Source organism: Lysinibacillus sp. NPDC094403 (assembly GCF_050278745.1).
In the GTDB taxonomy this organism is placed as follows: domain Bacteria; phylum Bacillota; class Bacilli; order Bacillales_A; family Planococcaceae; genus Lysinibacillus.
The window spans coordinates 1-41,164 of the sequence record NZ_JBNNTL010000027.1; the positions used below are offsets into that span (position 1 = coordinate 1).

The following is a 41,164-nucleotide window of genomic DNA, read 5'->3' on the forward strand; positions in this document are numbered from 1 at the left end:
GAATCTAAAAAGGATGGCTCCTGTACAATACAGAAACCATCTCTTAGCTGCTTAATCTCTTTTTTTAGTTTGTCCTTGACTTGGGTACCACATTATATTCTTGTATCCTTTTTTTAATCGTTGACAATAAGCTTTTCCCCCTGTAGCCACAAACTGGACATGAAACAATCCGTTCGTTCATGACACCTGTTTTAAATGCGAAGGCAAAACTTAATTTTGATAATTTAAAGCGGTTCTGCAAATCTGACAATAAAATGAGTTGTTTTCGTATAACTACCGGCATACTTATAAATAAAAATCAAAGCTTAAGTCCAAAAATTACTTGATTCATTTTTTGATTCTCTCTTTCATAGGAATATATTTTATGTAAGCAAGACCATGCTCTACTAATTCTCTTTCAAGTCAGGGCTCATTAAATACGTACTTCTTGCCATTAAAATATTTTTTTTACATATAATTCGTAAACGATACTGCTATATCTGTTCATATTTTTTTATTCATTATAAATTTCTCATAAAACAGACATTGAAAAAATGTGGTGTTTAACCAAATTTATTGATGGAGGGATAGTGAATGCACCTACAAAAAAAATCATCATGGTTACTTGCATTATTAACTCTAGTAGCGGTTATTTCAGTGTATTATTTGATGGATTCAACAAAACAATCAAAAGAGGAGATTACCTTGACAGAAGATGCAGATCAAAAAGCAACAATACAACATGTGACCAAGGAAGTATCTTCTCCGAGCCCTTTATTTGAAGAAACGCGCATACAAGTTAGTAACGAAAGAAACCAACTTCGGCAAAAGTTAACACAAAAAATCACGTCAGATGAGTATTTTGCTGAAGAAAAAAATAATGCCTCTATTGAAATTGATACTCTCCTTAAAGAAGAATCTACAGAAGCAATACTAGAAACGCAAATTAAATCATTAGGCTTTGCCGATGCTTTAGTTCGAATAGAAGGAGAAGACGTTTCCGTAACAGTGATAGCAAAGGAACTATCAAAATTTCAAGCAAATGAAATTATCTATCTGGTAAAAAAAGAATACGAAGATGCAAATGTACAAGTTAAATTCGGTGCAAACAATTATTAAATTATAGAGATAATTTACGTTCTACTAAATTTTCAATGCAGCCACGCCTTTGCTAAAATCATTTAAAGACATAAATCTGGATCAAAATTACTTGAGTACCACCCTTTCTATCCGATAAACCTTTAGTTATCAATGGTTTGTCGGATTATTTTTACCATATTATATTTTTCTTTGCCTCCTAGTCATGATTATTCGCTGAACATGGTGGCATGAAGGTGGAAAAAAGCATTAAGACTACCTTACGGAGTAGTCTTTTTTTGTATTATTTAACTAACCCCCTATTAGTTTTAGTACATTTTTTTACAATTCTCTACGATATAACTTCCAATAAAACTATCTAGAATTCTTTAATAAATGTATTTAGTATAAGCACTAAAATCCCTAATACAACACAAATATTTACAATAACTATACCAATTTTATTATCATCTTTATCTTCCTTATGCTGTTGTTTTGTCTTTCTATATAAACCTTGAACCTTTTTTTGCATTTGAATTTTATCTTTTTTATTTTGGCTCAATCATTTCTCCTCCATTTCGATCACTAATTTTCTAAATCCAAACAAATGTATTCCTTAGAAAGAAAAATAACTTGGTGTTCATGATTAATTGCGTTTCAGAAAATAACTTGTTTGTGGATAAATAAAACTGCTCGATTGTTATAATAATACATCATATAACATTTATTTGGATGACTTTTTCCAATTATCATTCCAGTTGCCCATTTCTTTATCTCCGAACAATGTATCCTCTTACACGCAACAGCTTTATTAACATCTATGGAAGGTTTATCTTAAACAAAAAAGCCAATCTTCCTTTTAAAGAAAATCAGCTATAACTAATTCCAATTGTATGGTTAATATATTGTTAATTTTTTTTCAGGTACCCATGATTTTGTTCAAATTCTTCTCTTGTCATTCCATAACAAACGCCATCATAATAAGCACCTTTTGTGAAAATGATTTTTCTTAGTTGCCCTTCTTTCATGAAACCTAATTTTTCATGTAGGCGCATGGATGGTTCATTGAATGAGTAAACTGTTGTATTTACTTTTTGATATGCGCGTTCTGAAAAGAAGAAGCGAAGAACCATTAGAATCATTTCTTTTGCATACCCTTTACCTCTATAAGGCTCAAATACAGCTAAATAGTAATCAAAGATACCATTTTTCAAATCACAATCAAATGTTTCAATCATCCCAACAATATTATTGTCTTTATCTACTGCAATAAAACGGAATTCATCATCTTCTTCAGATAATTGTTCTTCTACCCATTCTGTCATTTTATCAGCTGAGCGAGGAAAATGAATCGAATCCATATTTCGTAGAATTTCATCATCTAAAAATTCAAATATAACGATATCTTCTGGTTGTATCGCTCGTAGTGTAAGATTTTGTCCTGTCCAATAACTAACTGTCATTTTTCATCCTCCAGCGCATTCAAAAATAGCAATAATAATAAAAATTGGTTATATACCCCAATATTATTCAGAACGTTTTAAGTATAGTAAAGTTTCTGTTAAATTTATCTTTTTTTGCTATTTCTTAATAATTGGTCAAATTAAGTACACAAAAGATTATTCCCCTCTCTACCATTCCAGCCAGTTCTCTAAATTACCTGATCTTTTATTATTTAATTGTGGAAGGTTATCGCATTCATTCAACCAATTATAGAGAGGTACTGGACGTTCTTTACGCGGTTTGTCCTCCACAGATGAAGATTTATTCTATTTATTACTTAATCGCTCTACAGAGAAACAATACGTAAGGCATTAGAAATTACAAGCTTTAACGATATTTTGAAATGGGACTAACAGATAACTAATAACAGTTATCTGTTTTTATATGTACTTTTGTTACCAAGTTTCCTAAAATGGAAATATAGAGGAAGGAATTATATAATAAAATAATTATTCTACTTAGGAGTTATGTCTGCGCTATTACTTACTGCTTGTGCTGGAGAAAAAGCTGAAAAAGAGGATAAAACTAAAGAACAAATAACTAAACAAAAAGAGTATTTTATCAAAAACTCTACCAGCCATCGAAGAGTGACTAAATCGTATGATCAATTATGGAATAAATATTGGAAACCAACATTCGAAGCAATATCAAACGGTAGTAATGATGTATACACAGCTTACGATAATATGAAAGCCTTGAAAGAAGGATATAAAGAGTTAAGTCTTAAGAATTCTGTGCCAGTTGAAGAATTAAGTAAGAAGCAGAAAAAAGATGTTAAAGAAGCTATGAGCCAGTTAAATTATGCAGCTGCTTCAAGACAAATGGCTGCTGAAAAGGCTATGAAAATGTTCAATGATGGCAACTTTCCTCCTTCTCAGATGGATAAGATAAAATCTGATATTACAGCTTCTGATAGTCAAATATTGAAAGGAATTATGGGGATTGCAACACTTAAACAAGAATTAGGCTTAATAGAAGAAGTAAAGAAATAAGTCCACTCAAACGAGTGGCTTTTTAGATAAGGAGAATTAAATGATTAAAATTCACACATTAAAAAACTTACAACAACGTGATGTTTTTGAATTCATGCGCGGTGATTATAAACATGAACATTGGCATGAATCTTCAATTTTTTTAACAGAAGAAGCATTTGCTTTTTTACATCTACATATATATGAAGTTTTACCGAATTTCAATTACTTTGGCCCAAATTCAGTTAACCTCGAACAATGGAATAAAATCGCTTTCATTGCATGTACTTTAAATAATTCAATGGACATCGATTTCATCCGGTTTTTTAACAAAATAGATGATTGGGTACAAGAAAATTTCAAAGAACACACTTGTTTCTCGATTTGTGGTCCATAGCAATTTCATAAATTTTTTAAATATTTAAAAAGACCAGGTACTCACATTTTATGAGCGCCTGGTCAATTGTTTATATGGCTTAAAAGTAATCCTTCTACCTGTTTTTTTAATGATTGATTAGCATAACGTAATACTTGGTCCTCTCCAGGTGTAGTAATTGTTAAATCACTAAAATGCTCATCGATCTTTCCCACATAACAATTTTAATTTTATCCTTGGCTAACTCTCTTTTGATGTTAAATTACTTGTTTATAACCTATATAAACGTTGGTATATCAACGTTACTTCGTATCATCCATCTTCAGAACAGCCATGAATGCTTCCTATAGAAATGCTATATTCAGCTGTATCTATTCGTATTTATGTATAACCGACAATCCTTTGATATATAAGGGTTTGTCGGATGTTTTTCACGATTCAAAAGAGTAATGAATTATCAATGGCTAAATTAAGTCATGGATTAACTATAAATCAAGTTCAATTGTTAGCATATGCAATTTTCAGTACCCAAATAGATGGGAAAACGGAATTTCATAAAGCTGATTTTGAAAAGAAATTTGAACTAGAAAAGTATCATACTGCACGTGCTAAAGAGGATTCTGCTAAATTATCTCGATTACAAGTAACAACAGAGAATTTAGATAAGGATTCTTTTAGCTACTGGAATGTTTTTTTAGGAATGGAGTATGAACGAGGTTTATTTAAATTTGAATGGAGTCCTAAATTTTTACCTCATATTTTAAACTTGAAAGAAAAATATATTACTAATGATTTGACTATTACCTCTAAATTTAAAAGCTCATTTACATGGACTTTATATGATTATATGAAAGGGCATTATGGTTATTGGCATAAAGAAATAAGTAAAGTTGATTTGTTGAAATTGTTCAGTGTAGAAGGTGTTTCTTCCTACAAAGATTCAGCACAATTTAAACGTGGTGTTCTTGATGTAGCGATTAGAGAAATTAATCAATATACGGAACTAGTGGCCTGGTATGTAGAGAAGAAGAAGGGGCGTGCGATTGTCGGTTTCGATTTGCATTGGTCAGTCGCAAGTAAACAAGAGACAGCTGCTACGGAAAATCAGTTGAAAGAAATTACAACGATTATTGATGCAGTTGAAGCTGATATGTGGAACTATCTTGAGGCACTGGGTGAAATGGATATTGAGAAACTGCACCTGATGAACATCATTCAAAAGGTTTTAAAATGTCGTATAGAAGTGACAACGACATTAACCAGTACAAAGGCTAATGAAATTTTACAACGCTTAAAAGGGCATCTACGCAGCTTACAAAGCCAATTAGATGATGCACGTCGCAAGAAGGATATTACCAGCAAACCAAACTATGTGCCATTTTATAACTGGCTTGATGAACATGAATGAATAACTAAAAAAAGGTGGATTTACAACGCTAAGAAATATACATGATTTTATACATACTGAACGGTAAGCCATAAGCGTGTAAATATTGATGTATCAAGTGTTTGCGCTTCCTGTATAAAAAGCTGTATAAAGAATGTTCATAGGAAAAGCCACGAAACGTTGATTTAACAACATTCGTGGCTTTTTGGTGTGTTTCCAAACTTACATTTGGGAACGTTTATTAGGTTTATTTTGTATACTTTATAAATCCTTGTTGCACTAAAAAACCTTGTTAGTAAAAAGCAGAGTTAAAATTTTCTTTTTAATAAATTTATTAAGTAGTACATGAGTGAAATCAAAAATGATAGAAGTATAACAATTATTGTACCGAATGTATAGACCGCTGTTTCTGCATAATCACCGCCATCAAACACATTAGTAAATATAAAAAAGAAAATTACACTAACCATTAATGTTAAGAAAAAAATACTAATATACTTTGACATATTATCCTCCTTTACAAATCCAATAAATCCCCCGTTTGTTGAAGTATAACCTTCCCAAAGCGTGGTTTGGGGACTATTTGAAATCCTTGTTGCACTAAAGCACCCCGTTAGTTTAAGTGTAACTCTTCACAATTACTTGATATTATATAGGTAAGTAGAAATATAAATTAGAATTTAGTTTATAATTATAAAAATAAGTTTTTTATACTCTTATAATTCTTCAAAAAGGAGAGTTTATGAAAAAGACTATTGTTTTTGTATTAACGATACTTATATTATTCTCAGGATTCGCAACACAAAGTTATGCGTTGTCAGATTCGAAATCTGTGGCAATACAAGCGTTGCTAGATGATGCCTCTCGTACATCAGGTGTGCCTGGAATGTCAATCTCAATACTTGCTAATGATGAAGTGTTCTACTTTTCTTCTGGGTATGCAGATCTTGAAAAGGGGTTGTCTGCAAGTGAAAATACACTCTATGAGTTGGCCTCGGTGAGTAAAGCTTTTACTGGTATGGGGATTCTGCTATTGGAAGAGCAAGGGCTGCTATCAATGACTGACCCTATCCAAAAATATTTACCTTGGTTTACGTTAAAGTATCAAGGTAAACCTGTTGATATGCAAAGCCTTACACTAAATAACTTCCTTCACCATACCAGCGGCCTAACAAATATTAGACATACTCAAAATATTCCACAAGGCAATACGCCTGATATGTTGCAAAAGACTGTGGAAACGCTGGTAGATGCTGAATTGGCGTTCTCTCCCGGTGAACAATATAACTATGGAACCGTTAATTATGACGTATTGGGTTTGGTTATTGAGATTGTATCACGACAAAGCTATGAAGACTTTATGAGGGAACAGGTATTTCTACCCTTAGGTCTTCACCAGACGTATGTTTATAAAGAAGATGCTCAAGCCACTGGACAGTTAGCGCAGGGCTACCGTTCTTCCTTTTTCATAACAACTCCATTTAACGCTCCGGATTATGCTGGGAATAAACCTGCCGGCTATATCATTTCTAATACAAAAGATATGGCGCGTTGGATGGGCATACAGATGGGTATCGTGCAGGACATACCCGAAATATTTCACAGGGTTATCGAAAAATCACATAGGGGTGATATGTCTGTTTCGGCTGTCAACGATATGTATTATGCGGCAGGTTGGTCGGTAAACGCCGAACAAACGTTTATAGAACACACTGGGGGTAATCCGAATTTTAGAACCGAAGTAGCCATACTGCCAAATGAACGAACAGCCATCTGCTTACTGAGCAACGGCGCAAATACCAATATAAACCTGGTACTAAAAGTTAAAAATATATTAAACGGCAATCTAACTCAGTCATATGAGATAAGCGGCACACAGCTTTTGGACATCATTTTGTCGTCTACCACAATTATTCTTTGCCTATTGGCCGTTCTGTTATTTCTCTTAGGGTTAAGAAAAAGGAAAACGAATGAGCAGCAGCCAATGACAAAAACGAGAACAATCGTAACAATTATTTTCCTAATCGCTACGATTGCCCAGTGTATAATGTTTTTTGCCTTCGATTGGTCAACGATACTTATTTGGCAAACATATAGTGTTCTTACAGCTTTGATTTCGTCAACATTATTAACAGCAAGCATTACTTGGTATATACTCACCGATAAGATGCCTCGCTCCGAAAATAAGTATAATGTTAAGTAATTAAATTCCAATTTATCAATATTCTTAATTTAAAAAACATAAGACACCTCGGTGTCTTCTTTAATGTCATCGACACTTCTCCTAGTTAAACCCACTTGCTATTTCTTCAACTAACCTGCATCGTTAGTTGAAGAAAAAACGCACCCAAAGCGTCCTTTGGTAACATTTCATTGAGATTCTACTTATATGTTACCGCCATTCAGAACAAGTGGATCGAACAGTCTTCTTTAAAAATTTTTTTCGCAGCGTCTCAGAGTGTTATTTTCTATAAAAAACAGCGACAAACACCGATTTAACAGTGTTTGTCGCTGTTTGAAATGTTACCAAGATTTGATTTGGGAACGTTATTTAGTTTTAAATAAATATTTATACATCAATTAAATTTGTTTTCTATATTTTATTATTGCTTTTCTAATATCCTTTTTGAATGCTCCAATTCCATATTATATATTTTGTAAAATTCCTCCCTCTTCATTTCTTCTAGAGGGGTTGAATAATACTGCCAAACGCCTCTTGACGTGCCCATCACACGCTGGCCGCCAATATTCAGTTCATATTCTTCTCCATAACCTGTCGTATAAGCAGTTGTAATAGTTCCGTGATTGCTATTAAAACCTTCGACCTCATCCAAATCAGACAAAATATCGACGAGTGTAAAGTTTATTGGATATGTCGGTTGCTCTTCTTTTGCTTTTTGCAGCTCTTTTTCTGCTTGTTTGTACAAGGCTTTTCGGTCTGGTGAAACATCAGAAATATATTGTGTAGATAAATAGTCTTTCATTCGCTCTATACGATCAGATTGTTCATAGTTATTTGAATGCCTCATCATGGCTTCACGCTGTGCTACGCTTTTGATTTGTTCGAGCATCTCTTCATTTGATAACGTTCGCCCGCCTTTTGTAGGAATCCTACTCCAATCTGGTGCGGGAATGGAACTAAATGCTGAATAACTCCTTACTAAAGGACTTTTTACTTCCTTCATCGAATAGCCCCACAAATCCCCTTTACCTGAAGAACGAATAATTTCGTCTGTTTTAGTAGTTGGCGATGCTGTATTTTTTGTCGTATTTCTCTGATGCGTATTTTCAAAAAAATTACTTTGTGTTTGTCCAATTTTCCCTATCATTTTCTAACCACCTTTTTTATCTTTGTGATTTTATCGACAAAAAAGGAATATATTTGAATTTCAAATGGTTACCAAAGCGCCGTTTAAGAAGGTGATTTTATGGGAATGGCAAAAAAAATTAAAATGCTTATGGTCGAAAAAGACATAACACTTTCTGATCTCGCTGAAAAAATCGGTACTTCTCAACCTAACCTTTCAAATAAGATGAAACGGGATAATTTCAATGAGAAAGAATTGAATCAAATTGCAGAAGTGTTAGAAGTGAAATACGAAGCAAATTTTGTATTAGAAGATGGTAAAAAAATTTAGAAAGATACCTAATATATTGGTTGTCTGTTTTTTTCTATGTACTTTTTCCTCCTAATTTCCTAGAATGGTAATATAAAGGGAGGATTTATAAATGAAGAAAAAATTAATTTTTAGTGCAGCATTGGTATTAAGTTTAGGATTGGCTGGTTGTGGAGCAGATTCATCAAAGGAAGATAAACCTAAAGAGGAAACAAAAACAGCTGCATCCGCTGAATCAAGCAAAAAATCTGATAGTAAAGCTGATAGTGGTCAAGAAACTACTGAGTCGGAACTTGGAAAATTAACAGTTTTGTATAAGGACAAAGAACTTAATACCCCTGTCAACAACGGACCAGTAAAAGCTACACTTGATAAAATTCAATTATCCACACTTGAACCAAGTGAGTCTTACAAAGATACATTTGATGGTAAAGACAAAGTAACTATCGTCACTATTGAAGCATCGACTGAAAATACTGTTGACGAAACAATAAATTACTACTTAGATCAAGCTAAACTTGTGACAGATACTGGTCAACAAGTAGATGCAAATTTATGGTTTAGTGATGATGTCGGTGGTGAATTTTTAGGGAAAGTTAAGAAAAACGGTAATATTATTTGGGTTCTTAAGCATGATGAGAATATAAAAAAGGTTACCCTTCATATCAGTGGTGCTTCTAACGAAAAAATAGATCGCGTTGGCGAAGATTTAAAAATAGAAATCCCATTAGATAAAAAATAAGTCACTCAAATTGAACTGCACCCCAAAAGTTAGACCAAAAATCTAACGATTGGGGTGTATTTATTTTGGCAAAGTACGATTATGAGTTTAAAAAGAAAGTTGTTGAAGCTTATTTTCTAGGTGAAGGTGGTTATAGACATTTAGCCTTTCAATTTGGAAATTTCAGGTCATGGAGTGGTTAGGAGATGGGTTAAACAGGTGACTGCATTAGGATTTGATTCTCTTAGGAAACGTGAAAGACATGCAGGTTACACTATTCAATTCAAACTAGATGTCATAAACTATTATGTAAATAGAGGGAATCTATCCGAGATGTAGCTCATAAATTCAATCTTCCAAATGATTCGATGGTTTCTTCTTGGGCTTCTGCATATAGAAAGCATGGTATAGATGGAATTTCTCCAAAATCGAAAGGACGTCTATCATTGTCAATCAAACCGAAGAAAGCTAAGGAAGAAAAGAAATTAACTCGTGAACAGGAATTAGAACGTGAAAACGAAATATTACGTGCGGAGCTTGCGTTCATAAAAAAGCTCCAAGCTTTAGGGGTGCCAGTCCCGGATCGTCTCAAGAACGAGATGCCAGAATCATCCACGAACTCCGAGCGGAATTCAAATTAAATATTCTTCTTGAAGCGACGAAATTTCCTAGAGCGACTTATATGTATTGGCAAAAACGATTTGATAGAGAAAATCCAGATGAAGAAATTGAGCGTGTTATTAGTGAAATTTTTGAAGAGAACCATGGTAATTACGGTTATCGCAGAATAGCTGCTGAATTGCGTAACCGTGGAATCGTTGTGAATCATAAAAAAATTCAGCGTATTAAGCGGAAACTTGGTCTACAAAGCGTGAAGTTTACGAGAAATTCTCGCAAATATAGTACATACAAAGGCACTGTTGGAAGCGTTGAGAAAAACCGTATTCACCGCCGTTTCTATACATCTATCCCACATCAAAAATTGACAACGGATACCTCTTTTCGTGACTGGAAAAGATGGAAAAGTAACCATTAAGAAGGTTTATTTATACGCATTTCTAGATATGTTTAACGGAGAAATAATTTCCTATCGTCTATCTGAACGACCAAACGCACAAGCAATTCATGATGCTCAACTAGAGGCAATTAAACGAACATCAGATTGCCCTTATCGTCGAACCTTTCACTCAGATCAGGGATGGGCATATAAGATGAAACAATACAGCAATCTACTGAAGAACAATAAAATATTCCAAAGCATGTCTCGAAAAGGAAACTGCCTAGACAATTCACCAATGGAAAACTACTTTGGTCTACTAAAACAAGAAATGTATCATGGAATTATCTATACTAGCTTTGAAGAAATAAAACAGGCGATTGATAAGTATATCTACTACTACAATCACAAGCGAATAAAAAGTAAACTTGGATGTAGTCCAGTCACCTATCGTGAAAGATTGGCTGCATAAAAGAAAAACCAGAATGGGGAAATCCATTCTGGTTAAAGTCTAACTTTTGGGGTTCACTACAATTTGGTGGGGAGCCCCCACCATTTAGCCCTTATGTTAATCACCTTAATACGTCACAAACCCTTATCACTACTGAGTTACTTCGAATCATCCATCTTCAGAACAGCCATGAATGCTTCTTGCGGAACCTCGACTGAACCTACTTGTTTCATACGTTTTTTACCTTCTTTTTGTTTATCAAGAAGTTTTCGTTTACGGGAAATATCCCCACCGTAACATTTCGCTAATACGTTTTTACGCATGGCTTTAATTGTTGAACGTGCCACAATTTTTTGACCAACTGCTGCTTGAATTGGCACTTCAAATTGTTGACGTGGGATTAATTCTTTCAATTTCTCTACGATGACTTTACCACGCTCGTACGCAAAGTCACGGTGTACGATAAAGCTTAGTGCATCGACTTGCTCACCATTTAATAAGATATCCATCTTCACTAGTTTTGAAGTCTGGTAACCAATGAGTTCGTAGTCAAATGATGCATAGCCCTTCGTATTTGACTTTAAATAATCAAAGAAATCATAAACGATTTCTGATAACGGCATTTCATAAACAATGCTGACACGTGTCGTATCAATATAATCCATCGTCATAAAATTACCGCGCTTTAATTGACAAAGCTCCATTACAGCTCCTACATAATCGTTTGGTACCATAATTGTAGCTTTTACATACGGTTCTTCCACACGATCAATTTTTTGAGGATCCGGCATAAATGATGGGTTGTCAACCTTAACTGTAGATCCATCCGTCATTTGAACATTGTAAATTACAGAAGGTGCTGTTGTAATTAAATCAATGTTAAATTCGCGCTCGATACGCTCTTGAATAATTTCCATATGTAGAAGCCCTAAGAATCCACAACGGAAACCGAAACCAAGAGCCTGTGATGTCTCTGGTTCATATTGTAGTGCAGAGTCATTGAGCTCTAGCTTTTCTAACGCTTCACGTAAGTCATTATATTTTGCTGTATCGATTGGGTATAGTCCACAATAAACCATTGGATTTAAACGGCGATAACCTGCTAATGCCTCAGCCGCAGGGCGATTAGCAAATGTAACTGTATCCCCCACACGAGTATCACCTACATTTTTAATAGATGCTGTTAAATAGCCTACGTCACCTACTGTTAGTTCAGCCTGTGGTACAACTTTTGGTGTGTGTACCCCTACTTCGATAACTTCAAATTCCGCTCCAGTAGCCATCATACGAATTTTATCGCCTGGTTTTACTGTACCATTGACAATTCGAATAGAAATAATAACACCTTTATATGCATCATAAATAGAGTCAAAAATAAGGGCTTGTAGTGGTGCTTCTGGATCACCAGTTGGTGCAGGTACCTTCTCTACAATTTGCTCTAAAATATCTTCAATACCGATACCAGCCTTGGCAGAAGCTAGTACCGCTTCAGAAGCATCTAACCCGATTACATCTTCAACTTCTTGACGTACGCGTTCTGGGTCGGCAGCTGGTAGATCGATTTTATTGATAACTGGTAAAATTTCTAGGTCGTTATCAAGCGCTAAGTATACATTTGCTAGTGTTTGTGCTTCAATGCCTTGTGCTGCATCGACAACTAAAATTGCGCCCTCACATGCAGCTAAACTACGTGATACTTCGTATGTGAAATCGACGTGTCCTGGTGTGTCGATTAAATGGAATGTATACACTTCGCCATCTTTCGCTTCATACTTTAATTGAACTGCATTTAATTTAATCGTAATGCCTCGCTCACGCTCTAAATCCATTGAGTCGAGGAGCTGTGCTTTCATTTCACGGGAAGTTAATGATTTCGTTTGCTCTAAAATACGGTCAGCAAGCGTAGACTTCCCGTGGTCAATATGTGCAATAATTGAGAAATTTCGTATATTCTCTTGTCTTTTTAAACGTGCTTCTCGGTTCATCTTTTCCACTCCTAATTAAACTATAATGAATTATACTATGAACCTTATATAAACCACAACATTAGAACGGCATAAATGCTGTTAAATCAATGGTTATTCTCAATAGTGTGCCGTTTCCTCTGCGAATCAATGCGAAAAACGAGAAGGAGTTCCTTTCCTATACCCTTAACAAATAAAATAGCCAACTACACCAATAGCATGGTGTACGATGGCTATTTTATTACTAAATTATATATTTATTGATTGTTGAATTAGGTTCGTTAATGTATTAACCCCGCTTTGTACTAAATGTACGCCGTCTGGAGCAAAAAATTCTGGATGGTTGATAGCAACTGAATGCCAGTCAATCAATGTAATATTATCATGCTCTTGAGCTTTTTGTTGTAATGAATAATTTACTTTACTTTCCCAAGAACGCGGTACCCGAGTATTCACTAAATAAATATTGGCATTGGAGAAAGCTTCAAGTAGTGCGTCAATCTGATCGTTCGAGAAGAAACCATTTGTGCCAAGTTGAATAATAACTGCTTTATCTGGTTGATTAAAACTAGCATAATTTGGTGCCAGCTTGACAGCTTGTGATACTTGGCGACCAATTTTTGCATCAATTGTAATATTAGGATAGATATTATGTAAGCTTGTAGCAATATCTATCATTAAAGAATCTCCAATAGCTAATACGTTATTGGATTCATCTTTAGAAATAGCAGTTGTATCATTTTCTCCCTGCTTAGGCTCTTCTTTGTCTGGTTGAGGGCTAGTTTCAGCTTCTGCATTCTCAACATTCGATGAATCGGTTTCTGATGTTTCTTTTTTCGTTACGACATCATCTTGCTTAGCAGCTGATTCTGCACCATTAATTTTAACTTCTGTTATCAGGGACTCTTTTGATTCAGTTTGTTCTTTTCCTACGACACCTGTCATTCCAGTCAAAAATACTAAAAGGAATAGAGGAATGAGCACCGTTGAAATTTTTCTAGTTACCGAAAAGCTTCCCCATTTATTTTTATTAAATTTAACATACTGTCGATAATAAGAGCGGAATCCTTCCTTGCGTATAGGCATTTCGATAAAACGATACGATAATTCAGCAATAATCAAAATAAGAACTAGCTGTAAAGCAACTCGCCAGTACGCAGGATTACCTATTTCGTGGACAGGCGTACCTAATACCATAATCGGATAATGCCATAGATAGATTCCATACGATCTTGAACCAATCCAACGTAGAGGCTTCAAAGAAAGGATTTTTCCTAAAATGCTAATTGGATGACAAACACACGCTATTAATATAGCTGCATTTAAACAAAATAGGAACATGCCTCCTCTATATAAGAAAGTTTGATATTCATCTACAAAAATAATACTTAAAATAAAAATACTAAAAGCAACCAAACTTATAGCATTTAGTTTATTGACATTGTCAGTAGATAGTTTTTGTGAAGATAGTCTTTTCATCGGCCAAACGAGAGCCAGCCAACAGCCTATAAGTAATTCAAAGGAACGCGTATCTGTACCGTAATATACACGACTCGGATCAGCTCCTGGCTCATACATTATGCCCATTAATGTAGCTGAACATAATGCACCGATAAAGATGAAGATGGCTAATTTACTCTGTTTTTTAACAATATAAAGCCCTAGCATTAACAGAATTGGCCAAATAAGATAAAATTGTTCCTCAATGGCTAAAGACCATAAATTCTTTAAAGGTGAAGGGGATCCAAAACTATCAAAATAAGAGAGTTTATGAAAAATGAACCACCAATTACTTGAATAAAAAATAGAGGCTATTGCATCTCCACGCAATGTATTAAGAAGTTCCTTATGAAATAAGGTAGCCCAAGCGAATGAAGTAATAATCATTACGAACGCAGCAGGTAGGAGGCGTCGAAATCGACCGATCCAAAATTTCCCTAAACTTACTGTTAACTGATTTCCTTTTAAAGGTAAAATAGTAGAGGTTATTAAGTAACCTGATAAAACAAAAAAGATATCAACTCCTAGGAACCCACCTTTGGCCCATCCGAAGTTAAAATGATAAGCTATAACAGCTAATACTGCTAAAGCTCGAATCCCATCTAATCCAGGGATATAACGATGATTGACTACCTTGCCTGACATAATATTCCTTCCTCTTCTTCTAATAATCCATCAAAATTTTCGATATTTTTTATAGTGTAAATAGTATAAAGCCAAATATCGTCCCCTTTTAATTAATGATTCAGTGCATTCACTTATATAAATGACGGATGAGTATTTATAAAAGTTTAGATAAAATGATATCTTAGAAAATTTTTTTATTTTTTCACATCATATGTATAGTTGTCCTTCATCCTTTAGAAATAAAGGTTATTCTTTATTTTAGCCATCAAAAAAGCATCTCCAAAATGGTAGATGCTTTAAAAGCGTTTCTCGCCTATTACATATGCCACTACAAAACTATTACAACTCATAGTCAAATCTTTATGTGCCGCCTCGAAAATTATAAGACAAGAAATGAATAAATAAAAGGGCTTAACAATTATTTTTTCTAAATATAATTCCTGGTATTTCCGCTAAAAAACCATCCAATTTCCATAATTTCTTCTAAGTGCAACGTCTCAGCAAAAAATTGGCAAAAAGGAGACTTTAAAAAGAGTCCCGTTTTTTGCCAATTTCAATATTTAAAATATAGTAATCTACATTATTTAATCTTGTTTTTCTGTAATGAAGGATTTTGCTATGGCTTTTCCTATTACAGCAATTGTACGATTCAATTCTGCTTCTGTATTGTCAATTCCACCCAGTTCAATTAGTATCATTTCTTTTGTTAAATCTTGATTATAACGTCCATCAACATTGTCACCACTTTTTGAGATAACACCCCTAGAAATCTTCGGAACAATTTCATTCATAGCAGCAGATAGACTTTCTGCATAAGCAGTATTCCATCTATAATTCTTATGCTCTGCACCTATGACAATTGCAATCCGTGCATATGATTCGTTGTTATGTGTTAACGTTGTCGCATCTCTTTTGGCAGAATCACGATGCAAATCAATAACTAAATCATAGGATTGCTCTTGTAAACGTTTTGCTAAATAAGGACGTACAAAGTTGTAAGACTCCGGAAAACTTTTCCCTTTAAGTTTTAGTTCCTTCATAACATCAACACCTAAAACGTCCGTTTGTATACCGTTCATGCTAAAATGCTTAGAAATAGTATCTTTTAAATTATAAATATTTGTTTTTTCATCATAATAGGCCGCTTTCCCGCTAACAGCTTTCACCATTGGTTGATATGATTCATATGAATGCGTAAATAATAACAATACTTTAAATGGATCTTTTGTTTGCTCTTTTGTTTGCTCTTTTGTTTGTTCTTTTGTTTGTTCTTTTGTTTGCTCTTTTGTTTCCTCTTTTGTCTGCTCAAGTGCACTTTGTCCATCTAAATTAGTAGCGGCAAACACGACTTGTTTATCCTCTGGTTCTTTAATCGGAGTCGATGCTTGCTTGTTGAACGGAAGTTGCCCAGCAATGACAGGTAATACGAAGAAGAACAATAATAAACCAAATGACCACTGTAGTTTTTTTAGCAAAGTCACACCCTCCTCCCCTTATCGTATGGAGGGGATGTGCCTTTTAGAACGAAAAAAATTATAGGTTATTTGCCCACTTCATAAGCATAGATGACACAAGTTTTGCATACTTATCTATCCAATAATCGGCTTCCTTTGGCGTGACCATCAGCTGTGTATGCGAGCCTGCGAAAGTCTCTGCAAACAATTGCTGACGCTCTTCTTTAGACCACGTAGCCCACTCACCAAAAATCGGCTTCACTAAAGACATATCTAGTTCTTTATTTGTATCTGGTTGCCAAGACGACAATGACAATTTTGATGAAGGTTTACTCCGCTCTGCCACTCGCGCAGCTATAGAACGTAGCATTAGCTCTACAGCATCTGCAATTAATACAGGCGCATCAACTACTGTTGGGATACCAATTGCGGTAACAGGGATGCCAAGCATCTCATATGAAATTTCCTTACGTTGATTTCCTACGCCAGAACCAGGGTGTATCCCTGTATCCGTTAATTGAATAGTTTTACATAAGCGATCACTAGCTCTTGTTGCAAGTGCGTCTACAACAATAATTAATTTGGGCTTTAGACGATCTGCCAACGCCGCTACAAATTCACCAGTTTCATAACCTGTTTGTCCCGTTACACCAGGCGCATACATGACAAATTTTTCATCAATTACATCCAGACTATGCAAATGATCGATAAGATATGGTCCTATAGCATCTGGTGTAATTGTACGATTACCTAGACCAATAATTAAAATTTTGTCATCTTCTTTCCATGACATGGATTCATGCATTTTTTTAAAATTCACAAGCAATTCTTTCTCAAGCTGCTCAAATCCATCCTGATCATCAAGCGTCAAAGTAGGTACAGACAGTGTAATGTACTGCCCTTTCTTCTTTCCAATTTGCTTCTCACCTTCTGCATTAACGAGCACATCAGTGATTTTTACCCGACCAGCACTAATATCTTCAATTTGAATACCACTCGACTCTTCAAGCGTTTCTTTTTGCTCTTTCGTTTGATGCAAAACAACCTCTTCAGACTCATCAATTAAATCCGTACGTTGCCAATTTAAATTTTGCATACAGTTCACCTCAACTGTAGTTTGTTCAAACTGTCAAGTAAATATTCTTTGCATTTATCTATTGCAATTTGGCCTAGCGTTTGTTAAAATGATTTTTGTTGTATTGACACAAGAAATCAATGAGAAGATATCATCTCGTACCTAATTTAGGAGGTGAAAGATATGCCAAACATTAAATCTGCGATTAAACGCGTAAAAGTTAACGAAAAAGCTAACGCTGCTAACTCTCAAGCTAAATCTGCAATGCGTACTACAGTGAAAAAAGCTGAAAACGCTGTTGCTGCTAAAGCTGAAAACGCACAAGAACTTTTACAAGCAGCTTACAAATCTTTAGATAAAGCAGCTTCAAAAGGACTTATCCACAAAAACGCGGCGGCTCGTAAAAAGTCTCGCCTTTCTAAAAAAGCGTAATTGTTATAAAGGATCAGTATACTCTATTAAGAGTAGCTGATCTTTTTAATTTATTAGAAATCAATTATCTCTGTTGCAATGCGCTATCACTTCGTTTTCCCCATTGCATTTACTATAAAGAGCTGCCCCTATTGCTTCGGACAGCTCATCAATAAATATTTTCTTACTAAACAATCGCTTTATCCTTAAAGTTGACGTAGCAAAAAGAGTTCTAAATAACGCTCACGATTGCCTCCAGTTGATTTCAGTTGTAAATCGACCTCTGCTAACTGATATAAAGCCTTCAATAAGCTTTCCTCTGATGGACGATTACGTTGCTCTACCATCAACTTGACACGATAAGGATGTATTTTTAAATTTTTTGCAATTTGCTGTGGATGATAGCCCTTTTTTAATAAATAAAATACATTGGACATCGTACGTACATTTGATGCAAGTAATCCAACAAGCATGATAGGCTCTTGCTTTTGACGTAGTAAATCGTGATAAATAGACAATGCCCCTACAGAATCGTTCGCAAAGTAAGCATTTAACATTTTAAAGGCATCCTGCTCTAACGTTTTTGCCACTAAATCCTCGACCAACGTAGTAGTAATTTCACCACCATCTCCTATATAAAGAGTTAGCTTCTCTATTTCCATTTGCAACTGTAGCATATTCGGTCCAACCATTGCGACAAGCTGCTCAATCGCATTTTGTGTTATGCTGTTGCCCTCTGTTTTGACTTTACTTTGTATCCACACAGCTAAGTCCTGCTCCTTTGGTGTTTCAGCTTGGACTAATAACGCATGCTCCTTCATCATCTTTGTCACTTTTTTACGTTCATCCAATTTCTCATAAGGTGCGATAAAAACTGTTAATGAAAAATCGGAAGGGTTAGCAAGCCATGATTCTAAGCGCTTTATATCATGGTCAATTTTTTCTTTTCCCTTTTCGGTTGCCTTTAAAAAGGATGCATTTTTAGCAATGATAAGCTTTCGTTCAGAGAAAAAAGGAATTGTATCTGCTTCATCTATAACGACATCCACTGGCATTTCTTCCAAATCAAATGTTGACATCTCTATCTCTTCTTCTGGCCCTATCGCTTCTTTTAACCGTTTAACTGTTTCGTCTATAAAATAGCTTTCCTCACCAACGAGTAAATAAACCGGTGAGAGCTCTCCTTTTTTGATATTATTCCAAACCGTTGAAATCATAATTTTCCCTCCATGTAGCAATACTACTAGTATACATGATTTATATTCCTTTGTGACTTTGACCGAATTGTGTCGATTCTTTGCCATATGGTAAATTCTCCGTTTCGATATAGCTTTTATGAAAACGATGTCTTATAATAAATAAGAATTGGAGGGATAACAATGAATCCATTTGAAGGAAAAAACATACAATGTCGCCGTAACGACGCAACTGATTCAGGAGTTGGCTTCGGTGTATCATTCGGAATGTTTTCACTTATGTTTATTATCGCAATTATAGTAGAAGTAGCATCTAGATAATTATGTACGAGAAAAAGACCTTGCTCATTGGACAAGGTCTTTTTCCTTTTGCACAGACCAACTATCTTCACTAATTCTTACTTCGATCGTCCCATCTACTCCTGTTGTTAATATAGTTAAATTTCGACTTGTAAAACGCTCCACAACCTCATCATGCGGATGACGATAGCGATTATTGAGCCCAGCGCTGAAAATGGTTAATTCAGGCCGTAACAGCTCCACAAACGGCTCAATACTTGATGTTTTACTGCCATGGTGCCCAGCCTTCAACAATGTCATATCCGCTAATTGCTTGTTGTAAAGTTTTATAAGCTCCTGTTCACCATGCTCCTCTAAGTCACCTGTTAGCAATGCTCGAAATGAACCCTGATGCATATATAAAACAATTGAATCATCATTCCCCTCGTAAAGGGTGTCACGGGGCCATAAATAGTGAAAATTAGTTTTTCCTATGCGCCACGCTGTTCCCTGCATTTTTTCTTTCACAGGAACTTTTCGCTTTTTGGCTTTTATCAGTAAATCCCGCATCACAGGCTTATCCATTGAACCTGGAGTGAGATGAATTTCACGCATGTCAATCTCTTGCAATATCTCTTCAGCTCCCTCTACGTGATCGGCATCCGCATGAGTGGCGATAAAAATATCAATGTCCCGTATCCCTTTACCTTTCAAAAAAGGTACAACAACCTGTCTTCCAACCTCATAGGGGCTTTCTGAAGTCTTCCATACTTCCTGTTCAAAGCGTAGTAAGCCGCCTGAATCAATAACATACACAGCCCTTCTAAACGGTAATTCAATAACTGTACAATCTCCCTGACCAACGTTTAAAAATGTAAGCTTTGTTTCCTTAAACATCATCGGCGATAAATGAATACACAATGCAGGAATGAAAATCACAACTGCAAACCTACTATAATGCTTTATCTCGATAAAATAGAAGCCTGCTAATACACTTATCAAAGCCACGCAAATAAGCCATATAGCGGGCTTCCCTGGCGACCACAGCTGAAACGGTAATTCCTGAAGATATAAAATAAACTTTGTAAGCCACATACGGAGCGGCTCATACCCAATAAACAAAGCTTTAGCTACTGGCATCGATATAATCGTTATGATAAACATAGCAATATTTAAGGGCAAAATAACAAAGGAAAACAGTGGTACGAAAATAATATTTGCCAAAAATGATGAAATAGAAATTTCATAAAAATGATGGAGTAATAATGGATAAACAAGAAGCTGGCACACAAATGTAATGAGAAATGAACGGATTAACCAGTTCGTGGATAGTCTTAAAATGACGCCAGAATAGACAAGACTAACCGTTGCTAAATATGACAATTGAAAACCAATCTGATAAATGACACCTGGTTCTAGTAGGACAAAGCAAAGAAAGCTAATTGCTAGGGCATCATCAATCGATATTTGCGACCAAGCGTAACGCATCAGCATGATTAATTCTACGACAGATACCGCACGCCATACAGACGGAGCACCGCCAGCTAGCACTCCATAGACAGGTAAGATGATGAGTAAAACTATAGTCGCCATTTCCTTCCGTACGCCTATACGTAGAAGACCTTCAAAAAACAACCATGAGACAAGTGCCACATGCAGACCAGAGATAGCAAATAGATGTGTGATGCCAAGCTTTTGATAGGCTCTTTGAAGCTCATGATCAACTTGATCCTGTGATCCTATTAGAAGTGCTTGTGCTTCTGCAACTAGTGACTCCGGGAATGTTGTTTCAATATGTTTTTTCATAGAGTGTCTCTGTTTAGCAAGAAAAGAACGAATAGATTTTTTCTCTTCTATAAAGGTCCAGCTTGAAACTACAAATATTCCTCTTGCACCTTTACTGATCAAATATTTTTCCATAGAAAACGCATACACATGTGCAGGTGGAAGAGGTGCTATAAGTTCTCCATGAACTAGATAGGTCCTACCAGTCAATGAAGTAGTTTCATAAAGGCTTTTCTCTTGTTCTGATGAAAATGTATAGACGACATACAACTTCTCACCCGTTTCAGTTTTGACAAAGCCTCTAAGCTTTTGACCATTTATTTTATATTCACTCGACCAAGTTATTTGGAATGTTGACGGTAGAGGGGGAGATTCCGTCAATTGAAATGTAACGATGAAGAAATAGGAAAGAAATCCACTGACGATAACAAGCGCTGAAATTAAACGGGTTTCACCTTTCAATTTAAGCCATAACGCGAAAAGCAGAAGAATAGCGAGTAGCCAAGCTGACTTGTGTGCCGCTATTGAAGCAACAAGTACAGCTAGTGCTACGTATATCCATTTATGCTTTAAAGCTTTTTGCCAAATAATGCACTCACCTTCTGTTCATATGGGAGCAATTTTTCTGCAGGCATACCACTCTCACGAAGCTCGTTTAGCATGTCTATGTACAAGGCTAATTTTTCGTCGCTTAAAAAGTCGATTTTACGTTCATCAAACGGAACGTGCACAACCTCTACACCTGCTTTTTCAAATAATTCTTGTGCATAAGGATTATTTTTATAATCGGTAGCGTAATAGACGCGTTCAATACCTGCTTGAATAATAGATTTCGTACATGGCAGACATGGGAAATGTGTAACATATAAGTCTGCACCTTTCGTTGGCGTACCATATTTAGCACATTGTAACAGTGCATTCATCTCAGCATGTACTGTACGCACACAATGGTTATCAACAACGTAGCAACCTTTTTCAATACAATGTTCATCACCTGTAATTGAACCGTTATAGCCACCTGCAATAATTCTCTTATCTCTAACGACAGTTGCTCCTACTGCAAGTCTTGTACATGTACTACGTAATGCGAGTAAATGGCTTTGCGCCATGAAAAATTGATCCCAAGTAATTCGCTCCATATGACTACCTCCATAAATTTACATTGTTCGTTCATTGCAACAGTTTTTTTACTCTATAGTGTAGCCCTTTTTGAAAAGAATCGTCAATATCTCAAAACTTACTGCCATTATTTAACCGTAATGAAATCCTTCAGCTTCTCAAACGTTCTTTCGCCAATACCACTCACTTTTTTTAAATCCTCAATTGTTTTAAAGCCACCATTCTCCTCACGATACGAAATAATACTTTGAGCCTTTGATGGACCAATACCTGATAATGTCGTTAGTGCTGCTTCATCTGCTTTATTTAAATTGACCTTTTGATCTTTCATACCATTGTTACTTTGTGATGTTCCGCTAGTAGGCATCGTCAAGATATTAGTGGTAATTTCGTCAGGCTTTTCACCCTTTATAGGAATGTAAATAACCATCTCATCCTCAACTTTTTGCGCATGATTAATGAGTTGCGTATCAGCATCCTTCGTATAGCCACCTGCAAGCTTTACCGCATCTATAATACGCTGGTCAGTCTGTAGCTCATAGACACCTGGATACATAACAGCGCCCTTTATATCAACAAATACCTGCTGTATGACCGCTTCATCAACAGATTCTTTTATTTCATATTGTTCAATAGGTTGGATTGTTTCGATGAGCTCTTCTTGGGGAGGTGAAGAGTCAGAACTCAAAAAAAAGAAGTAACTAAGTCCACTGATTGCAAGTATGCCGGGGATCAACATACTTTTTTTGTACTTTTGCCAAAAAGATTGGATCATCTATAACATCCTTTCCTTTGCAAAAGGTAATCATATGGAGTCTATTTCATCTTACAATATCATTCATGCGTTGAACAGATAAATTATTTAAAGCAAGTGCTAAGACTAATAATGAAAGCCCATCGCCATAACGTGGGGTTGATTTCTACCGTTACATTGTGAAAAGAACCACAGTGCTTATTAGTGCAGCGTGGCTCTTTGCCCCTTTCAATTTGGTAGTAAGAAACAGAAACACTTTTTTGGAAAAAATCGTCATTGATTTTAGTTAGGAGGATTCATTTGAAGAATAAAATACTTTTAGTCATAACTTCAATTATGCTATTGATATTAGTTGGTTGTGCAGGTTTAGCAGACTACACAATCCCACTACCAAATGGATATCGAATCGATCGTTTATCTGCACATCAAATCGGCATATATGGAGAAGAACCAGTAGTAGAGCAAGGAGAGGTACAGGGTAATGTAATTAATTATAACTATGTGCCTCCGAAAGTAGCAGATATTTGGTGGAATGACAATTATATTATTGCCAAACAAGTGACTCTCCAAAGTATAAATGGTGGTGTAGCTGAGCCAAATGAAGAGCAGTTTGCATTTTGGATCGTTGATATGCATGCTCATACCGTTTATGGACCACTTAACGAAGAAGCTCTTATCCAACAAAAGAAACTTTTTAATCTGTCTGAAGAAGTGAAATTAATTCCGATTGAAGATTTGAGTGATCTTCGACAATGAAAAGTAAAAACAGCTCACTGGTTAGTTACCAGCAAGCTGTTTTACTATTTCACCGCACGGATAAAAATGCGTTCACTTTCATATTCAGGGCCTTCATCAGTAAAATCTGCTGTTACTTCTACGTTTCTAAAGCCAATTTCCTGAAGCCATGCCATATATTGCTCGATTGAGAATGTACGTTGGTTATGCTCCTCGTCGAAGCGTTCATACAGATTTCTCTCAACATCACGTACATAAAACGTCATTTGGTGGACAACGGAATGTTCAAAATCGCCAGGTTCCGTATGCCATACATAGCTAATATCACCATTATCATACGTAAACGGTCCGTCTAAAAATATATCATTCATTTTAAATAACGAATGTACGTCAAAAAACAGCTGGCCTCCATCTCGTAAAGCACCATAAATACGTTCTAATGTTGAATAAACTGCTTTTTCTTCCACTACATAATTCAGCGAATCAATAGCAATCGTTACAACGTCAAGCGCCTCAAAGCCCTCTAATTCATCCATCGACATACAATAGAGAGGCACATGCAATCCTGCATCAGAAAAGCGTTCTGCGGCAATTGAGAGCATATTTTCAGATAAGTCAATTCCACTCACCTTGTAACCTGCCTGCGCAAACAGCATGCCAAGCACACCTGTCCCACAGCCTATATCTAAAAGATTTGGAAATTGACTGCTCGGTGCATGCTGCAAAACCCATTTCACATAGAGATTGTAAGGAATATCGGTTTGCAGTTCATCATACACATGTGCAAATCGTTCGTAACTCACACTTAAGCCTCTGGCACGTCTAGTTGCGGAGCATCGCCCCATAGACGCTCTAAGTTATAATAAGCGCGTTCATCTTTATGGAATACATGCGCTACAACATCTCCTAGATCGACAAGAACCCAGCGTGCTGCATCAAAGCCTTCTACACGGCGAATTTCATAGCCCTCTTTTTCTGCAATCTCTTGTAATTCACGTGCGATTGCTTGCACTTGGCGATCTGAATTACCATGAGCAATAATAAAATAATCTGCTAAAAGTGAAATTCCTTGCATATTTAAAACGACAATATCCTCACCATGTTTGTCGTCAATCGCTTTGTAAGCTGCTTGTAATAAAGTTGAAGTCATCCTTCACTGTCCTCTCTTTTCATCATATCGTTGTAACATTCTATTGATAATGGATAAATTGGTTGTTTGGTATCAATTAAAAACGCCAATGTATGGCGCACACAAGCACTCATCGCCTTATCCAAATTTTTCTTTGCTTTTTTTCGCAGACGATCAACACCATCAAATTTACGATTGGGTTCAATCATATCTGCAACAAAAATAATTTTTTCTAAACGGCTCATTCCTACGCGTCCTGTTGTATGAAATCGAATAGCATTTAACATATCCTCATCTGTAATGCCAAATTCGCTTTCTACAATATAAGCACCTACTGGGCCATGCAGTAGTTCACTACCCCAGCCAATAAGGCGAACATCTAATTTTTTATCACGGACGATTTGCTCCATCCATTCAATATCAGCATATTTCGCAATATCGTGAAGTATAGCTGCTGTCTCAGCTTTTTTTTCATCCTCGCCATATAATTTCGCTAGCTCAATGGCAGTTTCCATTACACCTATGGTATGAATATAGCGCTTCTCAGGCATGCGTGGCTTAATCGCCGCTAAGTACTGTTCACGTTCCATAAAGACCTTCCTCTCGTATGAACGTCTCTACTGCTTCAGGCAGTAAAAAAGTAACCGTTCCTCCCGTAGCAAGGCGTTCACGAATCAGTGTGGACGATAAATCGATTTGGGGAGCTTCCACCATTTCTATAGGAAAATCTGTTGTGGCCTCTGTTCCTGGACGCTTTACTCCTACAAATTGCACAAGCTTCACTAATTCATCAATACAGTACCATGTATGAAGCGAATCAATCATGTCGCCACCAATGATAAAGTAAAATTTTACATTAGGCTCTCTTATACACATCGCAGAAAGTGTCTTATATGAATAGGATACGCCACCCTTCTCCACCTCATACGACTCCACAGAAAAATACGAATATGGACTTATTGCACGTTTTACCATTTCAAGACGCTCCACATCGCTAGCACCATGACGTACGAACTTATGTGGTGGCAACGCATTTGGCATAAAGCGAACTTCATCTAGATTTAAAGCATGCAGTACTTCATTAGCCATCATCAAATGCCCATTATGTGGTGGATTAAATGTACCTCCCAGTAAACCGACCTTTTTCATCGTCTCACCTTATTTCGTTGCTTTTGGTAATACAATCTTTTTATGATTGCGTGACTCTTTATATAAAACAACTGTCAGTCCAATTAATTGCACAAGTTCTGCATGAGCACCTTTAGCAAGAGCTTCTGCAACTTCATGCTTGTCCTCCTCACAGTTATCTAAAATACGTACCTTAATCAACTCTCGTACTTCTAATGCTTCACGAATTTGCTTTGTCATTTCGTCATTAACGCCGCCTTTTCCTACTTGGAAAATTGGTGTTAAATGATGTGCTTCTGCACGTAAAAAACGTTTCTGTTTACCTGTTAACATAAAAATTAATATCCTCCTAATTGCACCTTCAGTTGGGCAATCATTGAATTTGTATTTGGGTATTTACCAAGCCAATGCTCAAAAGCAATAGCTCCTTGGTGAACGAACATTCCAAGACCCGTAACGACGGTTGCTCCTTTTTCCTCAGCCGCTTTTAAAAAAGGCGTCATTAATGGATTATACACAATATCGGCAACAATTGCGCCTTCTGCAAGTCGTTCTAGTGAAAATGGCATTGAAAAATTGCCCGTAGCAAGTCCAGCCGATGTCATTTGCACTAAAATGCCGAAATCAGCTAATGTTTCCTCGGCTTCCATTAAAGAAATGGCTTTACCTATGCCCATTTCATCGACAATTGCTTGGGCATTTGCCACTGTACGGTTTGCAATGGTTAAATTTGTATAACCTTGCTGCTGCATGGCAAAAGCAATACCACGAGCAGCACCGCCCGCACCGATAAGAAGGACTGGCTTATTTTTATGTAACATGCCAATCGCTTCTTCTAATGAGCGAACAAAACCAACACCGTCTGTATTGTAGCCTTTTAATTTTCCTTCTTTTGTTCGGACAACCGTATTGACAGCTCCCATTTTTTCTGCCAACTCATCTAGCTCATCTAAGTAAGGAATGATCGCTGTTTTATGTGGGATTGTAATATTCCAGCCACTAGCACCTAATGTTTTCAAGCCAGCAACCGCTGACTCCAAATTTTCAGAAGATACATGCACTGGAATATACGTCGCATCTATCGACAATTCCTCGAACCATGCATTATGCATCGCTGGGGATTTTGAATGCTCAATCGGATCACCAATAACTGCAAACCATTTCTTCATTTCTTAGTCCCTCTTCTCTACTTGTACTTCCTAAATTAGTGATGGGCGAATTGAAACCTGTACACCCTTTGGCGCATAAGCTGCTACAACTACATTGGCATGCTGCACAGTAATCCATCCAAGACCAGAGAATACAACATCTGTTTTCGCATCTTTGATTGAGAACTCATGACGCACTAATGGCGGTAGCTGTTCTATAAATTCAGCAGTTGGAGGTGCCAGTAATTCACCCTTATGCTCAGCATACAATGCATCTGCCTTCTCAAGCTTTGTTCGGTGTATTGGTAAGTCATTTGCCACGTGAACCGTAAATGCCGAACGATCTCCTTGAATAAAGTCAAAACGTGCAAGGGCGCCGATAAATAATGTTTGTCCAGCATTTTGTTGATACACTTTTGGCTTTATTTCTTTTTTAGGCATAATATATTTTAATTCGCTAGAATCAATATGGTGTGCCATCTGATGGTGATTAATAATTCCTGGTGTATCATATAATGCACTACCATCATCTAATGGAATTTCAATCATATCTAAAGTGGTACCTGGGAAATGAGAAGTTGTAATAATCTCACCTTCACCAGTAGCCTGCTTGATAATGCGATTAATGAACGTGGATTTTCCAACATTTGTACAACCTACAACGTACACATTTTGTCCATTACGGTACTCATCAATGGCTTCCATTGCTTCGGCCATCCCTTTACCTTTATGGGCACTCACTAAAAGTACATCGACAGGTTGTAGACCAAGAGCCTTTGCTTCACGTTTTAGCCAATTAATCACTTTTTTCGGTTTCACAGATTTCGGTAATAAATCGGCTTTATTCGCGATTAATAACACAGGATTTTTACCAACGAAGCGGTGTAGTCCTGGTAACCAGCTCCCATTGAAGTCAAATATATCAACAATTTTTACGATTAAGCCTTGCTGTGTTCCAAGACCGTTTAATATGCGTAAAAAATCGTCATCTGTTAATGAAACTGGTTGAATTTCATTATAATTTTTCAAACGGAAGCAACGTTGGCAAATGACCACGTCTTTTTCTAATGATGATGGGGGTGCATACCCAACTGCTGTTTTATCTTCTGTTTGAATTGTTGTACCACAGCCAATACAATTTGGCATTTCGTTCATTCTTTTTCCTCCCAAGTATTAATACCTTTTCGTTTTAAATCATTGAACACACGACGTTCAATAAATCGATTGAATTTTGTTACTAGCCCATCTGATTGTGCAACTGGTTTTACTAGTACCGTATGCAGGCCTAAGCGATTTGCGCCCATTACATCTGTTAGTAGTTGATCTCCTACCATTACTACTTCCTGTGGTCGTAGCCCTAATTGAATAATTGCACCATAAAAGGCATTACGAAGTGGCTTTCTCGCCTTATGAATATATGGAATACCTAATGGCTCAGCAAAATGCTTTACACGTGCTTCTTTGTTATTTGACGCAATAATAACACGAATGCCTGATTCTTTCATAATGCGAAGCCAAATAATAAGCTCTTCCGTTGCATCTGGACGGTCCCATTCCACAAGCGTATTATCTAAATCCGTAATGATTCCTTTAATGCCTAAGTCTTGAAGCTTTTCTGGTGTAATTTCAAAAATACTCGTGACAAATTCGTCTGGTAATAAAAAATTATACAAAATAGCGACCCCTAATCTAAACGTATTATTCGACCATTATAGCATATTTGCAAAGGCTTCACCCATTCGAATTGGGCTTCCTTGTACAACATTTTCCGTAAATTCTATTGCATCCTTTTCAAACAGCATAACTACTGTTGAGCCGAACGAAAAATATCCGACTTCTTCACCCTTACGCCACTGTGTCGTTGTATTAGTAAGTACGATAGTGTTTACAAAGGTAGCACCAACTTTAATAAACGCTACCTGCTGGTTATTAGGGACTTTCAGCTCTGTTACTGAACGGTAATTGTGTGAAATTGGTTTTTTACCGTATGTAAGACCGGCCTGATTAACAGGATAGGATTTTTGTCCAAGTGTATATTGCCTTAGCACTTGCCCATCAATCGGACTATGAATACGATGATAATCTGCAGGACTCAAGTAAAACACGATAAAATGTCCATCTGCATATTGTGAAGCACGTTCTGCATTGCCAAGTAAATCTTGTAATGCATAAGGCTTACCCTTTACAAGAAATGTCATATCCCATTCAATACGTCCAAATGATTCCACTTTGGCATCTACTGGACTTACATAGATAGTGGGATCTTGTTCAACTGGACGTGCATTTTCTAAAAGCTCTCTTGTAAAAAAGTCATGTAAACTTGAAAATTGTTGTTGTTTTTTTGAAACTTCTTCAAGATTAATGTCGTATACCTTCATGTAACTAGGAATAATACGTTTACTCCATTTCGCTTTTGCAATAGATTGCAAAAGATGGGAGGATTGCTTTCCATTTGTTAATTCAATCAAGCGTTGATATAATTTTTCTTTCATAAAACAAAACCCCTATCGATTAATTTAGACTGTCAATTTTTTCGCATTCGAAGTATAATGGTACAATATCTTAAGTGCAAAGGAGTGATCCCCCTTGTTTTTTTATCACAAGTTGGTGGATACCACGGTTAAGAAAATGAAATCGCAAGCAGCAAATTTTATCACAATCAGTAATATGTCCTTCGGCGGAGCGGCCATAATGGCTACACTACACGAATACTATAGCTACAGTGTCTTGTTTATCTTTATCGCAGCCCTTCTTGATCGATATGACGGAAAGGTAGCCAGAGCACTCGGACAAGTATCTGATTTAGGTAAACAATTAGATTCTATGAGTGATATTATATCATTTGGTGTGGCGCCTGCATTATTAATGTATAAAGTTGTCTTAGTCGACTTTGGTTTCGTCGGAATGACAATGACAGTACTATACATCATTTGCGGTGCGATGAGATTAGCTCGCTTCAATATTTCTGAAGCTAACGGTTATTTTACAGGGTTACCAATTACAGCGGCAGGTACGATCTTAACTTTAACGTATTTTGCATCTAATACGTTCCACCCGGCATTTTACCTTTTCCTATTCCCAATACTAGCATTACTCATGATTAGTACAATCACGTTAAAAAAAGTGTAACAGCGCATTTGCTGTTGCACTTTTTTTCATTTAACACAGTTTTATAACATATACTGTCGAAAAATGGGGAAAGGATGAAATCATTCAATGAGCGGAATTTTTACATCTATGTTGCAGTTATGGCTTGAGATCCCAGCGTTACTTGGCTATTTAAAGGGGCAAACATTCCATAAACCCTTTTCAAAAGAAGAGGAAGCTGCTTGTATTGAACGATTTTTAGGCGGTGATGAGCAAGCGCGTCTTGATCTAATTGAACGCAATATGAGACTCGTCGCACACGTTGTGAAAAAATTCCACCCAAAGCATGAACAACTTGATGATTATATTTCCATCGGTACTATTGGTCTTATGAAAGCTGTAGAAAGTTATACTCCTGACAAAAAAACCCGCCTTGCCACTTATGCCGCCCGTTGTATCGAAAATGAAATTTTAATGCATCTGCGTACACAGAAAAAAGTGCAAAAAGATGTTTCCTTATTTGAGCCAATCGGTACAGATAAAGATGGTAACGCCCTACAAATCCGAGATCTCTTACAATGCGATGAAGAAAGTGCAACAGAAAAACTTGAACATAAAGAGCATGTTGCCCAACTATATCATTATTTGCATATGCTTGACGAACGTGAACTCGAAATCGTTACACTACGCTATGGCCTAAACCAACAGGATGCACTTACACAAAAGGAAATTGCTGCACGTTTAAATATTTCTCGTAGCTATGTATCTCGCATTGAAAAGCGAGCTCTTATTAAACTCTATCAATTATATAAACGAGATCAAAAGATTATTGAGTAATATATTGTAAATTGATAATTATAAAATTTCAATAAACCCATAACATAATTCTGCTTTAAATCTTGTATTTTTTGTTACAAAAGTAATCCTTAGGCTCATCACCATAACGTGGGGTTGATATCCGTTCCGACTTGGCGCTTTGTTGGTTACGAAGGCGTTATCACAGGACTTGATGCTCTTAGCTTTCGTTCCTATACGCTCCAGGGCTGTGACGTTGATCCCAAGGAGTCGCCAAGTTCCACTCCAATCAACTTATATACAAAGCAGCATACATATTAACAAATGCCATCCCAATAAAAAAGCCCCCTTGCGTCATTAAATGTCGCAAGAGAGCTTTTTCTCTTAATGAGTTTCAACAGACTCTGAGAGTTCTACTGAAATAAGTGTACCAAGTAACATCGTTAAAATGACTACACCTGCTGTTAAAAATAGCATCATGAATGCCTCCCATCTATATATGAAGAGATTTAATTAACAACAGTTTAGCATTAGCGAGACTTTTAAACTGTGATTTTTCTCACACTAAAAGCTACTCATTTTGACTATTTTGTGTAGTTTATACCGCAGAATGGTGAAAAATAATAATCAGCGGAAACAATGAAAACCCCCACTATTTATTGATTTTATAACGATTCGATAGCTTTCAGTACTACTTGTGTTGAATGCTTTGCAGCTACTGGTAAAAACTCATCGAAGCTAATATTCGATTCTTTTCCAGCAATATCCGATAAAGCACGAATAACAACAAACGGAGTACCAAATTGATGGCATACTTGTGCAACAGCTGCTGCTTCCATCTCTACTGCCTTCATTTGAGGGAAATGACGACGGACAGCTTCTACACGAACAGGATCATTCATAAAAGTATCACCAGAGCAAATTAAACCTATACCGTATTGGTGCTCTCCAACAGCCTCTACTGCCTCTTCAGCCACTTTCATAAGTTTTTCATCTGATTTGTAAGCAGCTGGCATTCCTGCCATCTGACCAATTTCATAACCGAAAATTGTTACATCTACATCATGATGACGGACTTCATCTGAAATAACGACTGCGCCTACTTCAAGATTTTCATCATAGCCTCCGGCAGAGCCCGTATTAATGACTACATCAGGCTTGAATTCATGTAATAGAATAGTAGTTGACATTGCAGCATTCACTTTACCTATACCACTTTTTAGTAAAACTACCTCTTTCCCATTATAAGTTCCTGTTGTATACTCACTGCCTGCAATTGTTGTGCTTTTTGCTTGATCTAATGATGCTCGTAGAAGCTCTACCTCTTCTTCCATTGCGCCGATTACAGCAATTTTCATGTCTATTTTACTTCCCTTCTTAATTTAACTCTATATAAAAATAAGCAATCAAGTTATTTTCGTCAATAGGCGCCATTTAAAGTATTTAGTTGTTCCACTTTCACTGGTTGCCAACCTTCATTGTCGACCCATTCCATGCTAACGCGATACATTTTTGTCTTATCCTTCGTTGATACTGTTGCAATAGCCGAATTAGCGTTACCGTTATTTCCCATACGCCAGATAATCATATTATCCTTTTCGATACTTGTAACGGCTGTAACAGTTGCTACCTTTTCAGCCCAGTCTATTGATTGATCATCGTAAGAAGACACATGCTGCCCTGATTGTGCTGTAGGTGTAGGCTGCCAATTTTTATTTGTTATGACCTTGTCAACAATTGGGTTGTCTGACGTAGTTTCAATAGTAGCGTCCTTTTCAGGTGTTTGAGTCTCTTCTGTAGAATCTTCCTTTGCAGGTTTTTCCTCTTGACCTGTAACATCATTATTTTGCTCTTTAGAAGGCTTGTCCTTCACATTCTCGTTATCGTGTTTTTGCTCTTGTTTTGGCTCGTCTTTCTCAGCTTTTCCTGCATTATCCTGCCATTTAAACACAAATGTTGCTGTTATAATAATTAATATCACGACAATACCAATTAAAACATTCAATAGTTTATCTAGCTTCTTATTACGAGATGGCTGCAAATGACGACTGCTTCGAGTTTGTCGTTCACTCATGAAGTCTCCCCCTCTCTAGCCATTATTCTATCAAGTTCAACTGTACTTGCAAAATAATTGTGCTCATATATTTTTTTATGGAGAAAAATAAAGGCATCTCAACGTATTTTCCATAGATGATAGCATGAAGATAAAAGCAGCTAGCTCTCCTTTAAAAAGATAAGCTAACTGCTTGTACAAAAAAATTATTTTATTGAAATAATTTTAACTTTCATTTCACCACCTGGTGTTTGTACGACAACCTCTTCGCCTTCAGCACGACCTAGCAAGCCTTTAGCAATTGGTGATTCATTTGAAATGCGGAATTCCATTGGATCTGCCTCAGCCGAACCAACAATCGTATACGATTCCTCATCCGTTGATGGTTTACCATTAATAATTTCTACAAATGTAACCGTTTTCCCTAGTGATACTACACTGTTGTCTGTTTCATCCTCAGAAATAATAACCGCGTTACGAATCATTGATTTTAACGTAGAAATACGACCTTCTAAAAAGGCTTGTTCTTCTTTAGCTGAATCATACTCAGCGTTTTCAGAAAGATCTCCGAAGTCGCGAGCGATTTTAATACGTTCAACAATTTCTTTACGTGTTTCTGTTTCTAATTTTACTAATTCTTCTTCTAATTTTCTTTTACCTTCAGCTGTCATTGGGTATTGTTTTTCGTTTGCCAAAGTCCTTCACTCCTTATTTCATCAATACAAAAACATAAAACTCGACCAAATGCCATGTGTGATGCATTTAATCGAATTTTATTGTTTTTAATCGGTTTCAAAATTCTCTTTGACCTAATAGTATGCATGCTTTTCAGAAATATGCAATGATTCGCATGAAAATATTGTCAATACCACTCTATCTTATTACAATACGTTGTCAGTTTCAAGAATAGTTTTAATTTTCGTGACCATCAAATCAATTGCAACTTCATTATCCCCGCCCTCAGGAATAATAATATCAGCATAACGTTTCGTAGGCTCAATAAATAAATTATGCATTGGACGCACTGCCGTTAAATATTGTTCGATTACAGAATCCGTTGTTCGCCCACGCTCTTTTATATCACGCATTATACGACGAATAATACGTAGATCTGAATCTGTATCTACAAATAATTTAATGTCCATTAAATCACGTAAATCTGCATCCTCTAACACTAAAATACCTTCTAGTATAATAACATCTACAGGTTCAACATGAATAATTTCTTTTGCTCTTGTATGCTCTACATAATCATATACAGGCTTTTCAATTGGTTGACGTACCAATAATTTTTTTATGTGTTCAATTAACAAATCATTATCAAACGCTAACGGATGGTCATAGTTTGTACCTAAACGCTCCTCAAACGTTAAATGACTTTGATCTTTATAGTAAAAATCTTGTTCAATTACAACTACTGAATGATCGCGGAAAACATCATAAATAGCACGGGTCACACTCGTTTTTCCTGAGCATGAGCCACCAGCGATTCCGATGACGACTGGACGCTTCACTGCCATTAATTATTCTCCTTTCGCATCATGTTATGCGGTTTTAATGGTGTATCGCATTTAAATTTCACAATTTGTAGTGGATGACGAGCAGCATCTAAGCTATTGCCATCCTCATCCCAAATTTCACCCATTGTAAAACGGAAGTTTTCGATTTCTGGTCCAAAGAATTCTACCTCATCGCCAGGTTTAAAATAGTTACGTTGTTGCATTGTAACCATCTTCGTTTCTGGGTCATGCTCTAAAATTAAACCAGCAAACTCATAAGTCGTTTTACGGCCATGAATACCAAACATTTGCTCCTCGTGGCCAGGTGCATCGTGGAAGAATGCTTCAGCAGTATCACGGTTTGCACATTTATCTAGTTCCTCAAGCCATTCACGTTTAATCTTGAAATTGTCAGGGTCAGCACAATAAGCATCAATCACTTTGCGGTACACTGAAACAACTGTAGCAACATAGTGAATTGATTTCATACGACCTTCTACTTTTAATGAATCAATACCAAGCTCAATCATATGTGGAATTGCTTCAATCAGCTTTAAATCTTTCGGACTCATCGCAAAAGGTGCGTGATTGTCATCGAAAAGTGCCTTTTCTTCGCCATCCTCTAGCTCATATAAATCATAGTCCCAGCGACAAGATTGACAGCAACCACCACGGTTAGAGTCACGAGCAGTCATGTGATTTGAAAGTACACAGCGACCAGAATAGGCGATACACATCGCTCCATGAACGAATGCCTCAATTTCAATATCGACTTTTTCCTTCATCAGCTTCATTTCTTCGCCGCCTACTTCACGGGCTAATACAACACGATGTAAGCCTTCTTCTTTCCAATACTGTACTGCTTTCCAGTTTGATAAAGATTGCTGTGTAGAAAGGTGAATTTCAAGCTTCGGTGCAGCTGTACGACATGTTTCGATGATAAGAGGGTCCGCTACTATAATGCCTGTAACACCCGCAGATTCAATATCTTGTAAATATTGCTCTAAGCCGTCCATATTTTCATTGTGAGCGAAAATATTTGTCGTCACATAGATTTTTGCACCGTATTTATTGGCGAATTCAACACCTTCGCGCATTTCCTCAATCGAGAAGTTATCTGCGTTTGAACGTAGACCAAACTCTCGTCCACCGATAAATACAGCATCTGCACCATAATGCACTGCAACTTTTAATTTTTCTAAACTACCTGCAGGGGCAAGTAGCTCTGGTTTTTTTGTAATGACACGTTTACCGTCGACAATTTCACGGATTTTGTCATTTTGTTCTAATGCTAACGCCATGTTCTTGCCACCTCCTAGTAAACTGTTTCCTTGAAGATAAAGCCAGTATCAAGAGGTCTGATAGCAGGCTGAATGTCTTCAATTTTTGCTAATAAATCATCTTTAATATCTTCGTACGCATCTTCTGATTCGTCAAAATATGTGTCAATTGCTTGACGATAAGCTTCTGTTACCGTGATCACATATTCTGGTGTTTGAAGAACACCCTCAATTTTCAATGCATCAATGCCACCTTCGAATAATTCACCAAGTTCATCAATAATGCACATATCGTTTGGACTGAAAATATGCGTACCGTTATCGTCCTCATAAATTGGATATTTATTATTACGTTCATCATCATGAAGGAACATATTGCGATTTTCCTTACGATTTTCAATTTCCATTACTTTATCCTGATATAAGAAATAATGGCCTAGTAATGGGCGTTTTGATTGGAACATACATGTCATCCCATGTACTTGAACCTCAATCTCTACGTCTGTGTTTTCTTTAATTTCTAGCACTTCATCTAAAGAAAGTTCACGTGAAAGTACTGCGCGAGTTGCTCCACGTTTTCCCCAATAATTTGCCGTAAACCAGTTCGTTGCAGTCGTTTCTGGATTCCAGTGTAGCGGAATTGTTACACCTTGCTCACGACGAATGATTAATACTGCTGGATCACCGTAAATTAAACGGTCAACGCCAATACGTTGCATTTCTTTTAAATACTCGGCAAGCGCATCCAATTTTTCATTATGGAATAGCGCATTTACCGCAACATATACCTTTTTACCCGCTGCATGAATCAGCTTTGTAGCTTCTTCCACTTCACTAACAGAAAATTCTCCTGCTAGACGAAGACCAAATTGTTGTTCACCAATGACAAAAGCATCTGCTCCAGCCTGTAAAAGTGCTTTTACATGGTCCACTGATTGCGGAGTAACAAGCAATTCAGGTTTTTTCATAATAGTCACCTCTTCAAACATAGTAATAAACCATCACCGACTGGTAAAAATGCACTTGTATAATCAGGGTGCTGCATAATCCACTCGGTAAAATTTTTTAAATTGCGAATCATTGTACGCTTGCGACGCGGTACATCTTTTAAATCCAAATCTGATAAGCCATGCATATACATATTATCGATATACAGAACTCCGCCAGATTTTACAAGAGGCGCATACTTTTCAAAAAAACGTTGATATTGTCCCTTTGCAGCATCGATAAAAACTGCATCGAAGGTCGTATGAATTGCTTCATCGTTCACCTCTAAGGCATCACCTTCTATGACCGTAATACGATCTGATACTATAGAACGTTCGATATAAGCCTTTGCTCTAGCAACACGCTCTGTATCACGCTCGATTGTAACAATATGCACATCCGGTAAAGCCTCAGCCATTCTTATTGCAGAATAACCAATTGCTGTACCTATCTCTAAAATTTTCGACGGATTTTGAATACGTAGCAGTTGATTTAGTGCATCAATGCCTGCAAGCTGCATAATCGGTACATGATTCTCCTCCGCAAATGCTTCCATTTCTAAAAGCAATTCATTACGTGGTTGAATAAAAGATTGTATATATGCATCTGATAATTCCATTTTTAAGTTCACCCTCATATCAATTATGCCTCGGCATAATTGCGTCCGGAATCGGCTTTGTGCTTAGGCCAGCAAATGTTTTTTGTGCGAAAGCGCAGCGACAGCAACAAATGTTTTTTGTGCGAAAGCGCAGTGACAGCAACAAATGTTTTTTGTGCGAAAGCGCAGCGACAGCAACAAATGTTTTTTGTGCGAAAGCGTAGCGACAGCAACAAATGTTTTTTGTGCGAAAGCGTAGCGACAGCAACAAATGTTTTTTGTGCGAAAGCGTAGCGACAGCAACAAATGTTTTTTGCGCGAAAGCGTAGCGACAGCAACAACACGATGCAGGTCAGTTAACCGTTATCGCATGGATGCGATGATTTTTGGCTAACATCCTCTAAGAGCTCCCTTACCGATTCCGTGACATCCGCCGGAGGCTTTAACTTCTTTCATCGGATGTTGGACACCCGCTGAAAGAAGTTAAAAGGCAACGAGACATCCTCGTTGTCTGTACTTCATCATTTAGCAACAAAAAGAAAAAGACCAAACGTGATGTCTTGGTACTTCGTCATACAAAAATGAGCAATTGTTTTTATAAGCTCAAAACAATTGCCACCACGTATATTATTCCGCATTAACGGATTGATTGAATTTTTCCATGCGGATTGAATAAAAATCACAATTTATAATAGCACGAAAATAGAAGGAAAGCTATTTTTCTTTCCTTCTATCCACATTATTGCTATTTATTTTTTAATTGTATCAATTATGCCTCGGCATAATTGCGTCCGGAATCAGCTTTAAATTAATTCAGCAGATGTTTGCTACACCAGCTGAAATTAACTTAAACTCTCATTCATGTCACCTATTAAGGGTGGGGACTTCTACTAAAAGAAGTTAAAAGAAATTACTCTGCCTTGCGCAAATATTTTTCTTCTTTCTGTAAATGTTCTTCATAAGTTTTCGAGAAGTGATTGACACCCTCTTTATCAGCTAAGAAGAAGAGATAATCTGTTTTACTTGGATTAAGCGCTGCTTCAATTGAAGTTTTTCCAGCACCTGCAATAGGACCTGGTGGTAAGCCTTTATTTTTGTAAGTATTATAGGCATTATCTACTTCTAAATCTTTATATAGTACACGATCTTTATGGGAACCAAGTGCATATAAAACAGTTGGATCTGTTTGTAGTGGCATCCCTTGATCGATACGATTATAGAATACGCTCGCAATCGTTTCTCGATCTGTTTGGGCAGTAGCTTCTCTTTCCAATAAAGAAGCAAATGTTAATAATTGATGAACTGACATTTTCTTTTCAGCTAGAACATCGCTATAATTTTTCACAACCTTGTCCATTGCCCCTACCATTTCGTCTACAATCGATTCCAATGATGGTTTTTCTTCAAAATAAGAATAAGTTGCAGGGAATAAATAGCCCTCTAAATCATAACGAATATTATCAGCTAAAACCGCATCTGTCACAAGATCAGGGTATTTAGCCTTCATTTGTTGAACAAATGCATCACTTGTTACTAAAGCCATAAATTCTTTTTGAGTGTATGGTGTTTTCTTTTCCACAATATTACCAATTTGTTCAAGTGTTAAACCTTCAGGTATTGTCATTGTAAAGACTGGTTTACGGTATACTTTTCCGGTTTTTAAACTTTCGATTAGCTCATCTAATGTCATTGCCTGTGTTAAATCATATTTCCCTGCTTGGAACTGAGATTCATTTTTAAATTTAGCATAGTATTTAAAAACACGAGCATCTTTAATAATCCCTTTTTCCTCTAGGAGCGTCGAAATAGATCCTAAATTTGAGCCAATCGGTACTTCAACTGCAATTGTTTTAGTCGCATCAGGATCCACTGGTTTTAAGGCACTCTTCACATAATTATAGCCTAGTAAACCGACAATCCCAATTATTAGAACAACAGCAATTGCAACAATAGCAACGATTTTTCTCACAACTTTTACCTCTGATTTTCTTTCTTGCATTTTTGAAAACATTTCTTGTTTTTTTGAACCGTTATTCACGGGTTTCCCCCCTATCACTTCATTATCATACTAGAAATCAACTTTCACGACAAACAGAAATAGATAATTCAGTAGAAATATCACACATAGAAATAGCTTTCGACAAAAGAATGAATATAATAAATCAAAGTTGATTTTCACAGGTTTAGTCAACAAGGTGAAATCAAAACAATTTTATGGATTTGATAAAATACTGGAAAAATCTAGATAGATTACATTAGGATAGGATAGGTTCGATTAATACTTCCATAAAGCAAAACAAAAATCTGCCAACTAAATTGTTAGTAGATTCAATAATATTTTCCCCGCATTAACGGTTGGAAACTTACTATGTCAAATTAAAGTGATAACGTATTACTTATTTGAGGCTATAATTGAAAAGCTTCATGTTTGACACATTTACTAGCTTTAGACACACTTCGTTCACCAACAACTTAACGCGATAATTTTGACATAAGGCGAACAGCTCCTTCTATCATGAGAGCATCCTCCATAGGGTTATAGTCCCCTTCTATGGCGTTGATCTTATTGACAGCCGCTGCTTCTACTTCAGCTAATGAACGAGCTAATAACTGAGGATCAACACCGATTAATTGTATATTTTTTTCGTTTTTTTATAACATCCTCAACAGTAAAATCATTCTCCTTTGTTTTATCCAACTTCAATTATTCATTATTCTGAAATAGTAGTAGGGTTCGAGAAAAATTGACGACATCATTGGGACAGAAACTTTTGCGTTTTGTGTTAAATCATTAATGTTTAACAATTAAATTCAGTCGAAAATACATAAATTTCATTTATAGGAGGAAACTTATGAGATAAAAATTTTCTATTAATATTCCACAAGCTATTCCTTAATGTTGTTTTGTTGCTTAATGATAAAAAAACTCTGAGCAGCACTTTACCACTCAGAGTTTTTATTACAAATCATTTAATACATCTTCAACAAATGCCCATTCTTCATCTGTTTCAATCGGTAATAATTCTTCAATTGTTCCGTCATTTCCAGCTACGTATTGTGCAGCAAAAATATCTGGCTCTTCCATTGGCTTGTCCGTTGCCAGAACATACAGTACATAGGATTTACCAAATTGTTCTGATGAAAATGTATGAATGACCTCACATACCTGATCTGTTCCATCTTCATCTGTTACTGTAAATAGCTGCGGCTCCTCTTCAAACTCATCTAGAAGTGTTAGGACTACCTCATTAATCATTTCCGATACGAAAAACATATACATTTCTTAAAAAATGTAGACATCTCTACTGTGACACAACTTATATCTTTTGACTTTCGTTTTGTGTCTTCCTTATTCTCCGAGGACATTACCCTATTTAGAGAGGTTGTTAACATTTTTATATTTGTATATATTTTTCTTGTTCACATTAAGGCGCAACCCTTCATGCAGTCTTTCTCTCACGAGTAGACCTCTTATGCTTTCA

Annotated in this window: 41 protein-coding genes and 1 pseudogene; 13 read left to right on the forward strand and 29 right to left on the reverse strand. The window is 36.5% G+C overall.

What is annotated here, in order from left to right; genetic code table 11:
- Positions 1–573 precede the first annotated feature (573 nt).
- A complete protein-coding gene (locus tag ACQKMV_RS22380) occupies positions 574–1,098 on the forward strand; it encodes a SpoIIIAH-like family protein (RefSeq protein WP_427506580.1) in 525 nt (174 codons plus the stop codon).
- A gap of 337 nt (positions 1,099–1,435) precedes the next feature.
- Here the strand turns inward: ACQKMV_RS22380 and ACQKMV_RS22385 are convergent, their stop codons facing one another.
- Positions 1,436–1,618 (reverse strand): hypothetical protein, encoded by a 183-nt coding sequence (locus ACQKMV_RS22385; RefSeq protein WP_427506582.1) that lies wholly within the window; start codon positions 1,616–1,618, stop codon positions 1,436–1,438.
- A 346-nt stretch (positions 1,619–1,964) separates the two neighbouring features.
- A complete protein-coding gene (locus ACQKMV_RS22390; protein ID WP_427506584.1) occupies positions 1,965–2,519 on the reverse strand; it encodes a GNAT family N-acetyltransferase in 555 nt (184 codons plus the stop codon).
- A 507-nt stretch (positions 2,520–3,026) separates the two neighbouring features.
- Between ACQKMV_RS22390 and ACQKMV_RS22395 the strand changes: the two genes are divergently transcribed.
- The 4 genes from ACQKMV_RS22395 to ACQKMV_RS22410 all read left to right on the forward strand — a co-directional run bounded on the left by ACQKMV_RS22395 (position 3,027) and on the right by ACQKMV_RS22410 (position 7,496).
- On the forward strand, positions 3,027–3,551 hold the full coding sequence (locus ACQKMV_RS22395) for a hypothetical protein (protein ID WP_427506585.1): 525 nt from the start codon (positions 3,027–3,029) through the stop codon (positions 3,549–3,551).
- A 40-nt stretch (positions 3,552–3,591) separates the two neighbouring features.
- Positions 3,592–3,927 carry a hypothetical protein gene (locus tag ACQKMV_RS22400; protein ID WP_427506587.1) on the forward strand — a complete coding sequence of 112 codons (336 nt, stop codon included), beginning with the start codon at positions 3,592–3,594 and terminating at the stop codon, positions 3,925–3,927.
- Between the two features lie 403 nt (positions 3,928–4,330).
- A complete protein-coding gene (locus tag ACQKMV_RS22405; protein WP_427506589.1) occupies positions 4,331–5,314 on the forward strand; it encodes a replication initiation protein in 984 nt (327 codons plus the stop codon).
- A gap of 721 nt (positions 5,315–6,035) precedes the next feature.
- Positions 6,036–7,496 (forward strand): serine hydrolase domain-containing protein, encoded by a 1,461-nt coding sequence (locus tag ACQKMV_RS22410; RefSeq protein WP_427506590.1) that lies wholly within the window; start codon positions 6,036–6,038, stop codon positions 7,494–7,496.
- A gap of 400 nt (positions 7,497–7,896) precedes the next feature.
- Here the strand turns inward: ACQKMV_RS22410 and ACQKMV_RS22415 are convergent, their stop codons facing one another.
- Positions 7,897–8,622, reverse strand: coding sequence for a hypothetical protein (locus ACQKMV_RS22415; RefSeq protein WP_427506592.1), 726 nt, complete (start codon positions 8,620–8,622; stop codon positions 7,897–7,899).
- Between the two features lie 99 nt (positions 8,623–8,721).
- Here ACQKMV_RS22415 and ACQKMV_RS22420 point away from each other — a divergent pair, with 99 nt between their 5' ends.
- The 3 genes and pseudogenes from ACQKMV_RS22420 to ACQKMV_RS22430 all read left to right on the forward strand — a co-directional run bounded on the left by ACQKMV_RS22420 (position 8,722) and on the right by ACQKMV_RS22430 (position 11,100).
- Positions 8,722–8,931 (forward strand): helix-turn-helix domain-containing protein, encoded by a 210-nt coding sequence (locus tag ACQKMV_RS22420; RefSeq protein WP_427506593.1) that lies wholly within the window; start codon positions 8,722–8,724, stop codon positions 8,929–8,931.
- A gap of 91 nt (positions 8,932–9,022) precedes the next feature.
- The gene (locus ACQKMV_RS22425) at positions 9,023–9,652 is read left to right on the forward strand and encodes a hypothetical protein (RefSeq protein ID WP_427506595.1); all 630 of its coding nucleotides are present in this window, start codon (positions 9,023–9,025) and stop codon (positions 9,650–9,652) included.
- A 65-nt stretch (positions 9,653–9,717) separates the two neighbouring features.
- Positions 9,718–11,100, forward strand: a pseudogene (locus tag ACQKMV_RS22430) (IS3 family transposase).
- A gap of 137 nt (positions 11,101–11,237) precedes the next feature.
- On the opposite strand, the gene lepA reads toward ACQKMV_RS22430, so the two are convergent.
- The 4 genes from lepA to gpr form a co-directional block, all read right to left on the reverse strand.
- Positions 11,238–13,064: a translation elongation factor 4 gene (gene lepA / locus ACQKMV_RS22435; RefSeq protein ID WP_427506597.1), complete on the reverse strand. Its 1,827-nt coding sequence runs from the start codon at positions 13,062–13,064 to the stop codon at positions 11,238–11,240.
- Between the two features lie 228 nt (positions 13,065–13,292).
- Positions 13,293–15,188 carry an acyltransferase family protein gene (locus tag ACQKMV_RS22440; RefSeq protein ID WP_427506598.1) on the reverse strand — a complete coding sequence of 632 codons (1,896 nt, stop codon included), beginning with the start codon at positions 15,186–15,188 and terminating at the stop codon, positions 13,293–13,295.
- A gap of 566 nt (positions 15,189–15,754) precedes the next feature.
- Complete coding sequence (spoIIP, locus tag ACQKMV_RS22445) at positions 15,755–16,651, reverse strand: stage II sporulation protein P (protein WP_427506599.1); 897 nt, start codon at positions 16,649–16,651, stop codon at positions 15,755–15,757.
- Positions 16,652–16,703: 52 nt separating this feature from the next.
- Positions 16,704–17,720, reverse strand: coding sequence for a GPR endopeptidase (gene gpr / locus ACQKMV_RS22450; protein ID WP_427506601.1), 1,017 nt, complete (start codon positions 17,718–17,720; stop codon positions 16,704–16,706).
- A gap of 162 nt (positions 17,721–17,882) precedes the next feature.
- On the opposite strand from gpr, the gene rpsT reads away from it, so the two are divergent.
- Positions 17,883–18,131 (forward strand): 30S ribosomal protein S20, encoded by a 249-nt coding sequence (gene rpsT, locus ACQKMV_RS22455; protein ID WP_427423285.1) that lies wholly within the window; start codon positions 17,883–17,885, stop codon positions 18,129–18,131.
- A 185-nt stretch (positions 18,132–18,316) separates the two neighbouring features.
- On the opposite strand, the gene holA is transcribed toward rpsT, so the two are convergent.
- Positions 18,317–19,327: a DNA polymerase III subunit delta gene (gene holA / locus ACQKMV_RS22460; protein WP_427506622.1), complete on the reverse strand. Its 1,011-nt coding sequence runs from the start codon at positions 19,325–19,327 to the stop codon at positions 18,317–18,319.
- A gap of 162 nt (positions 19,328–19,489) precedes the next feature.
- Here holA and ACQKMV_RS22465 point away from each other — a divergent pair, with 162 nt between their 5' ends.
- Positions 19,490–19,627 (forward strand): YqzM family protein, encoded by a 138-nt coding sequence (locus ACQKMV_RS22465; RefSeq protein WP_427423286.1) that lies wholly within the window; start codon positions 19,490–19,492, stop codon positions 19,625–19,627.
- 24 nt (positions 19,628–19,651) lie between these two features.
- On the opposite strand, the gene ACQKMV_RS22470 is transcribed toward ACQKMV_RS22465, so the two are convergent.
- The 3 genes from ACQKMV_RS22470 to ACQKMV_RS22480 all read right to left on the reverse strand — a co-directional run bounded on the left by ACQKMV_RS22470 (position 19,652) and on the right by ACQKMV_RS22480 (position 23,264).
- A complete protein-coding gene (locus ACQKMV_RS22470; RefSeq protein ID WP_427506603.1) occupies positions 19,652–21,832 on the reverse strand; it encodes a DNA internalization-related competence protein ComEC/Rec2 in 2,181 nt (726 codons plus the stop codon).
- Between the two features lie 107 nt (positions 21,833–21,939).
- Positions 21,940–22,509: a ComE operon protein 2 gene (locus ACQKMV_RS22475; RefSeq protein WP_427499952.1), complete on the reverse strand. Its 570-nt coding sequence runs from the start codon at positions 22,507–22,509 to the stop codon at positions 21,940–21,942.
- Between the two features lie 107 nt (positions 22,510–22,616).
- On the reverse strand, positions 22,617–23,264 hold the full coding sequence (locus ACQKMV_RS22480) for a helix-hairpin-helix domain-containing protein (RefSeq protein ID WP_427506604.1): 648 nt from the start codon (positions 23,262–23,264) through the stop codon (positions 22,617–22,619).
- Between the two features lie 279 nt (positions 23,265–23,543).
- On the opposite strand from ACQKMV_RS22480, the gene ACQKMV_RS22485 reads away from it, so the two are divergent.
- Positions 23,544–23,999, forward strand: a complete 456-nt coding sequence (locus ACQKMV_RS22485; protein WP_427506605.1) for a DUF3997 domain-containing protein — start codon at positions 23,544–23,546, stop codon at positions 23,997–23,999.
- A gap of 44 nt (positions 24,000–24,043) precedes the next feature.
- Here ACQKMV_RS22485 and ACQKMV_RS22490 read toward each other — a convergent pair whose 3' ends face one another.
- The 9 genes from ACQKMV_RS22490 to ACQKMV_RS22530 are packed head-to-tail and all read right to left on the reverse strand — an operon-like array spanning position 24,044 to position 29,875.
- Positions 24,044–24,781 carry a class I SAM-dependent DNA methyltransferase gene (locus ACQKMV_RS22490; RefSeq protein ID WP_427506606.1) on the reverse strand — a complete coding sequence of 246 codons (738 nt, stop codon included), beginning with the start codon at positions 24,779–24,781 and terminating at the stop codon, positions 24,044–24,046.
- A gap of 2 nt (positions 24,782–24,783) precedes the next feature.
- Complete coding sequence (rsfS, locus tag ACQKMV_RS22495) at positions 24,784–25,128, reverse strand: ribosome silencing factor (RefSeq protein ID WP_427423292.1); 345 nt, start codon at positions 25,126–25,128, stop codon at positions 24,784–24,786.
- A complete protein-coding gene (gene yqeK / locus ACQKMV_RS22500; protein WP_427506607.1) occupies positions 25,125–25,697 on the reverse strand; it encodes a bis(5'-nucleosyl)-tetraphosphatase (symmetrical) YqeK in 573 nt (190 codons plus the stop codon). Before yqeK ends, rsfS begins: the two co-directional genes overlap by 4 nt.
- Positions 25,687–26,256 carry a nicotinate-nucleotide adenylyltransferase gene (locus ACQKMV_RS22505; RefSeq protein ID WP_427506608.1) on the reverse strand — a complete coding sequence of 190 codons (570 nt, stop codon included), beginning with the start codon at positions 26,254–26,256 and terminating at the stop codon, positions 25,687–25,689. Before ACQKMV_RS22505 ends, yqeK begins: the two co-directional genes overlap by 11 nt.
- Positions 26,257–26,265: 9 nt before the next feature.
- The gene (gene yhbY, locus ACQKMV_RS22510) at positions 26,266–26,568 is read right to left on the reverse strand and encodes a ribosome assembly RNA-binding protein YhbY (RefSeq protein WP_155591690.1); all 303 of its coding nucleotides are present in this window, start codon (positions 26,566–26,568) and stop codon (positions 26,266–26,268) included.
- A gap of 5 nt (positions 26,569–26,573) precedes the next feature.
- The gene (aroE, locus tag ACQKMV_RS22515; RefSeq protein ID WP_427506609.1) at positions 26,574–27,404 is read right to left on the reverse strand and encodes a shikimate dehydrogenase; all 831 of its coding nucleotides are present in this window, start codon (positions 27,402–27,404) and stop codon (positions 26,574–26,576) included.
- Between the two features lie 30 nt (positions 27,405–27,434).
- Positions 27,435–28,538, reverse strand: a complete 1,104-nt coding sequence (yqeH, locus tag ACQKMV_RS22520) for a ribosome biogenesis GTPase YqeH (protein ID WP_427506610.1) — start codon at positions 28,536–28,538, stop codon at positions 27,435–27,437.
- Entirely contained in the window at positions 28,535–29,059 is a 525-nt protein-coding gene (locus tag ACQKMV_RS22525; RefSeq protein ID WP_427506623.1) for a YqeG family HAD IIIA-type phosphatase, read from the reverse strand. Before ACQKMV_RS22525 ends, yqeH begins: the two co-directional genes overlap by 4 nt.
- 33 nt (positions 29,060–29,092) lie before the next feature.
- On the reverse strand, positions 29,093–29,875 hold the full coding sequence (locus ACQKMV_RS22530) for a phosphatidylserine decarboxylase (RefSeq protein ID WP_427506611.1): 783 nt from the start codon (positions 29,873–29,875) through the stop codon (positions 29,093–29,095).
- Positions 29,876–30,011: 136 nt separating this feature from the next.
- Between ACQKMV_RS22530 and pssA the strand changes: the two genes are divergently transcribed.
- Positions 30,012–30,512 (forward strand): CDP-diacylglycerol--serine O-phosphatidyltransferase, encoded by a 501-nt coding sequence (gene pssA, locus ACQKMV_RS22535; RefSeq protein ID WP_100546109.1) that lies wholly within the window; start codon positions 30,012–30,014, stop codon positions 30,510–30,512.
- An 87-nt stretch (positions 30,513–30,599) separates the two neighbouring features.
- On the forward strand, positions 30,600–31,307 hold the full coding sequence (sigK, locus tag ACQKMV_RS22540; RefSeq protein WP_053484741.1) for an RNA polymerase sporulation sigma factor SigK: 708 nt from the start codon (positions 30,600–30,602) through the stop codon (positions 31,305–31,307).
- 623 nt (positions 31,308–31,930) lie between these two features.
- Here the strand turns inward: sigK and mtnN are convergent.
- The 9 genes from mtnN to ACQKMV_RS22585 all read right to left on the reverse strand — a co-directional run bounded on the left by mtnN (position 31,931) and on the right by ACQKMV_RS22585 (position 40,956).
- Positions 31,931–32,623: a 5'-methylthioadenosine/S-adenosylhomocysteine nucleosidase gene (gene mtnN, locus ACQKMV_RS22545; RefSeq protein ID WP_427506612.1), complete on the reverse strand. Its 693-nt coding sequence runs from the start codon at positions 32,621–32,623 to the stop codon at positions 31,931–31,933.
- Between the two features lie 62 nt (positions 32,624–32,685).
- The gene (locus tag ACQKMV_RS22550; protein ID WP_427506613.1) at positions 32,686–33,339 is read right to left on the reverse strand and encodes a YrrS family protein; all 654 of its coding nucleotides are present in this window, start codon (positions 33,337–33,339) and stop codon (positions 32,686–32,688) included.
- A 185-nt stretch (positions 33,340–33,524) separates the two neighbouring features.
- Positions 33,525–34,013 (reverse strand): transcription elongation factor GreA, encoded by a 489-nt coding sequence (gene greA, locus ACQKMV_RS22555; RefSeq protein WP_068983694.1) that lies wholly within the window; start codon positions 34,011–34,013, stop codon positions 33,525–33,527.
- A gap of 186 nt (positions 34,014–34,199) precedes the next feature.
- Positions 34,200–34,838, reverse strand: a complete 639-nt coding sequence (gene udk, locus ACQKMV_RS22560; protein WP_427506614.1) for a uridine kinase — start codon at positions 34,836–34,838, stop codon at positions 34,200–34,202.
- Positions 34,838–36,118, reverse strand: coding sequence for a peptidase U32 family protein (locus ACQKMV_RS22565; protein ID WP_427506615.1), 1,281 nt, complete (start codon positions 36,116–36,118; stop codon positions 34,838–34,840). Before ACQKMV_RS22565 ends, udk begins: the two co-directional genes overlap by 1 nt.
- A gap of 14 nt (positions 36,119–36,132) precedes the next feature.
- Positions 36,133–37,065, reverse strand: coding sequence for a peptidase U32 family protein (locus tag ACQKMV_RS22570; protein ID WP_427506616.1), 933 nt, complete (start codon positions 37,063–37,065; stop codon positions 36,133–36,135).
- Between the two features lie 5 nt (positions 37,066–37,070).
- Entirely contained in the window at positions 37,071–37,703 is a 633-nt protein-coding gene (locus tag ACQKMV_RS22575) for an O-methyltransferase (protein WP_427506617.1), read from the reverse strand.
- 889 nt (positions 37,704–38,592) lie between these two features.
- Positions 38,593–39,720, reverse strand: coding sequence for an endolytic transglycosylase MltG (gene mltG / locus ACQKMV_RS22580; RefSeq protein WP_427506619.1), 1,128 nt, complete (start codon positions 39,718–39,720; stop codon positions 38,593–38,595).
- A gap of 921 nt (positions 39,721–40,641) precedes the next feature.
- Complete coding sequence (locus ACQKMV_RS22585; RefSeq protein WP_427506620.1) at positions 40,642–40,956, reverse strand: DUF1292 domain-containing protein; 315 nt, start codon at positions 40,954–40,956, stop codon at positions 40,642–40,644.
- Positions 40,957–41,164 lie beyond the last annotated feature (208 nt).

Bases quoted from the DNA above. Each gene is read 5' to 3' on its own strand.
- rpsT (WP_427423285.1), top strand. From the start codon at position 17,883: ATGCCAAACATTAAATCTGCGATTAAACGCGTAAAAGTTAACGAAAAA.
- ACQKMV_RS22440 (WP_427506598.1), bottom strand. From the start codon at position 15,188: ATGTCAGGCAAGGTAGTCAATCATCGTTATATCCCTGGATTAGATGGG.
- ACQKMV_RS22585 (WP_427506620.1), bottom strand. From the start codon at position 40,956: ATGTTTTTCGTATCGGAAATGATTAATGAGGTAGTCCTAACACTTCTA.
- ACQKMV_RS22475 (WP_427499952.1), bottom strand. From the start codon at position 22,509: ATGGAGCGAATTACTTGGGATCAATTTTTCATGGCGCAAAGCCATTTA.
- udk (WP_427506614.1), bottom strand. From the start codon at position 34,838: ATGGCAGTGAAGCGTCCAGTCGTCATCGGAATCGCTGGTGGCTCATGC.
- ACQKMV_RS22400 (WP_427506587.1), top strand. From the start codon at position 3,592: ATGATTAAAATTCACACATTAAAAAACTTACAACAACGTGATGTTTTT.
- sigK (WP_053484741.1), top strand. From the start codon at position 30,600: ATGAGCGGAATTTTTACATCTATGTTGCAGTTATGGCTTGAGATCCCA.
- ACQKMV_RS22405 (WP_427506589.1), top strand. From the start codon at position 4,331: ATGTTTTTCACGATTCAAAAGAGTAATGAATTATCAATGGCTAAATTA.
- ACQKMV_RS22410 (WP_427506590.1), top strand. From the start codon at position 6,036: ATGAAAAAGACTATTGTTTTTGTATTAACGATACTTATATTATTCTCA.
- ACQKMV_RS22395 (WP_427506585.1), top strand. From the start codon at position 3,027: ATGTCTGCGCTATTACTTACTGCTTGTGCTGGAGAAAAAGCTGAAAAA.
- ACQKMV_RS22415 (WP_427506592.1), bottom strand. From the start codon at position 8,622: ATGATAGGGAAAATTGGACAAACACAAAGTAATTTTTTTGAAAATACG.
- yhbY (WP_155591690.1), bottom strand. From the start codon at position 26,568: ATGTTAACAGGTAAACAGAAACGTTTTTTACGTGCAGAAGCACATCAT.
- gpr (WP_427506601.1), bottom strand. From the start codon at position 17,720: ATGCAAAATTTAAATTGGCAACGTACGGATTTAATTGATGAGTCTGAA.
- ACQKMV_RS22575 (WP_427506617.1), bottom strand. From the start codon at position 37,703: ATGGAATTATCAGATGCATATATACAATCTTTTATTCAACCACGTAAT.
- ACQKMV_RS22570 (WP_427506616.1), bottom strand. From the start codon at position 37,065: ATGAAAAAACCTGAATTGCTTGTTACTCCGCAATCAGTGGACCATGTA.
- ACQKMV_RS22480 (WP_427506604.1), bottom strand. From the start codon at position 23,264: ATGATCCAATCTTTTTGGCAAAAGTACAAAAAAAGTATGTTGATCCCC.
- yqeK (WP_427506607.1), bottom strand. From the start codon at position 25,697: ATGGAACGTGAACAGTACTTAGCGGCGATTAAGCCACGCATGCCTGAG.
- ACQKMV_RS22380 (WP_427506580.1), top strand. From the start codon at position 574: ATGCACCTACAAAAAAAATCATCATGGTTACTTGCATTATTAACTCTA.
- aroE (WP_427506609.1), bottom strand. From the start codon at position 27,404: ATGAAGAAATGGTTTGCAGTTATTGGTGATCCGATTGAGCATTCAAAA.
- ACQKMV_RS22465 (WP_427423286.1), top strand. From the start codon at position 19,490: ATGAATCCATTTGAAGGAAAAAACATACAATGTCGCCGTAACGACGCA.
- ACQKMV_RS22505 (WP_427506608.1), bottom strand. From the start codon at position 26,256: ATGAAAAAGGTCGGTTTACTGGGAGGTACATTTAATCCACCACATAAT.
- yqeH (WP_427506610.1), bottom strand. From the start codon at position 28,538: ATGAACGAAATGCCAAATTGTATTGGCTGTGGTACAACAATTCAAACA.
- ACQKMV_RS22530 (WP_427506611.1), bottom strand. From the start codon at position 29,875: ATGAAAGAAAAATTATATCAACGCTTGATTGAATTAACAAATGGAAAG.
- ACQKMV_RS22420 (WP_427506593.1), top strand. From the start codon at position 8,722: ATGGGAATGGCAAAAAAAATTAAAATGCTTATGGTCGAAAAAGACATA.
- ACQKMV_RS22425 (WP_427506595.1), top strand. From the start codon at position 9,023: ATGAAGAAAAAATTAATTTTTAGTGCAGCATTGGTATTAAGTTTAGGA.
- rsfS (WP_427423292.1), bottom strand. From the start codon at position 25,128: ATGACTTCAACTTTATTACAAGCAGCTTACAAAGCGATTGACGACAAA.
- pssA (WP_100546109.1), top strand. From the start codon at position 30,012: ATGAAATCGCAAGCAGCAAATTTTATCACAATCAGTAATATGTCCTTC.
- ACQKMV_RS22565 (WP_427506615.1), bottom strand. From the start codon at position 36,118: ATGGCGTTAGCATTAGAACAAAATGACAAAATCCGTGAAATTGTCGAC.
- ACQKMV_RS22390 (WP_427506584.1), bottom strand. From the start codon at position 2,519: ATGACAGTTAGTTATTGGACAGGACAAAATCTTACACTACGAGCGATA.
- holA (WP_427506622.1), bottom strand. From the start codon at position 19,327: ATGATTTCAACGGTTTGGAATAATATCAAAAAAGGAGAGCTCTCACCG.
- ACQKMV_RS22550 (WP_427506613.1), bottom strand. From the start codon at position 33,339: ATGAGTGAACGACAAACTCGAAGCAGTCGTCATTTGCAGCCATCTCGT.
- lepA (WP_427506597.1), bottom strand. From the start codon at position 13,064: ATGAACCGAGAAGCACGTTTAAAAAGACAAGAGAATATACGAAATTTC.
- mtnN (WP_427506612.1), bottom strand. From the start codon at position 32,623: ATGAAAATTGCTGTAATCGGCGCAATGGAAGAAGAGGTAGAGCTTCTA.